The organism is Chryseolinea lacunae (genome assembly GCF_016735595.1).
In the GTDB taxonomy this organism is placed as follows: Bacteria; Bacteroidota; Bacteroidia; order Cytophagales; family Cyclobacteriaceae; genus Chryseolinea; species Chryseolinea lacunae.
The window spans coordinates 346,029-388,430 of record NZ_JAERRB010000006.1 but is presented as its reverse complement, the minus strand read 5'-3'; the positions used below and the strand labels follow the sequence as shown (position 1 = coordinate 388,430).

The window sequence follows — 42,402 nt, the reverse complement described above, 5'->3', positions numbered from 1 at the left end:
CCTTAAGGTGACTATAGCGGCGGGGATCACCTCTTCCCATTCCGAACAGAGCAGTTAAGCCCGCCAGCGCTGATGGTACTTGGATAACACCCGGGAGAGTAAGTCGTTGCCTATCTTTTATCATAAGCCTTGTTGAGTAATCAACAAGGCTTTTTTGTTTTTGAGCTAAGCTCAATCGCTATCAACATTTATCTTATCAGCCTCAACCTCTTCCCATGCCGATCCGCCAGCTGGAGGATAAGTCCCCGACGTGTCGGGGCCTGATGGTACTTTTCCCCCTAGTGGCGGACGGGAAAGTAAGTCGTTTGTGTATTCTTTTTTGTTTTTAGCCGCTTAAGTTGCTCATCACCATGTCCAAGTGCGGAACCTCATTACTTCTCTTGTCATGAGTCCGTTGTTATCGATAAGTCCCTGTAAAAGATTTCTTTAAACCATCACCGCCGTCTGCAAAGGACTGCGCTTTTTCTTGTATTTACCCTTCAATTTTCTACTTTTGTAACCCTTCTAAGGAGAAAAATGAAAACAGGAAAACGCATATGGACCTTGGCACTCGGCATCATCGCCGCCATGGCTGTTGTGTTTTTTCAACTGTTCTATTTCCAGACCGCAGGCCCTGCCAAGGTTTCCAAGAAGTCCGTGAAAACGGAGCAAAAAGAAAATCAGTCCGATAAGGATGAGGCTTATTTCTCCTTGCCCTCCAGCAATCTGCCTTCCTCGGCACATGTGCAGCTGAATCAGGATGTGTTTTTTCTTTTTGAAATTCTTCTCGGAGAAGATGCATCAGAAGAACGCAATATTCTTGTCGCGTCACCTCTAAAGAAAATCTTTTCGACGCTGCTGGGCTGCTTCATATCGCCCAACGCGCCCTAACACTCCGCTAACTAGCATCGACTGGTAAAACACATCAGGCAAGGTTTGCTCCTTCCTGTGTACTCCATTTCTCATTTTGTAATTTTTCTCTTCAACCATATGCAAAACAAAGGTTTAGTAATTTTTCTAACGGTAGTGATCACAGCGTTGTGCTTCTACTACCTCTCCTTCACGTTCGTGGGGCGCAAAGTGCAAAACGACGCCGTTGCGTTCGCCACCGATCCATCGGGCGCATTGAATGTTAACAAAAAACAGGCTTACCTGGATTCGATCTGGAACACGCCGGTCTACAACATCCTGGGTGCTGAATACACCTACAAGGAAGTGAAAGACAACGAGCTTAGCCTCGGCCTCGACCTTCAGGGCGGTATGCACGTTACGCTGGAGGTTTCTCCCATCGACATCATCAAAGGCCTCAGCGCCAATAGCCAGGACTCTGCTTTCCTCAATGCGCTGAAAAAGGCAAACGTCATTCAAAAGCAAACACATAAAAATTTCAGCGACGTGTTTTTTGATGTTTATCGCACAGATAATCCCGGCAAAAAACTGTCGACAATCTTTGCCAACTCTTTCACAAAAGGTAGCATCGCCATCACCGACGACGACAGTAAAGTGATTGGCGTGGTGAATGCTGAAATTGAACGCGCCATCGACCGCTCGTTCACCATCATCCGTAACCGTCTCGATCAGTTCGGTACATCACAACCTAACGTGCAGCGTTTGCCTGGCAGCGGACAGATTCAGGTTGAAATTCCCGGTGCCGACAACCCACAACGCGTACGCAAACTTTTGCAAGGCGTGGCCCGTCTCGAATTCTGGGACGTTGTTGAACCGAACAGCATCAACGCTTCACTTCTGGCCATCAACGATGCGTTGGTGAAAGAACAAAAAGCAGCTCCCGCCACAACAACTGTTGCCGGCACAGAGAAAAAAGGAGAAGACTTGTCGTCATTGCTGGGAGACTCTCTCAATACAAAATCAGACTCTGCAAAAACAGCAGACGTAGCCAAAGGACTTGACTCTCTTCAGAACCTGAACGTGTCGCCGCTCTTCGCGTTGAGCACACCTCCGGGCGCCTTTCGCTACTCTATTAAGGACACATCCAAGATCAACGATATCTTCCGTCGTGCCGACATCAAAAGCATGCTGCCCCGCACTGTTGGTGTTTTCTGGAGCAACAAAGCAGAGAAAGATCTTTCCGGACAAGAAGGCATCGAGCTCTATTTCCTCGACATCGGCCGCAATGGCAAATCGCGTCTGACCGGCGAAGTGATCACGGATGCACGCAACGACCTTGACGAATTGGCTCGTCCCGCAGTTAGCATGAACATGAATGCTGCAGGCACACGCACGTGGGCAAAGTGGACATCGGAAGCTTCCAGCAAAACTCCGAAAGGAAGAATCGCCATCATGCTCGACAACGTGGTGTATTCTGCACCTTCGGTAAATGGTGAAATCCCCAATGGCAATTCGCAAATCTCGGGCAACTTCACCGTTGAAGAAGCCAAGGATTTGGCCAACGTGTTGAAAGCAGGTTCACTGCCCGCACCTACTAAAATCGTTGAAGAAGCATCGGTCGGCCCCACACTGGGACAAGAGTCGATCAAGAACGGTATCATCTCGATCATCGTTGGCTTCCTTATCATCATCTTCTTTATGTTCGTGGTGTATAATGCATCCGGATGGGTGGCCGATCTGGCCGTTATTCTCAACTTGATTTTTCTGTTGGGTATTCTTGCGTCGCTGAACTCTGCGCTGACATTGCCCGGTATCGCCGGTATCTTGTTGTCGCTGGCTATCGCGGTAGATGCAAACGTGCTCATCAACGAACGCGTGAAAGAAGATATCAACGCGGGCAAGACCCTCGATGCTTCTGTGCGCGCAGGCTACAAAGGTGCGTTCACGGCCATCATCGATTCGAACGTGACCACCCTCATTAAAGGTTTTGTGTTGTTGACGTTCGGCTCGGGTCTGATCTACGGCTTCGCGGTGACACTGATCATCGGTATCATCTGTTCGTTCTTCACGTCGGTGTTTTTCACCCGTGTGATTTTTGAATACTTCATTCGCAAAGGCGTGAACATCAGCTTCTCGCAAGGCTGGTCGAAAAATTTATTCCGCTCCATCAACGTCAACTTCATTGGCAATCGCAAGATTTATTATTCTGTATCGGGTGCAATCATCATTGCCGGTATGACAATGTTGGCCTTTAAAGGCTTCAACTATGGTGTAGACTTCAAAGGTGGTCGCACGTATGTGATCGAGTTCCAAAAGCCGCTCACGGCGCAAACCATTCGTGAAAGCCTGACCGCTTCGTTTGAAGCTGCCCCTGAAGTGAAAACGTTTGGTGGTGCTACAAAATACAAGATCACAACCAGCTATCTGATCGACGATGATTCTGACGAAGCTACGGCGCAGGCAGAACACAAGCTCAACGAAGGTCTTGGCAAATTTGCCGACAATAAAGTGTCGGTGCTGAGCTCATACAAAGTAGGTCCTACCATCGCGAATGACATCAAGATCTCGGCCATCTGGTCGCTGGCTGTGGCCGTGGCGTTGATGTTCCTTTATATTCTTATCCGCTTCAGAAAATGGCAGTTTGCCCTGGGCACTGTGGTGAGTTTGTTCCACACGGTGTTGGTGGTGTTGTCGTTGTTTGTGTTGCTGGAAGATGTGATGCCTTTCTCGCTGGATATTGATCAGTCGTTTGTGGCCGCAATTCTTACGGTGATTGGTTACTCCATCAACGATAGCGTGGTGGTGTTCGACCGTGTGCGTGAGTTCTTGAACGCAAAACGCAGCGGACAAACTATTTCAAGTGTGGTGAACGATGCGTTGAACGATACCTTGAGCCGTACCCTCATCACGGGTATGTCTACCATCTTCGTGATCACGATTCTGTTCTTCTTTGGTGGAGAAACCATTAAAGGATTCACGTTCGCGATGTTGATCGGTGTGTTGATCGGAACGTATTCGTCGCTGTGTATCGGCACACCTGTGCTGGTAGACTTCTCTAAAGACGACAAACTTCCTGAAACAAAACCTGCTACCGGCAAACCGGTGACGGCATAAGCTGGCGAATAACAGCATACTAAAAAGGGTCTCGATTTTTTCGGGACCCTTTTCTTTTTTTAAGGAGTGTATGTTAGAGGTGCGTCTTCAAGGCATTCACAATGACGTGAAGCGCGCGTTCGAAATGACGGTTGTTGGGAATGATGAAATCGGCGTGGTGCATCAAGGGTTTGATAAGTGATTCATAGACAGGCATCACGTGGTGTTGATAGCGATAGAGCACGTCGTCGAGATCATAGCCGCGTTCGTCGTTGTCTCTTCGGATGCGGCGACTGAGCTTGAGATAGTCTTTGGCTTCAATGAAAATTTTGAGATCCAGTTCCTTTTCAATTTCGGCATAGTATTGCACGAAGAGACCTTCCACAATGAGTATGGGTGCAGGTCTGAATTCGAATGTCTTGGGAACTGCGTTGGGTTTGTTGAACGTGTATTCTTTTTTATACAGCGTTTCGCCCCGTTTCAGTTTCAGGATGTCGGCGTGAAGCTGATCGCGTTCGATGGCGCCGGGAAGGTCGAAGTTTTGCACACCCTGGTCGTCGATGACCTGGTGTTCGATAGGTCTATAATAATGATCTTGTGAGATCAGACAAATTTCATGCGGTTGAAAGTGGGCCGAGAGCTGCTCGATGAAAAAAGTTTTCCCGGAGCCGCTACCGCCCGAAATGCCAATGGTATAAGGTTGACGCATACAGGTTCAGATGCGTCAAAGTTACAAATAACTTTTAACGGCCGGCGGAATGATTTTGAAGGAACGCCTGCAATTTCTGCAGGGCCCGTGCGCGATGGCTCAGTGTGTTCTTTTCGCTCATGGTCATTTCAGCAAACGTGACCGTGTGGCCTTCCGGAACAAAAACCGGGTCGTAGCCAAAGCCGGAGGTTCCTCTTTTGGCGAGCGTGATGGTTCCTTTCACAATGCCTTCAAAAAGCAGTGGTTCCTGGGTGAGGCCGATCAGTGTGATGACGGTGCGGAATTGGGCTGCACGGTTAGTTTTGCCTTCCAGCTTTTGCAACAACAAGCCGATGTTTTCTTCGGCGCTGCGCTGTGGGCCGGCATAGTGTGCAGAGTCAACGCCTGGTTCGCCATGGAGGGCTTCAACTTCCAATCCGGTGTCGTCAGAGAAACAGGGAAGGTGGTAGTGTGTGTATACGTACTCTGCTTTTTGAAGCGAGTTGCCCTCGAGTGTGTTGGTTGTTTCGGGCAGTTCCTCGAAGCAGTTAATTTCTTGCAGGCTCACGATATCGATATGCGGCCCGGCCACGTGCCTGGCTTCACTTAGTTTATGGGCGTTGTTTGTTGCAAAGCAAAGTTTCATATGATTTAAGATGCGTGAGTAATTCAAAAGTACTAAAATAATAATCGCACATTCCGGTGCGACGTCATCAAAAAAAAGAGGCTTGATGATTTTCATCAAGCCTCTTTTGAGAAAATGAGTATGATCGTTAGTTCACAATGCTCACCAGCTCAATGTCGATGATGAGTGGAGTATTGGGCGAAATAATAACAGAGCCGCTTCCATCCTGTGCGCCCTGTGCGCCAAAGGCAAATCCAGAGGGAACGTAGAGCGTTGCTTTGGATCCGGTTTGCATTTTTTGCAATCCGATTTTGATGCCATGGATGTAGTCGATCACGCGGCTGTAGCTGTCGACTGTTGGCTCACGTTCAACGGTTGCCAACACCTTCGTGTCGTCCGACAGCAGTTTGATAGAATACTTCAGCTTCACTTTGCTATACCAGCTGGGAATTGGTCCCGAGCCGGGCGAGGTGATGACATAGCGGAGACCCGAGGCATCCTTCACTACATTGGCAACAGCTTTTGTTGTGATGTAGTTGTTGATGGCCGTGGTGTCGGTCTTGAATTGCGAAATTTGCGTTCCACCCACCATCACTTTGTTGAACTTAATGTCGAACACGAGAATGGAGTTCGCAGGTATTTTTGCAAGGTCAGTGCGGTTCTGGTATCCCCACAGTGAAGGGATGTACAATGTAGCTTCCGATCCGGCAGGCAGGGTTGTCAACGCGATTTTCCAACCGTCGATGTAGTTCTGCACTTTTCCTTTGGTGTTGCCGCTATCGAACGTGGCACCCGAACCAAAAAGTTTTCCAACATAATCTACATCCACAGAGTCTGTGAACTGACCGGGCAAGCCACTGCCTAACTTAGTGATGACCATACGGACACCATTAATATCCTTCACAGCAGAGATATTATTGGTGGAAAGAAAATTGTCAATCGCGGTCACATCCTGCGTCAACTGTAGTTGTGAATTATAGGTGTCTCCCGAATTCAAACACGAGGATAGCACAAACGATAGTCCCACAAACGTCAACGCCGCCCATCCAACTCCAATTAATTTCTTCTTCATATGGTTTATTTGGTTAATTATTTATTTACAACTTCTCGTTGCCTGATCAAATTCGGTTGCTACGCTCAGCAGTTGCACGTCGAAGATGAGGATGGCATCCGGAGGAATGGCACCGGGATATCCCTGAGGACCATAAGCAAGTGCAGAAGGAATATAGAATGTAGCCGAATCGCCAACGCCCAGTTTGGGGATGCCCAGCTTCCAGCCTTCAATTACGCCACCCAACGGGAACGCTATTTTTTCGGATTGATCAAACACACGGCCTTCTTTCAACAAGGTGCCTTTATACTTCACTTCCACACAGCTTTCGATCGAAGGTTTTGCGCCACTGCCTTGTGAGTGAATGACGTAGCGAAGACCGGTTGTGTCTTGCTCTGCTTTGATGTTGTTTTTGTCGAGGTATTTGGCAATGAGGGCCGCATCTTTAGCAGGCTGTGTTTTCTTTTTGGCTTCCAGGAGCTTGGTTTGAAACTCGCGGAATTGCTCCATGCGCATGATGTCTTTCACTTGCAGGTAGTATGAGATAGTCACGGTGGTGTCTACTTTGGGAGGCACAGGCTGGCCCACGATGTCTTTGAAGAATTTTGTGACGGGCATAGTCATGGCCACGCTGTCGCCTTTAGAGAGCATGCGGAACATTTGCACCATGCCGTTTTCGGTGGCGATGGCACTGCTGTCGGCAATCATCACGGCCGAAGGCATGCCTTCTTCGTGTGTGCTGTTCCAGGTGGAGTCTTTGGAATCTCTCAAAATGTAATCAAACACCAGGATGTCTTCTTTTTTGGGAAGTATGCCATTTCCGGCTGTCACCACGGTGAATTTGAGGCCGTTAGGGGTTACTTTTTCGGTTTTTTTGTCGCACGCAGCACACAGCAACGCAAGTCCGAGAAGCACTATTGAAATTCTATTCATGATTTAGTTTTGGTTAGACAGTTTATGGTTTTAAAAAGTTGTAACGCGGTTTGAATTTTTAATTTTAGTCGGCCAGCAATTGGTCTTTGTACTGGGGCAGCAGTTCCAGGAATTTTTTCACGGTCTGGTCCAGCGGCAGGTTTGACTGGCCACCGGCGGCGTTTCGGTGGCCTCCGCCCTGAAAATGTGCGCGGGCCATTTCATTCACCGAAAATTCGCCCAGCGAGCGCAGCGAAAGCTTGATGTTGTCTTTGCGATCGGAGATGATGACCGACAGTTTTATGCCTTTAATGGAAAGTCCATAGTTCACCAGCCCTTCGGTGTCGCCCGTCTGAGAGCCAAATCGCTTCAGCTCGTCCGAAGTCAGAACGATGTAGGCCGTGCGATATTCCGGCAACACCTGAAGTTTTTCCCAGAGCACATAGCCCATGAGGCGGAGCCGTTCGAGTGAGTTTGTTTCGTAGATCAGTTTCGAAACTTTATAGGGATTGGCGCCCCGCTGCACGAGGTCGGCCACGGTCTGAAAAACCCTGTAGTTGGTGTTGGAATGCCTGAAACCACCGGTGTCGGTCATGATGCCGGCATAGAGGCAATCGGCCATGTTGCTGTCCACAAGGTCCCTGTCGCCCAGCTCTACAATCAGCTGAAAAACCAGCTCGGCAGTTGAGGCGGCGGTGCCGTCCCATTGCTCGAAATCGGCAAATTTTTCGGGTTCGAGGTGGTGGTCGATCAGCACTTTTTTCACGGGCGACTGGCGCACCATTTCGCCCAGTTCGTTGATGCGATTCAGGCTGCTGAAATCGAGGCAAAAGATGAGGTCGGCCGCCGCGATGGCATTGGCGCAGGGTGCGGGCTTTTCTTTCTGAAAAACCATCACTTGCTCGTTTCCGGGCATCCACCCAATAAAATCGGGATAGTCGCTTGGGGTGATAACAGTGACGGCGTGCCCCTTTTTCTTCAGGTAGCCAGCCAAACCCAGCGACGAGCCCAGCGCGTCGGCATCGGGCTTGAAGTGGGTCAGAATGACCACCTTGCGGGGTGTGCTGACGTACTCTTTAAAGGCAGTAAGGTTTTGCATAGCTTCCTGAAAAAGCAAGTGGCAAAAATGAGCAATTTTAATGCATAGTCAATACGCAAGAATCAATAGTTCAGGACTATACGACCAGTTAAACTTTAAAAACTACGGCCCGTGCCATTTGCACTACGGACTTATATACTATTTTTGCGGCCGTTTAGAAGAATTTCCCCCGGCGGGAGTCTGAACCCGTATATCCGTAACCAAATTAAGATAAACACCATATTATGGCAGGAAACAGAACATTTACTATGATTAAGCCTGACGCCGTTAGCGCAGCAAATTCAGGCGCCATTATCAAATTGATTGAAGAAGCAGGTTTTCGCGTTGTGGCCGTGAAAAAGACACAACTCACCGAAGAGCGTGCCGGCGAATTCTATGCCGTTCACAAAGAGCGCTCTTTCTATAAAGAACTTTGCGAATACATGTCGTCGGGCGCCATCATTCCGATGATTCTCGAGAAAGCCAACGCAGTGGAAGATTTCCGCAAGCTCATCGGTGCTACCGATCCCAAGAAAGCTGAACCCGGAACCATCCGCAACTTGTTTGCCAAGTCGATCGAAGCAAACGCTATTCACGGATCCGACAGCGACGAGAATGCAGCCATTGAAAGCAGCTTCTTTTTTTCGGGCCTGGAGCGTTTTTAAGCTCCGGTAGAAGAATAGAGAAGAAATAAAAAAAGCGTCCCCTGAAAAGTGGGACGCTTTTTTTATGCGTGTCCGTTAGTTAAAACTAGTGAAGGTCGGGCAAGATGAAATCGTCGAGGGCGCTGGGTTGTTTCATTAAAGCTTCCACGTCTTCAACTTTGCGTGGAGCAAGTTTTGAAAGCTGGTCGTAGCCATCTTTGGTGATGAGGTAGTCGTCTTCGATGCGCACGGCAATGCCCCACCAGCGTTTGTCGCACTTTGAATTTTCGGGAATGTAGATGCCCGGTTCGATGGTGATCACCATGTTTTCGACCAGCCGGTCCGTTGTGCCTTTGTCGTGCACGTCAAGGCCAATGTGGTGGCAGCAGCCGTGGGGATAGTAGGAATGTGTGTCGGTTTCTTTAGCGATGATGCCCAGGTCTTTCAATCCCTTGTTGATTGTTTTTCGGGTGGCCACACCGAGCTCATAAAAGGAAGCGCCGGGCTTGCAAATTTTCATGGCCTCTTCCTGTGCCGCCAGCACCAGTTCATAGATCTGTTTTTGTTCGGGCGTAAACTTGCCCGACACAGGAATGGTGCGCGTGATGTCGGCGCTGTAGCCGTGATACTCTGCACCCAAATCCATCAAAATCATTTCCTTGCTGTTGATGGCAGGTTTGTAGTTGTCTTCATAGTGAAGAATGCACCCGTTGTTGCCGGCCCCTACAATAGAAGGGTAGCCCACATCTTCGGCCTGATATTTTTTGAATACAAATTCATGAATGCCCTGGATTTCGCGTTCCGACATGCCGGGTTTGATGGCCTTCATCACTTCGCGCTGCGAGGTGCACGATATGGAAACCGCTTTGCGGATCAGCGCAAGTTCCTGTGGGGTTTTGATTCCCCGGAGGTCGTTCAGAATTCCGTCGAGGCCGGTAGTGTTCAGGTTGTTTTTCTTTGGTTCGGGCTGGATGCCTAAGGCAGGAGTTTTCGAGGGATAGTTCGCTTTCGCTTTAAATTGTTCGATGAGGCTGTAGAGGTCGGCCGAATCCAATGCGTTGTCGCGCACGTCGTTAGTGAAATCGGTGAAGAGAACTTGCGAGAATTTTGTGAAGTCGACTTTGTATTTTTTGAATGTGGTGTTGCTGAACGCCTGGTTCAGGCCGAGCTGCGATTTCACGCCCTCGGTGCCGAGCCGTTTGCCGGTCCACAATTCCTGACTTTCGTTGTTGGGGCGCACGAAGATGATTTCGTCGTAGGCGGCTCCGTTTGCCGCGGTTTGTTTGTCTTTGAAAATGAACAACACGGCGTCGGTTTCTTTATACCCGGTGAGGTAGTAGAAATCCGGATCCTGGTGGTAAACAAAGTCCACATCGTTGGCGCGGTTGCGCACGGGATTGGCAAAGAACACGGCCACCGAATTGGGCGGCAATTTCTCGCGCAGTTTTTGGCGACGGTCTTTGTGGAAGTCGGCCGTCAGGAAATCTTCGGGACGGGATTCCTGGGAAAACCCAGGCAGGGAGAGCAGTAAACAAGCGAGCAATGCCAGCACTTTCATACGATCACAGATTTCTTCAAAGGTCGTGAAAAAACCGCTAAAGCCGACATGATATCCGGCCGGGAAACCGGAAGGAGGGCGGGTTTTGGATGATAATAGCTGATCAATTAAATTTCTTCGAGCTGATAGTCTTTTCCTTTTCCATAGGCGAGCAGGTCTTTCAGCTTATAGGTTTCGAGCGTGAGCAAGTCTTTCACTTTAAAATCGCCATCGACGAGGACTTTTTCGATGACAAATTCATTTCGCTCTCCAAAATTTATGAGGCGGTATTTTCGTCCAGCACGCAACACATCAAAAGAAAGCCCGGCCATTATTTCAGTTTTAGAAGGTCAAGTTCAAATTCCGGAAGCAGTGCGCCGCCGGAAAGTTTGTGGTGAAAGCCCGAAAATTCTTCGGGTGGTTTGCCGGGTTGGTAGATAAAAACTTTTTGTTCCAGGGGATCAATGAGCCAGCCCAATTGGCATCCGTTATTGATCCACTCCGTCATTTTGGTTTGAAGCGTTTTCAACACATCTGACGCCGAGCGTAGCTCCACCACAAAGTCGGGACAAACGGGGGCGAATTTGTTGCGTTCCTCGGGCGTCAAAACTTCCCAACGTTCTTTCTTAATCCACGACAAATCCGGAGAGCGAATAGAACCATCGGGTAGTGTGAATCCTGCCGACGAATCGAATGCATAGCCAAGTTCGGGATGTTCGTGAAGCCAGTTTCCAAAAAGCACTGTGAGGGTGAAATTTTTATTACTTGAGTTGGCTCCGACAGGTGACATAACTGTGACTTTACCGGTAACGTCGCGTTCGAACCGCCAGCCCGGATGCGATTCGCAGACTACGAAAAACTCGTCGTCTGTGAGGCCTTCGGGATATGATTTGGGAGGTGTTGAACGCATGCTATAAAATTAACCAATCGATTTTATAAATCCTCTTCACGCTCCAGCATCAAAATGGACGCTTGTGGAACAATGAAATATTTTTCTTCCTCGTAAATCACTTCAATAGCGCCTTTTTGCAGGAAGATGGCCAGGTCGCCCTCCTGTGCCTGCAGGGGCAGATATTTCACGGAGTCTTCTTTGCCTTTCCACACATCGTCTTCGTCGGCAGGCAAGGGCAATGGATAGCCCGGGCCGACTTTGATGACATAGCCGCTTTGAATTTTTTCTTTCTCCTGAACACCCGGCGGGAGGTATAGGCCGCTGGCCGTTTTGTCGGATTGTTTGCCTGTTTTGATCAGCACGCGGTCGCCTACCACGATCAGTTTTTTTAGCTTGTTGTCTGCTGTGATTTTCATACGTCAAATATTTACTGCGAATGCAATTCGTGTGGAAAAAGTTTCCGGGTTGATTGGAAGCCAACGTTCATTTTTGAAATTCTTACTTTGCGTCAAACAAATCGCCTTGGTCGGTGGCCCGGTCCACAAGGCGTTGGTCCACGTTTTTGCTGGGAGAAATTCCAAGCTTCTTGAATTCTTCAACGCGTCGCACAAGGTTGCCCGTGCCCGATGTTAGTTTGTTCATAGCACTTTCGTAGCTCGTCTGCGTTTTGCGAAGGGCCCCGCCGATTTCGATGAGGTCTTCGGTGAAGCCTTTAAATTTTTCGTAGAGCCCGGTGGCCTGCCGCACAATCTCGGCGGTGTTCCGGTTTTGATATTCCTGCTTCCACGTGTTTTTGATGAGCTGCAACGACGGGATGAGCAACGTGGGGCTCACAAAGACAATACGTTTTTCAAGCGCCTCTTCATACAACGTCTTTTCACTTTGAATGGCCAGGATGTAGGCCGGTTCAATGGGAATGAACATGATCACAAAGTCGGGGCTGTTGTCGGAAATGTTGCGTTGATAATTTTTGTCGCCCAGCAAGCGCATGTGTTGCCGGATGGAGACAAGGTGATTTTTGAGATACATCACTTTGTCGGCATCCACATCCGAATTCACAAAGTTGTTGTAGGCCGTGAGGCTCACTTTCGAATCTACGATCACGTGTTTTCCTTCCGGAAGGCGGATGATCACATCGGGGCGAAGGCGACCTTCGGCGGTGGTGAACGATTCCTGAACAAAATATTCGCGATCTTTTTCCAGGCCCGATTTTTCCAGGATGCTTTCGAGAATGAATTCGCCCCAGGCACCTTGCGCTTTGGTGTCGCCGCGGAGGGCGCGTGTCAGGTTTTCGGCTTCGCGTGTCATTTGCACGTTCAGCTTCTGCAGGTTTTCGAGTTGCTCGCGCAGGGCGGAATTTCTGGAGATAGAGTCGCGATGTGTTTCTTCTACTTTCTTCTCGAACTGCACAATCTTCTCGCCGAGGGGTTTCAGCAAGTCAAAGATGTTGGCTTTGTTTTGGTCTGTGAATTTTTTGCTCTTGTCTTCAAAAATCTCGTTTGCCAGGTTTTTGAATTGCACGGCAAAACGTTCGTTCAAATTTTCTACTTCCTTGCGCTGCTCCGAAAGTTTTTCCTGTAGGTTGCGATAATCGGCTTCGGCGCTGGCCAGGCTGTTGTTGGCTTCCATGGCGCTTCTCCGCTCCAGGTCAAGTTCGCGCTTCATTTCCAAAAGTTGCGTTTGCAATGCTTTGCCCTTCTCCTGCTCTACCAGAATGGCTGTGCTATGTCCCTGCCCTTCGGCCGAACCTTTGAATTTAAATATCAGCCACGACGCCACGGCTCCCACACTGATTCCAACAAGTAATAAAATGATGTCCATGAGGCGTAAAGATATTTCAGGATTAGGGTGAGGCCAAGCAAAATCAGTCTTTATCGCGATTTGTTTTGAAACCGATAGGGCGCGGGTGTGCGGCAGGTTCCAACAATTCCTTGATGAGGGCATAGATGTTACGGATGTGTTTGTTCCGATCTGCGCCGGCAGTCTCCAGCGATTCGATTCGCGCCAGCAGATCTTTGTAGGACATGATGAGCTGCCGCATCTTCACAAACACCCGCATGATCTGGATGTTGACGTCGATGGCCTGCGGGCTTTTGAGCACCGACGACAACATGGCCACGCCTTGCTCTGTGAACGCCATGGGCACATAGCGCGAGCCTCCCCAACTTGAGGTCACAATTTGTGACCTCAAGTCTTCCCACTCGTCCGGCGAAAGCTCAAACATGAAGTCGGGCGGAAACCGGGTCCGGTTTCGCTTCACCGCTTGCTTCAGAACTTTTGTGGGAACGCCATACAGTTTGCTGAGGTCCGCGTCGAGCAGCACCTTCTGATCGTGGATGACATAAATTTTTTGGAAGATGTGCTCTTCGGGCAGAACGGATGTTGGCGACATAACGGCTTGTCTTTACGTTTGATGGAAGTGAAAATACCGCCTTTGGGACGATGGTGATGCTGGTGTAGCCAAACAGTTTGTAAGCGTTTATTTTTTTCCGGAAAGAGGCGTGGAAATGCTTGAATTTGATTGTCGCAGATAAAAAAATCGTATCAAAAATGGTGGCTGAAATTCTGGGTTTAAATCGTTTAAACTTTGTTTTTGGTTCCGGGGCGCGGACAATACGCCACTTCGTTGTCCCCACGATCTAGGCTTTCAGGCGCCTATTTGATAGATTTGTAATGGCACAAAGTGCTTCAAACCGAATTTTATGGTGGAAACGATCAACTCAAGCCAAGAGGCTATTTTACTGGAAGAGCAATACGGAGCGCACAACTATCATCCGCTTCCCGTGGTGCTCAGCAAGGGCGACGGTGTTTTTTTATGGGACGTGGAAGGCAAACGTTATTTCGATTTTTTGTCTGCCTACAGCGCCGTGAACCAGGGCCATTGCCACCCGCGCATTATTGATGCGTTGATTGGCCAGGCAAAAGAGTTGACGCTCACCTCGCGTGCCTTTCACAACGACAAGCTGGGCATCGCCGAAAAATATGTGTGCGAATTGTTTGGCTACGACAAGGCCCTGTTCATGAACAGCGGCGCAGAAGCCAACGAAACGGCCATCAAACTTGCCCGCAAGTGGGGCTATACAAAAAAAGGAATCCCGACCGATCAGGCCGTGATTGTGGCGGCGCGCCAGAATTTTCACGGCCGCACCACCACCATCATTTCGGCATCGTCCGATCCGTCGGCGCGTGCGGGCTTTGGTCCGTTCATGCCGGGCTTTGAGGTGGTTGACTACGACAACGTGGCTGCCCTTGAAAAGGCGTTGGCCAACCCTAACGTTTGCGCGTTGTGGATCGAACCCATTCAGGGTGAAGCCGGCGTTTATGTTCCAGCCGAAGGCTACCTGAAGGCGGCCGAAACCCTCTGTCACAAAAACAACGTGCTGCTGATGATGGACGAAATTCAAACCGGCATTGCCCGCACAGGCGAAATGCTGGCGTCCGATCACGAAGGCGTGCGTCCCGATTTGCTCATTCTCGGAAAGGCGTTGTCGGGGGGCGTGTTGCCCGTCTCGCTCGTGTTGGCCGACGATGAAATTATGCTGGTGATCAAACCCGGCGAACATGGCTCAACCTTTGGCGGCAACCCGCTGGCCGCCGTGGTGTGCATGGAAGCGCTGCAAGTGGTGGAAGACGAGAAGCTTGCCGAAAATGCGCATCGCCTCGGCGTGGTGTTCAGAACCCGCATGACCGAGTTGATGAAGAAGACAACGCTCATCACCAAAGTGAGAGGCAAAGGATTGTTGAACGCGATTGTTATTAACGATTCGCCCGAAAGCGACACCGCCTGGAACCTTTGTGAAGAACTGATGCGCAACGGCCTGCTGGCAAAACCCACACACGGCAACATCATTCGCCTGGCTCCCCCGTTGGTGATCACCGAAGAGCAAATTCACGAATGCTGCGATATCATTGAGAAGTGCGTGCTGAACGCCACGAAATAAAAATCAAGGAACTGAATCATCCTGATCTATCAAGAAAATACGGTGCCCGCATATGCAGGCACCGTATTTTTTTTGGAAAAGTTTTTCACGATAAAACGCCCAGGCTTTTCAATTCGGAACGAAGCTGCTCGGGCGAGTGGAAATGGATGGTGGGAAGACCGATCGCATTTGCCCCAACAATGTTTTTGTGATTGTCGTCGATGAAGATGGCGCGTGCGGGGTCCACGTTGTAGCGATCGAAAAGAATCTGGTAGAACTCGGGAAAAGGCTTCCGTGTTTTTTCCACACCCGACACCACAATGCCTTCAAACCAATGGAGGAATTCGAAATTGTCGAGTGCCCATGGGAACGACTCGGCCGACCAGTTGGTGAGCGCATAAAGCCGATGTTTCGAGGCAGTTTTGATTTCTTTCAGAATGTCGACGGTGCCAGGCAGTGAACCTTGAATGGTTTCCTGCCAGCGATCATACCAGGCGTTGATGGGTTCGGCAAATTGGGGATGCAGGGCCAGCAGTTCATCGGTGGCTTCGCGGAACGAACGGCCGCCGTCCTGTTTGTCGTTCCAGTCGGCGGTGCAGACGTTGCCCAGGAACCAGTCGATTTCGTCTTCGGTCTTGAAGATTTTCCGGTAGAGGTAGCGTGGGTTCCAGTCGATGAGCACACCGCCCAGATCAAAGATCACGGTGTCTATTGTGTTGTTCTTCATGGTTGTGGTGTACGAAAATATTTCACACAGGATGCCCCGTGTGCTTCAAATTCTTTTTCAAAGGTCATCCCGATTTTTTCCAGCACCCGGATCGACGCGCGGTTTTCTTTCATGGCGCGCCCAATAATTTTCCGGAGCCTCAGCGTATTGAAGCCATAGTCAAGGCAAGCTTTTGCCGCTTCGGTGGCAAACCCCTGGTTCCAATACCGTTGCGAAAAGCGAAAACCCAGGTCGGTTTCATCCGTCGCTACATTGTAGCTCAATCCACACCAGCCTATGTAGGCCATGGAAGGTTTCAGCAGCGTGGTCCATCGGCCATAGCCAGCTGTTTTGTAGTTGGAATAGTGTTGAATGAATGTGCGGGTTGCCTCTTCAGACGCGAAGGGAGGATCGCCGGTGTATTGAATCACCAACGGGTCGTTGTTTAGTGCAAACATCCCGACAGCATCGGCTTCCGAAAATTCGCGCAGCAGCAACCGAGGTGTTTCGAGAACGGCGGTCACTTGATATGTTCAAGCCTGCCGGCCACCAACTCGGGAGTGATGCGGTTCAGACAGGCAAAGTCGCCCCGGAAACATTTTTCTTTTCCGTATACGGAACACGGCCTGCACGGAAGTTCTTCGCGGCTAATTTGCACGATGCTTTCTTCGCCCTTGCGGAAAGGTCCGAAGCCCACGTCGGGATGTGTGCCACCCCAGATGGAGAGCAGCGGTATTCCCATGAGCGCGGCCAGGTGCATGTTCGACGAATCTACACACAGCATGCCGTCGAGGTGCTGCATGAGCGCAAGCTCCTGTTTCAGTTTTAGCTGGCCCGCGGCAATGACCACGTGTTCGGGAAATTTTTTGAGCAGCGAATCAAAGAAGGCCACTTCTTTCTCGCCTCCGCCAAACAGAAAAAATTTCACGGGTCCTTGTTTGATCAATTGCTCCATCAACGGGCTGTAGTTTTGCAGCGGCCAGATTTTGGAGGTGTGGGCGGCAAACGGCGCGATGCCGATCCAGCGTTCTTTCTTTACCAGGTTGTTTTTGGTGAGCCACTCCGCGACCTGCTCGCGTGTGCTGTCTTTCAACACCATGTAGGGTGCGGCGCCAATGGCAAACGGATAGCCTGCTTTTTCGAAGGCCATGCGATAGCGTTCCACGGTGTGGGGCAACGGCTCGGTGCGTTTGTTTTCTTTTTGGGTGAACGTGTGTTTTTCCGGTCGTCCTTTTTCAAACACCACCACGCGCTGTCCAAAGATTTTGAAAAGGCTGCGCAGCAAAATGGTGCGCATGTGATCGTGCATGTCCACCACCAGGTCGTAGGTGCCTTTGCGCAGCAGCTTCTTGAACAGTTCGCGCATGCCAAAGATGCCGGTGTAGGTATAGTCGACATCGGCCGGGAAGGGAACCACGCGCTCGATGTCGGTGAAGAACGACGCAAATTTGGGACGGGTCACCACCGTCACTTCAACGTCGGGATAGGCGTTCACCAGGGCGCGCACAACGGGCACCAGGAGCACCACATCGCCCATGGCGGAAAAGCGTAGGATCAATATTTTTTTTAGTGCCACGTCTTTGAAGCTGCGTTTTTTTAGGAAACAGGTTTGTTCGCGTACAACATCGGGTTAAGGGACGCGTCGTTATACATTTTCATCTGGCGATACACTTTGAAACGGCGTGCGCCGGAACCAATGTCTTCCATCAGTTCGTCGAAGGCCAGCGCCATGTCGTGTTGCTGTTCGAGCAACACGTTGAGTTTTGCCGTGCATTTTGCAATGTGGTCGGCACTGGCATCTTTCCGTTCGGTTTGCTCTTTCATGTGGAAAATTTTCAACATCAGGATGCTCATGCGGTCCAGCAACCAGGCAGGGGTTTCTGAATTGATGCGTGCGCCTGGTTTTGGCACCACCGCGTTGAACTGTTCGAGAAAATAATCGTCTATTTTCTCAACAAGATCGGTGCGGTCCTGGTTTGATTTATCAATCCTTCTTTTCAGCGCAATGCCGTCTACCGGATTGATGTCGGGAAGACGGATGATGTCTTCGAAATGCCATTGCACTGTGTCGATCCAGTTTTTGGCGTAGAGCAGGGCCTCAAAACTTCCCGTGGGATATGGATTTTTGATGGGCGTGTCTACATGGTCTGTTATGTGGTAGTCGTCGATGCTGCGTTGAAAAATTGTATAGCTGTCGTGGGCCGTTAACATAGTGAGCAATTAGTGCGCAATTTAATTAATTTGGCATTGAGCGCGGTTACTAATAAGGTAATCGCCGCCATGAAGTTAGGAAGAGAAACGCATTTAAAAACAAATCCCAGCCACTAACTGCATGTCATCGCATCATTTTGTGAGAGAAGGCCAGGAGCCGGCCTTGTTCATTCTGGACCCGCTTCCGTTTCCCCTTGCCGGCCCGTTGCTGGAGTGGGCGCCACTGGTGTTGGCTGCCGGAAATATTCTGGAAGATGTGCTGTCGTGGGGAATCAAACTGGACGTGGTGCTAGCCCATGCCGAGCAAACCGAGCGGGCGTCGTTCATGCTGTCGAGCCAGGCTCCGGTAGAGGTCGTGACCCTTGCTGCGGGCGAGTCGTTTTTGCAATGCGGGCTGCAATTTTTGAATAGCGATGCACAAACCGATGTGAACCTGCTGGCCGTGGCCACAGAAGACACATTTGATGGGGTGGAGAAATTCAGAGGCGCGTTGCGGGTCAGCATCATCGAAGAAAATCTCAAGTGGTCGATCATATCCTCGGGCTATTTTGAAAAATGGATCACCGCCGGCACACTTCTGAAGGTCCGCAAGAGCACATCGTCGCAGGTGTTGCACCTGCAGGGGCTTCAGGCCACGGCGCACGAAGCGTTTGAATGTGCCCGCACCGGCATGGTCACCATCCGCGCCCAGGGATCGTTTTGGGTGGCAGAACCCCTGTAGGCCATCGATTTGCAGTTTGAAATGCCCTCTGGAAAGCTTTCTGAATAAATCTTTTTTCAGCCATAGGGGTAAAACTTTTCCCGATTGTCATAACCCCAAAGCCGCAAAGCCGTAAATTTCGCTGTTAACACTTAACCAAAAGCAGTGGAAGTATCGGTAGACCAGCTTGTTGAAACGCTGAAATCAGGAGATATAACTGCCTTTGAGATGTTATTTAGAACTTTTTATCAACCCCTCTGCAATTACGCCCACACCTTCGTCCAGGACCGCGACGAGGCTGAGGAGATTGTTCAGTCCACCTTTCTGAATGTTTGGGAAAAGCGCGAGGATCTTTCCATCCACACCGGCGTGAGGCCCTATCTCTATGCCATGGTGCGCAATGCCAGCCTCAATGTGCTGAAGCACGAAAAAATAAAACAACAACACGTGGCCCTCGAACTGGCCGTGGCCGACCGCAGTGTGGAATCGGTGGCCCGCACCGTGATGGCTTCTGAACTGGAAACAAGAATATATACCGCCATGGACAAGCTGCCGGAACAATGCCGGCTAGTGTTCAAGCTAAGCCGCTTCGAAGAACTGAAGTATGCCGAAATCGCCGAGCAGCTGAACATATCGATCAAGACGGTGGAAAACCAAATGGGAAAAGCATTAAAAATTATGCGCGAACAGCTGAAGGATTACCTTCCGTTGCTGATCGTGCTGATGAACGGATTTTTAAACTAAGGCCTTGAGCACGAACCTGAACCATATCGACGACCTGATTGGAAAATATCTGGCGGGAGAAGCCAGTGTAGAGGAGACTGCCTTTGTGGAGTCGTGGGTGAAGGCTGACGAGCAAAACAAAAAATACCTCGACCAGCTTCGCACCATTTTCACGAAGGCGGCTGCCGTAAAAGAAATTCAAACCTACGACACAGACGCCGCCTGGAAAAAACTGAAGTCGTCCATGAAAGACGGCGCGAAGGTGCGCACCCTCTCCGCCCAACCCAATCCATTCTTCATGTCGCGGGCGTGGCGCGTCGCCGCCAGCGTGCTGGTGATTCTGGGCGTGGGGCTGTTTGCCTACCGCATGCTCAATCCATCCACGGTGCCGCCGCTGGAGGTGGCCACCAACAAAACCACCGAAGCCGACACCCTGCCCGACGGCAGCGATGTGTTTCTGAACCGCGAAACCAAGCTCACCTATTCCTACGACAAGAAGAAGAAAGTGCACCTGGTGAAACTGAAGGGAGAAGCTTACTTCAACATTCAGCACGAAGACAACAAAACGTTCCTCGTGCAGATTTCCGACATCTTCATTCGCGACATCGGCACGGCGTTTAACGTGAAGGCCTATCCTGATTCCGACATCATTGAGGTGGTGGTGGAACAAGGCGAAGTGATGTTCTATTCCGAAAAAGATTCGGGTGTTTACCTGCGCGCCAACGGCAAGGGTATCTACAATAAGAAGACAAAAACCTTCACCATCGATCAGCCCGAAGCTAACGTGTTGTCCTACAAAACAAAATTCTTCAGCTTCAGCAACACCGATCTGAAAAGCGTGGTGGAAGCGTTGAACGACGTGTACGACAAAAAGATAGTGTTGCGTGGCAACGTGGCCAAGTGCAGGCTCACGGTTTCGTTTAACAACGAGAGCCTGGAACAGATTGTGGAGGTAATGAAAGAAACATTGAACCTCACCGTAACGGATTCGGGTGGACAAATTGTGCTGGAGGGTACGGGTTGTGTGGCGCCTTAGAATTTCCGGAGCGGTTTGTGGCGTGTGGCTGCTTTTGCTTTGTGTGGCCGCCGGCATGGTGGAGGCCAAAGACGAATCGCCGCCGCTGCTCGAAAAAGTGATCAGCATCACCTTCGAGAACGAACCGCTGGACGTGGCCCTGCGGAAAATCTCCAAACAAGGCGACTTCATTTTTTCCTACAACGCCGCCCTGGTGAATGCCAGCAAAATGGTGACGGCCTCGTTCACGAAAAAAACGGTTCGCGAAATTCTGGATCAGCTTTTTGCGGGCACGGTGCAGTATAAAACCAAGGGCAAATACATCATTCTAACAAGAGCCACTACGTCGCAGCGCAAAGAGCCCAAACTCTATTCGGGCTATATTGTAGACGAAGCCACCGGAGAAAGGTTGAAGAACGTGAGTGTCTATGACCCGGTGTCGCTGTCGTCTACCGTCACGGATTCGTATGGCTACTTCGAAATCAAGATCGACAAACCGCCCGCCGATGTTATTCTGGCGGTGAACAAATTAAACTATACCGACACACTCGTGACGGTGGGCGCCGACGAAAACGGTTTGCTGAAAATCCCGATCCGCTTCAACGAAGAAAAAATTCTGACACTGGCCGACAGCGTGCGCGAAAAGATCAGGCGTTTCTGGAAAACAAAAATACTCGCCCCCAAGTCGGTGAACACCGACAACATCCGCGACACACTCTATCGCAAACGACAACTCTCGCTGGTGCCCTTCATCGGCACAAACCACAAGCTGAGCGCCAACGTGGTGAACGACTATTCCTTCAACATCTTTGGCGGCTATGCGCTGGGCGTTCGCAAGTTTGAAATGGCGGGCATGTTCAACCTCGACCGCGGCGACGTGCAAGGGGTGCAGATGGCCGGGATGTTCAATCTTGTGGGCGGGCATTCAAAGGGGTGGCAAATGAGCGGGCTGTTCAACGTGGTGCGCGACAGTGTGAAAGGTGTGCAGCTGGCGGGTCTTGTGAACGCCGACTGGAATTCGTCGGGAAAAATTTCGGCCGCGGGGCTATTCAACATCACACACCACCAGTCGCGCGGGGTGCACCTGGCGGGGTTGGGGAACCTTACATTGGGAGAACAGAAAGGTCCGCACGCTGCCGGACTTTTTAATTTGGCAACACAGGATGTTCAGGGCGTGCAGGCTGCCGGTCTTTTGAATTTCACGGCGGGCAAAATGAACGGTGCGCAATTGAGCGGCATCCTGAATTTTGCAACACACGAAACAAAGGGAGCGCAGGTATCGGGGATGATAAACGTGGCGGCTACCCGCATGAAGGGCGCACAAGTGTCGGGCCTGCTCAACTATGCCACGCGCATTCAGGGAACACAAGTGGGCTTGATAAACATTTCCGACAGCATCAAGGGTGTGCCCATTGGGTTTTTCAGCTTTGTGCTGAAGGGCTATCACAAAATAGAAGTCTCGGCCGATGAGATCTTTTATACCAACGTGGCCTTTCGCACGGGCGTGCACCGGTTCTATAACATCTTCACGGCGGGCGCAAAGCCCGACACCTTCGAAGGCGACAAAACCCTGTGGATGTTTGGCTATGGTGTGGGCACGGCCCCGCGCCTCAATCGCTGGATCAGTTTGAATGTTGACTTAACGGCCAACCAGGTTGTGCAGGGCAACAGCTTCGAGAAGGTGAATATGATCAACAAAGTTTTTGTTGGCGTGGAGCTGGAGCCGATAAAAAAAGTGGCGTTGGTGGCTGGCATAACGCTGAACGGCTACTTGACCGACACTACCTACAAGGAATACCCCACGCTGTTCACAAACTACACGCCCAGCTTTATCTACGACCACACCTACAGCAACGACATGAACCTGAAGATGTGGTGGGGCGCAAAAATTGGATTGAGATTCCTATAGACTGTTCAGATCACGCCTGGGCTACCTGCATGGCCGGGCGCTTACCCAGTTCTTTCAGCAGTTTGGCGTGACCCATCAGGGCGCCGCTAAAAGTAGGCTCTGCCTTATAGGGCAAATCAAATTCTTCGGCGGTCTGCTTCACAATGCTCGAAATCTTGCGATAGTGCACGTGGCAAACGTTGGGGAAAAGGTGATGTTCTACCTGAAAATTCAAACCACCCACATACCACGAGAACCAGCGGCTCTTGTTGGCAAAGTTGGTGGTGGTGTGGAGCTGATGGATGGCCCACGAATTTTCCATTTTGCCTTCCGCGTCAGGAAGCGGATACTCGGATCCGTCGATGACGTGTGCGGGTTGAAAAATCACGGCGAGTATAAATCCGGCTACATAGTGCATGGAGAAGAAACCGATGAACCACTGGCCAAACGTGATGTCGAGCACCAGCATGGGCAGCACCAGGATGTAGCCCACATAGATAAGTTTTGTGGCAATGAGAATGGCCCACTCGGCCGCGAGGTTGGCTTTTTGTTTTTTCACCATGCCGTCTTTTTGATAGCGGATCAGGCGTGCGAAATCTTTGTGAATCACCCACACGAACGTCATCAGGCCGTAGAAGAACCACGCATAGAGATGTTGAAATTTGTGGATGGCTTTCCAGTTGCCGTGGGGCGACATGCGCAGGATGCCGCGGGGGCTGATGTCTTCATCCACGTCGTGAATGTTGGTGTAGGTATGGTGAAGTACGTTGTGTTGCACTTTCCAGTTGAATGCGCCAGCGCCCATCACGTTGAGCGAGTAGCCTATCAGGTTGTTCACCCAGCTCTTGTTGGAGTAGGCCCCGTGGTTGGCGTCGTGCATCACCGAAAGACCGATGCCGGCAACGCCTGTGCCCATGACCAACGTCAGCAGCCACATGGCCCACCCTTGTGTCACGGTTTGTGTCATCAGCAGGATGTAGGGCGCGAAGAAGAGAACATACATGAACACCGTCTTGAATTTCATTTCGGCGTTTGCATAGCGACTGATGTTGTTGCTTTTGAAATAGTCGTTGACACGATGATTCAACGTCGAGAAAAAGTCGGCTCGGTTAGCTGAAAATCGGATGCTGGTTGCAGGTCTCATGCGCAGTATTGATCTTTTTGTTGTTGAAGTTTTTTATTGGTGGAGGTTAGGAAATAATTGACCCTAAAAGTAGCGAGAATATGATGATAAACGACTGTTAGGATGTTACATTAAGTTCTTGTGAAATGTTTTGCCATAGACACCGTCTGTGATGCCTCGATACAACGGTAAAACTACAATGGAAATTGTGCCACTTTGCTACAGTAACGGTCCACTTCTTACATCCGTGAGAAAGGCTGGTGTGGTGTTTATTTGAGTTCGGCCAGCACGGTGCGTCCACCCTTGGTCACCTCGCCGATCTTCACGTTCACCTTGGCGTCGAGCGGCAGGAAGATGTCGACTCGTGAGCCGAATTTTATGAAACCAAATTCTTCGCCTTGCTGCAACTGTTGATTTTCTTTTACATACCACTTGATGCGGCGGGCCAGTGCACCGGCAATCTGACGGAACAAAACCTCCACACCGTCTTTGGTCTTCACCACTACCGTGGTGCGTTCGTTTTCTGTGCTGGATTTAGGATGCCAGGCCACCAGGTATTTGCCGGGATGATATTTGAAAAAGCTGATCACACCACCCAGCGGCATGCGATTAACGTGCACGTTGATGGGCGACATGAAAATAGAAATCTGTTTGCGTCGGCCTTTCAGGTATTCGGTTTCTTCAGTTTCTTCGATCACCACCACCTTGCCGTCGGCCGGGGCCAGAACCTGGTTGTCATTTTTTTGAACTGTGAAAATGGGAACGCGAAAAAACTGAAGGATGATGAGATAGAACACCACGCTCACAACGATCACCGAATTTTGAACCAGGGTGTTTCCGGGGAGGAAACGCGCCACGGCCCAGTTGAGGGCAAAGAGAACCAATAATAAAACAAAAAGAAGCGTACGGCCTTCGCGGTGTATCGTCATGGGTCTGATGTGTTTAATTTTTCAGATAAAAAAAGAGCAAGCTTTTTCAAAAAAGCCTGCTCGCAAAGTTACGGGTAAATTGGATAAATGCCCAGCACGCGGTTTAGTATCCGCCGCGGAACTTATAGGTTTTCGACACTTTGTCGATGGCCACCATGTAGGCCGCGATGCGCAGGGGCACTTTGTATTCCTGTGCCGTCTTATACACGTTGGTGAAGGCATCTTTCATGATCCGGTCCGAGCGGCGGTTCACGCGGTCGGCCGTCCACTTGTAGCCCAGGCGGTTCTGAACCCACTCAAAATACGAAACCGTCACACCCCCGGCGTTGGCCAGGATGTCGGGCACCACCACAATGCCTTTTTCATTGATGATGTTGTCGGCACGCGACGACGTGGGGCCGTTGGCACCTTCCACGATGAGCTTGGCTTTGATGTTGGGCGCGTTGGAGCTGGTGATTACATCTTCGGTTGCCGCCGGCACCAGCAGGTCCACGGGCAGGGTGAGGAGGTCGGTGTTGCTTATTTTTTCGGCACCTTCAAAACCGTCGAGCGATCCCTTCTTGGAGTCGCGGTATTCGATGGCCTTGGCGATGTCGATTCCTTTTTCGTTGTAGTAGGCACCCGACAAATCGCTGACCGACTGCACCAGCAGGCCGCGTTCGTGCAGGAGGCGTGCTGCCCACGAGCCCACGTTTCCAAAACCCTGCACAGCGCAGGTGGCTTTGTAGGGATTGATTTTCATTTTCTCCATCGCCGCCATGGCCGAAACCATCACACCACGTCCGGTTGCTTCGGTGCGGCCCAGCGATCCGCCCATCACCAGCGGCTTGCCCGTCACCACAGCGTGTGTGGTCATGCCCTGGATGCGCGAATACTGGTCCATGAGCCAGGCCATTTCGCGGGGACCGGTGCCCATGTCGGGGGCGGGAATATCTTTGTCGGGGCCAAACACGCTGGCCATGGCCTGGGTGTAGGCGCGCATGAGGCGCTCAATTTCTCCCGACGACATCTCGCGCGGGTTGCAGGTCACACCTCCTTTGGCACCGCCATAGGGGATGTCTACGACGGCGCACTTCCACGTCATCCATGCCGCCAGGGCCTTCACTTCATCGAGGTTCACGGCGGGGTCGAACCGGATGCCGCCTTTGGATGGACCAAGAATGGTGGAGTGGATCACGCGATAGCCTTCAAACACCTTAATGGTACCGTCGTCCATTGTCACCGGCAGGGAAACGATGACCTGGCGGGCGGGATTTTTCAATACGTTATAGATTTCTTCTTCGAGGCCCAGGAGTTGTGAAGCCACCTGGAAGCGTGACATCATCGCTTCAAAAGGATTCTCTTTGTCTTTCAGCGGTGCCGGTTCAATGTATGCCATAATGAATGGGGTGAACGTTTAGAATGCAGAAGTTAGGATAATTTTTAGTGAGGCCTTTCCTCATTTCGTTGATTTATGAACGGGGGAATCAAAAATCCTTCTCGAAAACGGTTGCAAAGTTAATTAAATTCATTTCACACCGATCTTTTAGCCTGGAAAAAGGCTCGCGGTTGGAAGCATCGACTTATAAGATTTTGCGTAATGATGACAGGCTGAATTTTCTTTTGCAATACATCGAAAATGTCAAACGAAATTCGGTTGAGGAGCATGCCGGATCATGGATAATTTTGACAGGTCCGAGCTGATTTTTTTTGGGGAGGATAGATGTAGTACCCGATTCGCCATCCCCGCCAAGGGAAGAACCAAGGTCTTTGTTTTTAGTATTCGCTTCAGGCGTGCGAGATCTCCAGGAAGGCAACAATGAAGGGAGCCGAAATGAGCAGACCATCGAAGCGGTCGAGGAAGCCGCCGTGGCCGGGAATGGCCGTGCCGGAGTCTTTGATTTCGATGCTGCGTTTCAGAAGCGACTCCACCAGGTCTCCAAAGGTTCCGCCCACAATGATGATGACACCCACAATCATCCACTGGGTTAACGTGAGTGTTTCGAAATAGCGCGACACGCCATAGGCAAAGATGAGGGCGAGCAGGGCGCCGCCAAAAAATCCTTCCCACGATTTTTTGGGCGAGATGCGTTCGAAAAGTTTTCGCTTGCCAAAAAATGTTCCTGCGAAGTAGGCACCGGTGTCGCTGGCCCACAAAATGAAAAGACAGCCAAAGATGATCTGGTAGTTGTAGGTTCCGTTTTCGAATGCCGCCACGTTGAGCAACGCAAACGGTACGGCTACATAAAATATTCCCAGAAACGTGAAGGCAATGTTGGTGAACGGCTTGCGCTCGAATTTTTTATAGAGCTTGATCATGTAGACACACGACACGATCGGGAAAATGAGAAAATAGAAACGATACGACACATCGCCTTTTTCAATAAAGAACGAAAGCAGAAAAATGGCTACGCCGCAAAACGTGCCAAATGTCTTTTGAGGCACGAGGCCATCCAGTCCGGCCAGCTTGTAGAACTCCAGCAGTGAGAACAGGCAGATGATGAAGAACACAGCGCAATAGGTCCATTCGTTCAGACACACTGCCGTGATGATGCCGGCCGAACCGAGCACGCCTGCGATGATGCGTTGAGTGAGGTTGTTGTATTTCGAAAGCGAGTTGGTCACGGTTGAGGTAAAGCTAAAGTTGGCAAATGTGCAAATTACAAACGTTAAACTAAAGGGTCCTGATGGGGTAAGACGGAAGACCCTGAAAAATCTTTTACGTTTGGCGGGTTTTGCCGGTAATGGTTCCAGATGAAATACGACAGGCCCGCAGTGGCCACTACGCCCACCAGCACAAGCGGCCAGGGCGCGGCGGTGTTGTCTTCCATGTTCAGTTCCGTTAACTTTTGCTGGCTCATATAAATGCCCACCACGCCCATGGCATTGTTCACGAAGTGGGCGAAGATGGGCACCCACAGGTTGTCGGACCAATAGTATACATATCCAAACAACGCGCCCAGCAAGAGACGTGGAAAAAATCCAAAGAACTGAATGTGAATGGCGCTGAAGATGAACGCAGACGTCCAGATGGCCAGGTGAATATTTTGTGAGCTGCGCCACAGTTCGCGTTGAATCATGCCGCGAAACACCAGCTCCTCGCCCACGCCGGGCAGCACCGCGATGACCAACAATGCCAGCATCACGTCCGACAGCGAACTGAAATGCGTTAGCGATTCCGTGATTTTTGCCGCCATGTCTTCTTTCTCGCGGGCCCACGTTTCGAAGGCTTTCATCGACTCGGGAAAATGCATGACGCTGTTCCATTCCGAAATGGGAGATATGGCCACAAGAAAGGCGACGCCAAGAAAAACAACGGCCAGCAGAATTTGTCCGAGTTTAGGTTGGTCAGGAAAAAATGGTGAAAGCGATTTGTGTTCCAGAAAACGGATGTGCATCACCGGAAAAACAACGAGACCCACAAACGCCGCAATGCCCTGCACCACCATGCCCGCCAGGAAGAAACCGGGGTTGTCGGAACCGGTTTGCAGGTCGTTCAGCAAGTTGCCGTCGTAAATCTGCGAACCCACGGCAAAGCCGAGCAGCGGACCCACCACCACAAACCCGATAAAAACCGTGATCAGGATGAGCACAAACGATAGAAAAGGTGAGCGGTCTGAAACTAGATTACGGTGGTCTGACATTGACAAATTCCTCATTATCTTTGCGCCAAAGATGGTAAAAATAGGTCAAATAGAGTTGGGCGAATTTCCTCTGTTGCTGGCGCCCATGGAGGATGTGAGCGACCCGCCGTTTCGTGCCGTGTGCAAGGAAGGTGGGGCCGACCTGATGTATACCGAGTTCATTTCCAGCGAAGGCCTCATCCGCGATGCGGCCAAAAGCCGGCAAAAACTCGACATCTTTGAATACGAGCGCCCCATCGGCATCCAGCTGTTTGGCGGCGACATCGGCAACATGGTGGGCTCGGCCGAGATTGCCACGGCCGCCAACCCCGACCTCATCGACATCAACTACGGTTGCCCCGTGAAAGCCGTGGCCTGCCGCGGCGCCGGCGCCGCGTTGCTGCAAGACATCCCCAAGATGGTGTCTATGACGGCCGAAATAGTGAAATGCACGCACCTGCCCGTGACTGTGAAAACACGCCTGGGCTGGGACGATAAAACCAAAAACATTGTGGAGGTGGCCGAGCGTTTGCAAGACATCGGCATCAAGGCCCTCACCGTGCACGGCCGCACCCGCGTGCAGATGTATAAAGGCGAAGCCGACTGGACACTCATTGCCGCCATCAAAAACAATCCCCGCATGAACATCCCCATCTTCGGCAACGGCGATGTGGACACCCCGGAGAAAGCGCTGGAATACCGGAACCGCTATGGGGTGGACGGCATCATGATTGGTCGCGCCGCCATTGGCTATCCGTGGATATTCAACGAGATAAAACACTATTTCCGCCACGGCGAAAAGCTGCAGGCACCCGACATGGCCGAACGCGTGCGCGCCACAAAAAAACACCTCGAGTTTTCGGTGCGGTGGAAGGGCGACCGGCTGGGCATCTTCGAAATGCGCCGTCACTATTCCAGTTACTTTAAAGGTGTTCCCGATTTCAAACCTTTTCGCACGCGACTCGTGGAAGTAGAAACAGAAACGGAAATCATGGCCATCCTCGACGAAGTGACCGAATACTATTCGTCACTGACCCTGGCATAAAAAAGACCAACCACGGTTTTGCGTTTGTGAACCCGAATTTTTTTGCGTCGGGATGTTGTTTTTGTATTCATTTGTTTCCCAACACCTTCTTATGAATAGTAATCCACGCACAAAAGCTTTTATTCTATTAGGATTGCTTGCGCTCATCTGGGGCACGTCTTTCATTCTCATCAAACAAGGCCTCAAAGCGTTCGATGCCGACGAGGTGGGTGCTTTGCGTGTAGCCTTTGCGTCATTGTTTCTCCTTCCGGTGGGTCTAACGCACCTGAAAGAATTGAAGCGCGACGACTATGAGAAGTTGTTTGCGTCGGGCATGATGGGAATTTTTATTCCGTCGTTTCTTTTCGCGCTCGCGCAAACGCGCATGCCCAGTTCCATGGCCAGCGTGCTCAACACCCTCACGCCCATTTTCACAATGTTGATCGGAGCCATTCTTTTCCGGCAGCAATTCAAGCTGCTCACCATTGTGGGCATCATCCTCGGGTTTGCGGGGACGGTGCTGCTGAGCTTGTCGCGTTCGGGAGCAACCATCACCGGCTTCAATGCCTTTGCGTTGCTGATTGTGCTGGCCTGTTTTTTCTATGGATCAAACCTCAACCTCATCAAATTCAAAATTCTCGACGTGCGTTCCATCACCATCACAAGCGTGTCGCTCATGATGATCGGGCCCCTGGCGTTTATCTATCTACTGGGGTTCACCGACGTGGTGCACAAGCTGACCACGGTTGACGGTGCGTGGAGGTCGTTTGGATTTATTGCTGTGTTGGGTTTGATGAGCACCGCGGTGGCCACGATCTTGTTCAATCAGTTGGTAAAGATCAGCACGCCCATGTTTGCCAGTTCCGTTACCTACCTCATTCCCATTGTGGGGGTGATGTGGGGCATGTTTGACGGCGAACAACTTCAGGGCGGACATTTTATTGGCATGGCCGCCATTGTGGGTGGTGTGTATCTGGCCAACCGGAAAAAATAAAGTAGATTCCTGCGAGAAGTATTATTGATTTTACGTTAGCGACAACGCTTCCGTGGAAGGCTTGCTCAAGGGTTGGTCTTCTTCAATGGAAGGAGTGTCGAGATTTGATTCCTGTCGGGGCGGATCTGGAGCGTGTGATGGGCGATGGGTTTCGAGGCAGTACACCACTGCGCTTCACAAATCTGAAACAACGCTTAAACCACCAATTCAAAATATGAAAACCGTATTCGACAAACCCACGCGCGACGAACTGATTCGCCGCATCGATTCGCTTTCGGAAAACGACACGGCGCAATGGGGCAAGATGAGTGTTTATCAGATGGCGAAACATTGCGCGTTGTGGGAAGAAATGGTGATGGGCACACTGCCGATCAAACGCGCATTTATTGGCTACCTGTTTGGAAGGCTTGCATTGAAGCAATCTCTGAAAGACGACAAACCTATGGGCCACAATGCGCCCACCAGCCCAAAGCTCCTGGTGAAGGAACGACATGGCGACCTGGCAGCCGAGAAAAAGAAATGGAAAACGTTGTTGGAAGAAAACGCACAATCGCCGGCGCGCAACTTCGTGCACCCATTTTTCGGAACGATAACCACGGAACAACTCGGCTATCATGCCTTCAAGCACATCGATCATCATCTTCGGCAATTCAATCGATAGGAGGGAAAATCAATCCACTCACCTGTGAGACCGGAAGGTTAACGCCGCTCGGATGGAATACATCGCGAATTAATGTTTACTTCATCCGACCGGTTTTTTTTCGATCGGAATTTTTTCGTATTTGAATGTAGGAGCCCTTCACACTGATGTTATGCATCGGTGTGAACGGGCTTTTTTGTTTCTATTCATAAACCAAAATCCTACACGTTATGAAAATTCAACAAAAAATTCTTCCCTTCCTTTTTCTGATCGCTTGTGTATTTTCCTGTAGAGACGCAGGAGACAATGTTGTGCCACCGTCGGAACTTCCCGATGAGAACATGGTGTCGATTGACGAAGCCATAGCCTTTGCATCCGTGCAAACACCCAACGTGATAAGCGGAAACGGGCGCACGGCGCGGCAAAAAATCAAACGTGCGGAAACGTTGAAACGCGGAGGCACATTGCCTGCGGCGTATGTGGTGAACTATGAAGGCGGCGGCTTTGTAATTCTCTCGGCCGACAACCGACTGTCGCCGGTGCTGGCACACTCGGATGCGTCGACGTTCCGAACGGACACGCTCATGCCGGAAGGATTGAAAGAATGGCTCGATGGCATCGGCAACACCGTGCGTCAACTTCGCAGCGCGCATGTAAAACAGGACCCGGCAGTGAAGCGACTGTGGAAGTCGTATACTGAAACGCCCAAGCGAACGCGTTCAAAAAACGGTCGCATTGTCTACGGCCAGGTGGGCGATTGCAACAATGGTGACACGCAATTTTATCAAACCGTGAGTGTAGATCCGCTTGTACTTTCCACATGGGACCAAACAGCAGGCTACAACAACCTGCTGGCCAACTGGGGATGTGGCGGAACCGGCAACGGGCGTGTGCTCACCGGGTGTGTGGCCACGGCCATGGCACAGGTGATGCGCTATTGGCAATTTCCCACAACCTATACCTGGGGCGCGATGCCACTCGGGAGCGGAAGCGCGGAAACCTCGCGGTTGATGCGCGATCTGGGACTGCCTGCCAATTTGAACATGAGCTATTCGTGCACAGCATCGGGTGCCTTTGGCACAGCTATTCCGGGCACGTTCGCCAACTTTGGTTATCCGACACCAAACTATGCGAGCTATAACTACAATACGGTGAGATTCGATCTGGCCAATGATCGCCCTGTGGTGATGGGAGGCTCCGGTCCAAGCGGCGGACATTGCTGGGTGGTAGACGGTTTCTCCGAACAACATTACTACACCTGCGGACCCGACCCCAACACACCCGGCGAGTGGATTTCAACGTATGTGGGTGTATCAAAAGCCATTCATGTGAACTGGGGATGGTCGGGCGTATTCAATGGATATTTTGGTACGTCCAATTTCAATCCGGGAAGCATGTCTTTTAATACCAACGACATCATGGTCACCAACATTCATCCATAGCAGCCACAACACAGATTGTTTGCACATCAGATATGAAAGGTCGCTCCACGAACGGGGCGACTTTTTTAATGCTGGGGATTTTGCGTTATTGATGTTCACTAAAACCCACTCTTCTTGAATTCATTTCAGGAGTTTTTATCTACTGCAGCAAGCTACATCTGGTGGCCGGTGCTGTTTCTCATTCTCGGTGGAGGATTGTTCTTCCTGTTTTATTCGGGGTTTATTCAATACAGATATTTTTTTCACGCGGTGCGCATTCTGGCCGGCAAAGACGAAGATAAAAACGCGCCGGGGCAGATCAGTGCCTACAAGGCGTTGTCAACCGCGCTCGCGTCAACGGTAGGGATGGGTAATTTGTCAGGAGTGGCTGCGGCCATTGCGTTGGGCGGACCGGGTGCTTTGTTCTGGATGTGGATGACGTCGCTGGTGGGGATGTCGACAAATTTTTTCACGAGCACACTGGCCAGCCTCTATCGTGGCAAAGATTCGACCGGCGAAGTGCAGGGTGGGCCCATGTATGTGATTCGCGAAGGCCTCGGAAAAAAGTGGAAGCCTATGGCGACCCTGTTCTGTGTGTGCTGCATGATTGGCGCGTTGCCCATCTTTTCGGCCAACCAGCTCACGCAGGCTCTGGTCGACATCGGGTTGCCACTTGCCGGTGTGCACGAAACGTTTGTGGCGATTGGCGGCGTGACACTTAGTGTGCAGAAGCTTGTCATTGGCATCGTGGTTGCCGTGCTGGTGTCGGTGGTCATTATAGGCGGCATCCAGCGCATTGGCACATGGGCGGGAAGCATGGTACCGTTGATGATTGTGTTGCATTTTATTTCTGTCGTGGTCATTCTGGTGGTGCATGCCGATGTGGTGCCCTACTATTTCAAACTTATTTTCACCGATGCCTTTGCAGCCGAACATTTTCACGGGAATCCTTTTCTCGGGGGCGTGTTGGGTGGGCTCATCATGCTGGGTGTTCGCCGCGCCACGTTTTCGAATGAAGCGGGCATTGGCACGGCGCCCATGGCCATGGGCGCATCGAAGAGCACCGCGCCCGTGCGCGAAGGTTTGCTGTCGATGCTGAGTCCCGTCATCGACACCATCATCTCGTGCTCGCTGACGGCCATGGCCATACTCACCACGGGCGTGTGGAAGACCACAGGGGCATCGGGCATCACGCTCACGTCGATGGCCTATCGCGAAGCCATGCCCTATGGTGGCGAGGTGGTGTTGCTTGTTTGTGCTTCGGTGTTTGCTATCAGCGCGCTCTTCTCCTATAGCTATTACGGCCGAAAGGCATTGGCCTTTATGATAGGTGAAAACAAAAGCCAGTGGTACGACTACTTCTATATCTTCACCATTGTGGTTGGCGCCGTGGTGTCGCTCGACATTGTGTTGAACATGATCGACATTGCATTTGCGCTCATGGCCGTGCCCACCATGCTTTCGGCATTTGCGTTGGCACCGGCGGTGAAGAAGGAAGCTGCAAAATATTTTGGTGCACTGCACGGGAAAAAATAAAAGCGGCTCGCGATGTTTAACAACGCGAGCCGCTTCTTCTGGTAAGAACGCTTACTTCAATGTCAGCGTCACCACAACCGGCAGGTGGTCGGAGGGATAATATTTCCCGTCGTTGTCGTCAATGGCTTTGTAGCCCGATGGCGTCCACGGTTTGGTGTAGAAAATGTAGTCGATGGGGTTGCACTTCATGGCGCCTACTTTGAATCCGCAGAATGTTCCGGGAGCTTCTTTTGGTGCCGTGTCGAGCAGGCTGATGTCTGTTGGGTCGGCCATCACGGCAAAGGGAGGTTCTTCGCGTGTGCAGTTGAAATCGCCGGTGAGAATCACGGGCAGATTTTTCCGCAAGGCCGCAGCTTTCTTTTTCAGCAGCGCGGCGCTGTTTTTTCTGGCCTCTTTGCCGATGTGATCGAAGTGTGTGTTGATCACCAGGAATTCTTTCTTTGTCTTCTTGTCTTTCAGAATGGCCCAGCTGGCCACACGCGTGATGGCGGCATCCCAGCTTTTGCTGCCGGCCACGTCGGGTGTTTCCGAAAGCCAGAAGGTGTTGTGATCAATCACCTCGAACTTGTCTTTCTTATAGAGCAAAGCCGAATATTCGCCTTTTGTTTTTCCATCGTCGCGACCCACGCCCACATAGCCATAGGCCGGAACATTTTCAACGATACCCATCAGCTGATGATGAATGGCCTCTTGCACACCCAGCACGTCGGGGTCGTATTTTTTTATGAGGTCATACACCTTGTGCGCGCGCTTGGGCCATTGATTCACGCTGTCGACCGGTGTGTCGAGCCGGATGTTGTAGGTCATCACCTTAACCGACTGTGCAAAGGTTGTTGCCATAATAAGCCATGCGAAAAGGGTGAAGTGAATTTTCATGGTGGTTGAGTTAGCCAATCGTTTCGTTTCTATTGAACTGTTAACGTGAAGAGGTGTTGCTGATGAGTGGTCCATAATAAATGGCATTCATCAACATCTTGTTCGAACCCAGCCAGAACGCTCGGAAACACAGGTTGTCGGTGAAGCCCACCACACGTCCTTGTCCATAGGCCGTGACACCCGCCACGGCGCTTTCTTTCACCTTGCCATAGTTCTGTTTCGAAATGTAGCCGCTGATCAGCGGGGAGGCCGTGAACACTACGGGATTGCCATATGCATTTTTCGCTTTCTCCATAAAAAGATTGTTCGACTTGAAAATCGGGATGCGGGCATTGGTGTAGCCATAGAGCAACGGATGCGTGAGGTCTACCGTGGCTTCGAAGATGGCGCCGCTGGTTTCCTGCGCGCCGGTATATTCATCGATGTCGCCATACGGACGCGGTTTGATGACGGCATCTTTTTTCTCGTCTTCTTTTTTCATATCAAACCGGCCAAGACCGATGTTGGTGAGCCAGGTCACAGAATTTTCCAGGCCAATGATCACGCCACCGGCTTGTGTCCACGCTTTCAGTTTTTCTTTTGTCGCTTCGCTGAGCGCAGGTGTTGAAACGGTTGGAGGCAGGATGAGAGTGTTGTATTTATTCAGGTTTGTCCGGTCAAACACATTCACAGGAATGAGCGACACGGGAATTTGAAAACGCGTGTCTAGCATGTGCCACACTTCGCCGACATCGGTGGGCGATATGCCATCGCCTACCAGCATGCCGATGACGGGCTTCTTCAAGGGGAGAAACGAACCGCTGCCCAGGCTCACACCTTTATAGTCGAGGCCGGTGTTGAAGGCATACACATCGATGCCGTCTTTCGAGACAATTTCGTTCACGATAAACTCAATCTGGTCGGCATTCTTTTCCTGGCTGCCCACTTCCAGCAACAACGCGCCACGGTCGAACTTGCGGCCGTCGGTGCTATAGAACGGATCGCTGGCAACTTTCAAACGCAGGCCATGGCTGAGGATGCGATAGATGGCGCGCGGTGCATAATAGCCATACGACTCAAACACATATGCATATTCACTCTTGCCGCCCACGCGTTTTCCCTCGGGCATTTTTGGTGTGGTAAGTTTTTCGCCAAAGGCCGGTGTGGCTTTCAGCTCTTCATAGTCAAGACCAAATGCCAGGGGCAAGGTCCAGCTGGAGATGTCGTAGAACAAACTGTCTTTGAACGTGGAGCGTTTTTCGAACATGCCTTTGATGAGCTTATACTGTGCCTGGTTCATGGGCACCACATAGCTTGACGCGGCCACATATGTTTTTCCATTCACCGTTTGATTGGAACCGACTTTGTAGATATCTACATTTTGTCGTGCAATGATTTCGGCGAGATAGAATGCGCGCACCGGATCTTTCGAAGATCCGAAGAGGTAGGCTTTCACCGGATCTTTTGCAGCTTCGGCAACGGCATCTTTAAAAAATTGGCGCTGATAGTTCAGCAAGTCTTCGCGCAAGGTGTTCACGGCCTTCAACGAACTGAGGGCCGTTGTAAATTGATTGCGCACCGTGAAGGGAAACGTGAGCACACCGTTGATGCTTTCCTGTGAGTGGCCGCGCGAGCTGGCCTGTTCAAACAAAATGCCGATCGATCCCTGCACATCGGGAAACGTGGAGCCTTTGCCATAATAGAAATCGTCGTAGCCTTCTTGTGTATAATAGAACGAGCCGATCTCATCGAGCGCTTTTGCGTGAAACTCGCCGATGCGTTTGGTCAGCTCCAGATTTTTTTCGGGTGTGAGCGGGTGCATGCGTGAGGGCACGCCGGGTTGAAAAAAGAATGTGGCGTTGGTGCCCATCTCATGGTGGTCCGTGAGCACGTTGGGTTTCCATTTCTGAAAACTTTTCACGCGCGCCTGCGACTCGGGATGTTGGGCCACAAGCCAGTCGCGATTCAGATCGAACCAATAGTGGTTGAAGCGGCCGCCGGGCCAGGCTTCGTTGTGTTCGGTGTCGTTGGGGTCGGTGCTGATGACCTGGCTCTTGCGCGAGTTCACCCAGCTGCTGAAGCGCTGCATGCCGTCGGGGTTGTAGCTGGGGTCAAACAAAATGATGGTGTTGTCCAGATACGATTCGATGTCTTTGCCTTTGGCCGCAGCAAAATGATAGGCGGCGAGCAATCCGGCATTCACGCCGCTGGCCTCGTTGCCATGGATGCTGAAGCCGATGTAGAACACGGCCGGCATGTTCTTGGTGTCGAGCGACGACGATTTTGCGGGGTCGGCCAGCTGAACGTGCTGGCTTCGGATGGCCTCCAGGTTCTGATGATTTTTGGGCGAGGTGATGGTGAGCAGCAACAGCGGGCGGCCTTCGTAGGTATGGCCCGTCACTTCCAGTGTCACGCGGTCTGACGCTTTGTCGAGCGCATACATATAATTGACAAGCCGGTCGTGGGTCACGTGCCATTCGCCCACCTCGTGGCCGATGATGGATTTGGGTGTGGGGATGGCCGGGTCGTAGGTTACGCCCTCCGGAAGGTAGTAGGAGAGGTCGGGTTGACCACTCGTATAAATTGCAATCGATGTAAGAAAAAAGGTAAGAAGAAAAGATCTCAGCATGTTTCCGTTCGGTTTAGGAGTCGATAATGGGCAAATAAAATATTCTTTATCAAACAATTAGGACAATTTTTATGAGTGGCACCTGAATCATTGTTACCTTATTGTAAACAATTTGTGGAAAGAATTAAAAGTGCTTTAAAGGTTAAGTGTTACCATTCGGGTATTTTTGTTCCGCTCTAACTAAATCTAATCTAAATCAAACGTATGAGAAAAACTTTACTGTTAATGGCCTTGCTGCTGGTCTCGCTTGGAGCCTGGTCGCAGGTAACGACGTCTTCCATGTCGGGGATTGTCACGGATGCCAATGGCGAGGCGCTACCCGGTGCCACGGTCATTGCCGTTCACACGCCTTCGGGAACTTCGTATGGAACAACGACCCTGGCCGATGGCCGCTACACACTGCCCGGCATGCGCGTGGGTGGACCTTATTCTGTTAAATACACTTTTGTAGGATACAAAGAACAGAGCGTCGATAACATTTACCTTAGCCTGGGTGTGGCTGCCGACGTGAGCGTGAAGCTGGTAGACGAAAGCACACAACTTGAAGAAGTGGTGGTGTCTGCCGGACGCAACGACATCTTCAGCTCCGATCGCACGGGTGCTGCAGCATCGTTCACACGAGAAAATCTGAACAGCCTCCCCACCATTGGTCGTAGCGTGAACGACATCGTGAAATACAATGCGTATGGCAACGGCCGCTCTTTTGCCGGTCAGGACAGTCGCTTCAACAACTTCACCATCGACGGTTCGGTATTCAACAACGGTTTTGGTTTGGGTAGCTCCGCGCAAGCCGGTGGCCGCACAGGAACTTCAGCTGTTTCGTTGGATGCCCTTGACGAAGTGCAATTGAACGTTGCACCGTTCGACGTGCGTCAATCAGGTTTTGCCGGTGCCGGCATCAACGCCGTGACCCGCTCGGGCACAAACGACGTGTCGGGTTCGGTGTATTATCTCTTCCGCAACAGCAAGAACAACATGACCGGCAAGAAAGCCGACGGCAACGATCTTCCTCCCGTGAGCTTGAAAGAAAGCACCGTGGGTTTCCGTGTGGGCGGTCCCATCATCAAAAACAAATTGTTCTTCTTTGCCAACATGGAGCAATTCAAAAGCTCACAACCTGCGTTGGATTGGGTAACGGACGGACCGGGCGCCACGGGTAACAAATCGCGTGTGACCACCGCCGACATGAACGACCTCAAAGCCTTTATGCTGGAAAAATTCGGTCGCGACCTCGGAGCCATCGACAACTTCAACAACGAGATCAAGAGCACCAAAGGACTGTTGCGTCTGGACTACAACATCGACAATCACAACAAAGTGTCGGTTCGCTATTCGCATCACGACTCCGAGTCGGACGCGATCATCAGCAACAGCAATAGCAGCAACACGGCCGGAAACGGAAACCGCACAAACATTGCCAACGCCATCTCGGCACAGAACACGGGCTATGTTATTAAAGACAACACCCGTTCCATCGCCGCGGAGTGGAACTCGACGTTTGCCAGCAAATTTGCCAACAACCTGATCGCTACGTTCAACAAACAAATTGAAGACAGACGCTACAAGGCCGACATGTTCCCCACCATCGACATTTTGGGTGCGGGCGGAAGCACGTATACTTCAGTTGGTTTCGATCCGTTCACACCCAGCAACAAGCTGAACTATTCAACGCTCAACATCACCGACAACCTCACTTACTTTGCCGGCAAGCACACGCTCACGGCCGGTATTGCATATGAGTACTACAAGTCGAACAACGTGTTCTTCCCTTCGTCGAACGGTGTGTATGTGTATAACTCCATCGCCGATTTCAAAACGGCTGTGAACGATGCCTTGTCGCCCAACCCAAGCGCCGTTTCGCCGGTGACCGTGGCACGCTATAATCTCCGCTATTCGTTGTTGCCTGGTGGCGCCGAGCCTCTGCAGGTGTTGAAGGTTTCTACCTACAGCTTCTATGTGCAAGACGAATGGCAAGCCACACCCAAACTGAAAATCACAGCGGGTGTACGCGGCGATCTGTTCAAGTATGACAACGCCACCGCGACTGACTTTAACAACCCCGTAGTGGAAGCGTTGACGTTTAAAGACGAAAATGGTGCTGACTATAAAGTAAGCACCGGTGCATTCCCGAAAGCCCGCGTGTTGCTGTCGCCTCGCATCGGCTTCAACTATGACGTGACTGGCGAGAAGACGACACAGATTCGTGGAGGTACCGGCATTTTCGTGTCGCGTATTCCCCAGGTATTGGTGTCGAACCAGTTGGGTAACAACGGTGTGAACACTGCCGTGTTGAACGTTACAGCAACAACAGCATATCCGTTCAGAGTTGACCCTAAAGAGTTTATTCCCACCACTACCACCGACATCACGAAACTTCCTCCTTACGTTGTTAATGCAACGGACCCTAATCTGAAGTATCCCATGGTGTGGAAGAGCAACATCGCCGTAGATCAAAAACTCCCCTGGGGTTTGATTGGAACGGCCGAAGTGATCTACAACAAAACCATCCAAGGTCTTCGCTACATCGACGCCAACCTGAAAGGTCCGGACCGCACCTTCCCGGGTGCCGACGGTCGTCCACGTTTCCCCGCATCGGGCGTGACGGGCGCAGGTGTTAACGCAGCGCGCTACTACAACACTGCCGTGACCAACGTGTTTGTGTTGAAAAATACAAAAGAAGGCTACTCCTATACCATCACCGGTAAACTTGAAAAACCTGCAGCCAAAGGATTTGGCGGAATGTTGGCCTACACCTATGGTCAGGCAAAAGACATGCAGTCGGTGAGCAGCACCGTGGAAGCAAACACCGCCACCGTGTTGGGTCAGAACTATCTGGGTGCTGCCTATGCCAACAACGATCTGCGTCATCGCATCGTGGGCTTTGCAAACTACCGCATCAACTACGGCGAAAAGTTTGGTGGATCAACCATGGTGTCGTTGGGTATGGTGTCGTATAGCGGCGGAAACTCGTCGACTGGTAACCCTGGAAAGATTTCGTATACCTACGGCAGCGAGTTGAACGGCGACGGTCAAACAACCAACGACTTGATCTATGTGCCCAACAGAGGTACAGACTTCGCGTTCGCACCGTTCTCTACAACCTTCACCGACATCGCCGGCAACAAGATCACCAAAAATTTCACGGAAGCCGAGCAGCAAGCTGCCTATGATTCTTACATCGAAGGCAACAGCTATCTGAAAACCCGTCGTGGACAGTATGCCGAAAGAAACGGCGGCGTGTATCCCTGGTTGACCCGCTTCGACTTCACATTGGTTCAGGACTTCTACATCAAGGTCGGAGAGAAAGAAAAGAAGAACACGCTTCAACTTCGTTTGGACATCCTGAACGTAGCCAACCTGTTGAACAACAAATGGGGATTGGGCTATGCCACAACCAACGCCAACCCGATCTCGATCGATCACCTGAACGCCGACGGAACTCCAGTATACAAACTGGCAACCCAGGCCATCAAAGTGAACGGCGACAACGACGTTGTTCTCATCAAAGATTCGTTCATCAAGAGCGCAACGCTTGACAACGTATGGCAGGCACAGGTGGGCATCCGCTACATCTTTAACTAATACACTATTCACAATAACAAACAGAAGCACCTCGACAACGGGGTGCTTCTTTTTTTTTAACGGTATGAAACGCAACCTGCTCTTGTTCATGCTCACGCTGTTTAGCCTTCACGCCATGGCCCAATGGAAAACCGACACCCGGAAACTCTGGATCTGCGGCCATCGCGGCGGATTCTATGACGCGTTTGCAGAAAACTCGTTGCCCCTTTTCAAACACACCGAAAGCCAAAGCAAGCTCAAACCCGTGGTGCTGGAACTTGACATCCGCAAGAGCGAAAGCGGCAAACTCTATATACTTCACGACGAAACGGTGGACCGCACCACCACGGGCACCGGCAAGATCGCAGCGCTCACGGATACATACCTGGCTTCGCTGTTTTTGAAAGACGCAAAAGGCAACATCACCAACCAACGTCTGCTCACCTTCGACGATTTTTTGACATATGCCGCGCAGGCAAACATCGTCATGATGCTCGACATAAAGACCGATGTGTGGGTCGAAGCCATCGCCGCTGTGAGCAAAGCATCGTTGCTCGACAAAACCATTGTGCTCACGTTCAAGATTGAAAACACAAAGAAAGTTTACGACGCGTCACAACAGGTTCTTATCTCGTGTTTGGTGCGCGACGAAAAAGATTGGCTGGCCATTGAAGCACTTTCCATTCCAACAAAAAATCTGGTGGCCTACACAACTGACACAACACCGGCGGCTTTGGTAACAAAACTTCGTGCATTGCACGTGCCCAACATGAAAGACGTTAGCGAATTCACAAAACACAAAGGCGCCCTTTTGACACCGGATTTTTACCGGAACTATGTAGAAAAAAGTTACATCGATATTTTAATAACGGACTATCCGATTGAGGTTTCCAGCGTGTTTTAGGGCTTTTCGGGATTCTACCTTACGTTCGTGTCGCCAGAGTTCAGTGAGCCCGCTTTTAATATCCGGCAGAATGTAGTAAGTTCAAGGTCCTATGGTTGGGGCCCGTCGGTTTTTTCTGTCTGCTTTGCTTCTCTTTGCAGTCTGTTCTTCATGTCATGAACAACAGAAGCGCGACTTTTTTTCCGGCCCTGAAGTAAACATCGATCTCGATGCCATTCGCAAACGCGGCTACATCAACGCGCTTGTCGACAACAACTCCATCAGCTATTTTATTTACAAAGGTCATCCCATGGGCTATGAGTATGAATTGCTGCAGTTGCTGGCAAAACATCTCAACGTAACGCTAAAAATAAAAGTAACATCCGGTGTGGAGCCCGCCATTCAACAGTTGAACAAAGGCGAAGGCGACATCATTGCGTTTCCACTCACCATCAACAAGGCGCGGCGCAAGCAGGTAACCTTCACACGACCACATTTCAATACCTATCAGGTGCTGGTGCAACGCAAGCCCAGCAATTGGAAACGACTCATGCTGAATCAGCTTGAAGAAAACATGATACGCAACCCGGCCGACCTCATCGGAAAAGAAGTACATGTGATCAAAGGCACCAGCTATGAGATTCGCCTCAAAAATTTGTCGGAAGAACTGGGTGGCGACATCATCATTAAAGAA

The 42,402-nt window shown here is 50.9% G+C and carries 38 protein-coding genes and 1 rRNA gene (1 of these 39 cut by a window edge); 17 read left to right on the top strand and 22 right to left on the bottom strand.

Annotated features, from left to right (window positions below; translation table 11 throughout):
* Positions 1 to 3 precede the first annotated feature (3 nt).
* The 3 genes from rrf (at position 4) to secDF (ending at position 3,942) form a co-directional block, all read left to right on the top strand.
* Positions 4 to 115, top strand: a 5S ribosomal RNA gene (gene rrf, locus JI741_RS19480).
* 401 nt (positions 116 to 516) lie between these two features.
* Positions 517 to 870, top strand: a complete 354-nt coding sequence (locus tag JI741_RS19475) for a hypothetical protein (protein ID WP_202012759.1) — start codon at positions 517 to 519, stop codon at positions 868 to 870.
* Between the two features lie 99 nt (positions 871 to 969).
* On the top strand, positions 970 to 3,942 hold the full coding sequence (secDF, locus tag JI741_RS19470; RefSeq protein WP_202012758.1) for a protein translocase subunit SecDF: 2,973 nt from the start codon (positions 970 to 972) through the stop codon (positions 3,940 to 3,942).
* A 73-nt stretch (positions 3,943 to 4,015) separates the two neighbouring features.
* On the opposite strand, the gene JI741_RS19465 is transcribed toward secDF, so the two are convergent.
* The 5 genes from JI741_RS19465 to JI741_RS19445 form a co-directional block, all read right to left on the bottom strand.
* Entirely contained in the window at positions 4,016 to 4,630 is a 615-nt protein-coding gene (locus JI741_RS19465) for a uridine kinase family protein (protein WP_202012757.1), read from the bottom strand.
* A gap of 34 nt (positions 4,631 to 4,664) precedes the next feature.
* Complete coding sequence (rdgB, locus tag JI741_RS19460; protein ID WP_202012756.1) at positions 4,665 to 5,255, bottom strand: RdgB/HAM1 family non-canonical purine NTP pyrophosphatase; 591 nt, start codon at positions 5,253 to 5,255, stop codon at positions 4,665 to 4,667.
* A gap of 127 nt (positions 5,256 to 5,382) precedes the next feature.
* Complete coding sequence (locus JI741_RS19455; RefSeq protein WP_202012755.1) at positions 5,383 to 6,306, bottom strand: FKBP-type peptidyl-prolyl cis-trans isomerase; 924 nt, start codon at positions 6,304 to 6,306, stop codon at positions 5,383 to 5,385.
* 21 nt (positions 6,307 to 6,327) lie between these two features.
* The gene (locus JI741_RS19450) at positions 6,328 to 7,218 is read right to left on the bottom strand and encodes an FKBP-type peptidyl-prolyl cis-trans isomerase (RefSeq protein WP_202012754.1); all 891 of its coding nucleotides are present in this window, start codon (positions 7,216 to 7,218) and stop codon (positions 6,328 to 6,330) included.
* A 64-nt stretch (positions 7,219 to 7,282) separates the two neighbouring features.
* Positions 7,283 to 8,296 (bottom strand): DHH family phosphoesterase, encoded by a 1,014-nt coding sequence (locus JI741_RS19445; protein WP_202012753.1) that lies wholly within the window; start codon positions 8,294 to 8,296, stop codon positions 7,283 to 7,285.
* Between the two features lie 224 nt (positions 8,297 to 8,520).
* Here JI741_RS19445 and JI741_RS19440 point away from each other — a divergent pair, with 224 nt between their 5' ends.
* Positions 8,521 to 8,940, top strand: coding sequence for a nucleoside-diphosphate kinase (locus tag JI741_RS19440; RefSeq protein WP_202012752.1), 420 nt, complete (start codon positions 8,521 to 8,523; stop codon positions 8,938 to 8,940).
* Positions 8,941 to 9,025: 85 nt separating this feature from the next.
* Here the strand turns inward: JI741_RS19440 and JI741_RS19435 are convergent, their stop codons facing one another.
* From JI741_RS19435 to JI741_RS19410, 6 genes are all read right to left on the bottom strand, one after another.
* Positions 9,026 to 10,477 carry an aminopeptidase P family protein gene (locus tag JI741_RS19435; RefSeq protein ID WP_202012751.1) on the bottom strand — a complete coding sequence of 484 codons (1,452 nt, stop codon included), beginning with the start codon at positions 10,475 to 10,477 and terminating at the stop codon, positions 9,026 to 9,028.
* A 107-nt stretch (positions 10,478 to 10,584) separates the two neighbouring features.
* Positions 10,585 to 10,788, bottom strand: coding sequence for a hypothetical protein (locus JI741_RS19430; RefSeq protein WP_202012750.1), 204 nt, complete (start codon positions 10,786 to 10,788; stop codon positions 10,585 to 10,587).
* Positions 10,788 to 11,366, bottom strand: coding sequence for a Uma2 family endonuclease (locus JI741_RS19425; protein WP_202012748.1), 579 nt, complete (start codon positions 11,364 to 11,366; stop codon positions 10,788 to 10,790). Before JI741_RS19425 ends, JI741_RS19430 begins: the two co-directional genes overlap by 1 nt.
* Before the next feature lie 23 nt (positions 11,367 to 11,389).
* Positions 11,390 to 11,764 carry a co-chaperone GroES gene (locus JI741_RS19420; protein WP_202012746.1) on the bottom strand — a complete coding sequence of 125 codons (375 nt, stop codon included), beginning with the start codon at positions 11,762 to 11,764 and terminating at the stop codon, positions 11,390 to 11,392.
* Positions 11,765 to 11,846: 82 nt separating this feature from the next.
* Entirely contained in the window at positions 11,847 to 13,169 is a 1,323-nt protein-coding gene (locus JI741_RS19415; protein WP_202012744.1) for a DNA recombination protein RmuC, read from the bottom strand.
* Positions 13,170 to 13,212: 43 nt separating this feature from the next.
* A complete protein-coding gene (locus JI741_RS19410) occupies positions 13,213 to 13,740 on the bottom strand; it encodes an ORF6N domain-containing protein (protein ID WP_202012742.1) in 528 nt (175 codons plus the stop codon).
* A 310-nt stretch (positions 13,741 to 14,050) separates the two neighbouring features.
* Here JI741_RS19410 and rocD point away from each other — a divergent pair, with 310 nt between their 5' ends.
* Positions 14,051 to 15,289 (top strand): ornithine--oxo-acid transaminase, encoded by a 1,239-nt coding sequence (rocD, locus tag JI741_RS19405; protein WP_202012740.1) that lies wholly within the window; start codon positions 14,051 to 14,053, stop codon positions 15,287 to 15,289.
* An 85-nt stretch (positions 15,290 to 15,374) separates the two neighbouring features.
* On the opposite strand, the gene JI741_RS19400 is transcribed toward rocD, so the two are convergent.
* Genes JI741_RS19400 through JI741_RS19385 form a run of 4 tightly spaced genes read right to left on the bottom strand, consistent with a single transcriptional unit; the run spans position 15,375 to position 18,185 of the window.
* Positions 15,375 to 15,995, bottom strand: a complete 621-nt coding sequence (locus JI741_RS19400; protein ID WP_202012738.1) for an HAD family hydrolase — start codon at positions 15,993 to 15,995, stop codon at positions 15,375 to 15,377.
* Positions 15,992 to 16,498, bottom strand: a complete 507-nt coding sequence (locus JI741_RS19395; RefSeq protein ID WP_202012736.1) for a GNAT family N-acetyltransferase — start codon at positions 16,496 to 16,498, stop codon at positions 15,992 to 15,994. Before JI741_RS19395 ends, JI741_RS19400 begins: the two co-directional genes overlap by 4 nt.
* A complete protein-coding gene (locus JI741_RS19390) occupies positions 16,495 to 17,550 on the bottom strand; it encodes a glycosyltransferase family 9 protein (RefSeq protein ID WP_202012734.1) in 1,056 nt (351 codons plus the stop codon). Before JI741_RS19390 ends, JI741_RS19395 begins: the two co-directional genes overlap by 4 nt.
* A gap of 20 nt (positions 17,551 to 17,570) precedes the next feature.
* The gene (locus JI741_RS19385; protein ID WP_202012774.1) at positions 17,571 to 18,185 is read right to left on the bottom strand and encodes a DUF4254 domain-containing protein; all 615 of its coding nucleotides are present in this window, start codon (positions 18,183 to 18,185) and stop codon (positions 17,571 to 17,573) included.
* 121 nt (positions 18,186 to 18,306) lie between these two features.
* Here JI741_RS19385 and JI741_RS19380 point away from each other — a divergent pair, with 121 nt between their 5' ends.
* The 4 genes from JI741_RS19380 (at position 18,307) to JI741_RS19365 (ending at position 22,532) form a co-directional block, all read left to right on the top strand.
* The gene (locus JI741_RS19380; protein WP_202012732.1) at positions 18,307 to 18,906 is read left to right on the top strand and encodes a hypothetical protein; all 600 of its coding nucleotides are present in this window, start codon (positions 18,307 to 18,309) and stop codon (positions 18,904 to 18,906) included.
* A gap of 144 nt (positions 18,907 to 19,050) precedes the next feature.
* Positions 19,051 to 19,629: an RNA polymerase sigma-70 factor gene (locus JI741_RS19375; RefSeq protein WP_202012730.1), complete on the top strand. Its 579-nt coding sequence runs from the start codon at positions 19,051 to 19,053 to the stop codon at positions 19,627 to 19,629.
* Between the two features lie 4 nt (positions 19,630 to 19,633).
* Positions 19,634 to 20,644, top strand: coding sequence for a FecR family protein (locus tag JI741_RS19370; RefSeq protein WP_202012728.1), 1,011 nt, complete (start codon positions 19,634 to 19,636; stop codon positions 20,642 to 20,644).
* Positions 20,645 to 20,666: 22 nt separating this feature from the next.
* Positions 20,667 to 22,532: an STN and carboxypeptidase regulatory-like domain-containing protein gene (locus tag JI741_RS19365; protein WP_202012726.1), complete on the top strand. Its 1,866-nt coding sequence runs from the start codon at positions 20,667 to 20,669 to the stop codon at positions 22,530 to 22,532.
* Between the two features lie 10 nt (positions 22,533 to 22,542).
* Here the strand turns inward: JI741_RS19365 and JI741_RS19360 are convergent, their stop codons facing one another.
* The 5 genes from JI741_RS19360 to JI741_RS19340 form a co-directional block, all read right to left on the bottom strand.
* Positions 22,543 to 23,655, bottom strand: coding sequence for a fatty acid desaturase family protein (locus JI741_RS19360; RefSeq protein WP_202012724.1), 1,113 nt, complete (start codon positions 23,653 to 23,655; stop codon positions 22,543 to 22,545).
* A gap of 248 nt (positions 23,656 to 23,903) precedes the next feature.
* The gene (locus JI741_RS19355) at positions 23,904 to 24,563 is read right to left on the bottom strand and encodes a phosphatidylserine decarboxylase family protein (RefSeq protein ID WP_202012722.1); all 660 of its coding nucleotides are present in this window, start codon (positions 24,561 to 24,563) and stop codon (positions 23,904 to 23,906) included.
* 103 nt (positions 24,564 to 24,666) lie between these two features.
* Complete coding sequence (locus tag JI741_RS19350) at positions 24,667 to 25,941, bottom strand: Glu/Leu/Phe/Val family dehydrogenase (RefSeq protein ID WP_202012720.1); 1,275 nt, start codon at positions 25,939 to 25,941, stop codon at positions 24,667 to 24,669.
* 389 nt (positions 25,942 to 26,330) lie between these two features.
* Complete coding sequence (locus tag JI741_RS19345; RefSeq protein WP_202012718.1) at positions 26,331 to 27,167, bottom strand: phosphatidate cytidylyltransferase; 837 nt, start codon at positions 27,165 to 27,167, stop codon at positions 26,331 to 26,333.
* A 44-nt stretch (positions 27,168 to 27,211) separates the two neighbouring features.
* A complete protein-coding gene (locus JI741_RS19340) occupies positions 27,212 to 28,186 on the bottom strand; it encodes a CPBP family intramembrane glutamic endopeptidase (RefSeq protein WP_202012716.1) in 975 nt (324 codons plus the stop codon).
* Positions 28,187 to 28,217: 31 nt separating this feature from the next.
* Between JI741_RS19340 and dusB the strand changes: the two genes are divergently transcribed.
* From dusB to JI741_RS19315, 5 genes are all read left to right on the top strand, one after another.
* A complete protein-coding gene (dusB, locus tag JI741_RS19335; RefSeq protein WP_202012714.1) occupies positions 28,218 to 29,210 on the top strand; it encodes a tRNA dihydrouridine synthase DusB in 993 nt (330 codons plus the stop codon).
* A 91-nt stretch (positions 29,211 to 29,301) separates the two neighbouring features.
* A complete protein-coding gene (locus tag JI741_RS19330; RefSeq protein ID WP_202012712.1) occupies positions 29,302 to 30,183 on the top strand; it encodes a DMT family transporter in 882 nt (293 codons plus the stop codon).
* A 214-nt stretch (positions 30,184 to 30,397) separates the two neighbouring features.
* Positions 30,398 to 30,844, top strand: coding sequence for a DinB family protein (locus JI741_RS19325; RefSeq protein WP_202012710.1), 447 nt, complete (start codon positions 30,398 to 30,400; stop codon positions 30,842 to 30,844).
* Positions 30,845 to 31,053: 209 nt separating this feature from the next.
* The gene (locus tag JI741_RS19320) at positions 31,054 to 32,265 is read left to right on the top strand and encodes a C10 family peptidase (protein WP_202012708.1); all 1,212 of its coding nucleotides are present in this window, start codon (positions 31,054 to 31,056) and stop codon (positions 32,263 to 32,265) included.
* Between the two features lie 114 nt (positions 32,266 to 32,379).
* Complete coding sequence (locus JI741_RS19315) at positions 32,380 to 33,780, top strand: alanine/glycine:cation symporter family protein (protein ID WP_202012705.1); 1,401 nt, start codon at positions 32,380 to 32,382, stop codon at positions 33,778 to 33,780.
* A 51-nt stretch (positions 33,781 to 33,831) separates the two neighbouring features.
* Here JI741_RS19315 and JI741_RS19310 read toward each other — a convergent pair whose 3' ends face one another.
* Together JI741_RS19310 and JI741_RS19305 are read right to left on the bottom strand one after the other, a co-directional pair.
* A complete protein-coding gene (locus tag JI741_RS19310; protein WP_202012703.1) occupies positions 33,832 to 34,656 on the bottom strand; it encodes an endonuclease/exonuclease/phosphatase family protein in 825 nt (274 codons plus the stop codon).
* A 40-nt stretch (positions 34,657 to 34,696) separates the two neighbouring features.
* Positions 34,697 to 37,264 (bottom strand): M14 family metallopeptidase, encoded by a 2,568-nt coding sequence (locus JI741_RS19305; RefSeq protein WP_202012701.1) that lies wholly within the window; start codon positions 37,262 to 37,264, stop codon positions 34,697 to 34,699.
* Between the two features lie 204 nt (positions 37,265 to 37,468).
* Between JI741_RS19305 and JI741_RS19300 the strand changes: the two genes are divergently transcribed.
* From JI741_RS19300 to JI741_RS19290, 3 genes are all read left to right on the top strand, one after another.
* Entirely contained in the window at positions 37,469 to 40,846 is a 3,378-nt protein-coding gene (locus JI741_RS19300) for a TonB-dependent receptor (protein WP_202012699.1), read from the top strand.
* Positions 40,847 to 40,910: 64 nt separating this feature from the next.
* The gene (locus tag JI741_RS19295; protein WP_202012697.1) at positions 40,911 to 41,729 is read left to right on the top strand and encodes a glycerophosphodiester phosphodiesterase family protein; all 819 of its coding nucleotides are present in this window, start codon (positions 40,911 to 40,913) and stop codon (positions 41,727 to 41,729) included.
* Positions 41,730 to 41,853: 124 nt separating this feature from the next.
* Positions 41,854 to 42,402, top strand: the beginning of a protein-coding gene (locus JI741_RS19290) for an MltF family protein (protein WP_236676167.1). The gene runs 900 nt beyond the window's last position; the window shows 549 of its 1,449 coding nt (coding positions 1–549); it begins with the start codon at positions 41,854 to 41,856; its stop codon lies off the right edge, out of view.

What these genes read in the sequence shown, in the direction of transcription:
- JI741_RS19475 (WP_202012759.1), top strand. Translation starts at nt 517, where the DNA reads ATGAAAACAGGAAAACGCATATGGACCTTGGCACTCGGCATCATCGCC.
- secDF (WP_202012758.1), top strand. Translation starts at nt 970, where the DNA reads ATGCAAAACAAAGGTTTAGTAATTTTTCTAACGGTAGTGATCACAGCG.
- JI741_RS19465 (WP_202012757.1), bottom strand. Translation starts at nt 4,630, where the DNA reads ATGCGTCAACCTTATACCATTGGCATTTCGGGCGGTAGCGGCTCCGGG.
- rdgB (WP_202012756.1), bottom strand. Translation starts at nt 5,255, where the DNA reads ATGAAACTTTGCTTTGCAACAAACAACGCCCATAAACTAAGTGAAGCC.
- JI741_RS19455 (WP_202012755.1), bottom strand. Translation starts at nt 6,306, where the DNA reads ATGAAGAAGAAATTAATTGGAGTTGGATGGGCGGCGTTGACGTTTGTG.
- JI741_RS19450 (WP_202012754.1), bottom strand. Translation starts at nt 7,218, where the DNA reads ATGAATAGAATTTCAATAGTGCTTCTCGGACTTGCGTTGCTGTGTGCT.
- JI741_RS19445 (WP_202012753.1), bottom strand. Translation starts at nt 8,296, where the DNA reads ATGCAAAACCTTACTGCCTTTAAAGAGTACGTCAGCACACCCCGCAAG.
- JI741_RS19440 (WP_202012752.1), top strand. Translation starts at nt 8,521, where the DNA reads ATGGCAGGAAACAGAACATTTACTATGATTAAGCCTGACGCCGTTAGC.
- JI741_RS19435 (WP_202012751.1), bottom strand. Translation starts at nt 10,477, where the DNA reads ATGAAAGTGCTGGCATTGCTCGCTTGTTTACTGCTCTCCCTGCCTGGG.
- JI741_RS19430 (WP_202012750.1), bottom strand. Translation starts at nt 10,788, where the DNA reads ATGGCCGGGCTTTCTTTTGATGTGTTGCGTGCTGGACGAAAATACCGC.
- JI741_RS19425 (WP_202012748.1), bottom strand. Translation starts at nt 11,366, where the DNA reads ATGCGTTCAACACCTCCCAAATCATATCCCGAAGGCCTCACAGACGAC.
- JI741_RS19420 (WP_202012746.1), bottom strand. Translation starts at nt 11,764, where the DNA reads ATGAAAATCACAGCAGACAACAAGCTAAAAAAACTGATCGTGGTAGGC.
- JI741_RS19415 (WP_202012744.1), bottom strand. Translation starts at nt 13,169, where the DNA reads ATGGACATCATTTTATTACTTGTTGGAATCAGTGTGGGAGCCGTGGCG.
- JI741_RS19410 (WP_202012742.1), bottom strand. Translation starts at nt 13,740, where the DNA reads ATGTCGCCAACATCCGTTCTGCCCGAAGAGCACATCTTCCAAAAAATT.
- rocD (WP_202012740.1), top strand. Translation starts at nt 14,051, where the DNA reads ATGGTGGAAACGATCAACTCAAGCCAAGAGGCTATTTTACTGGAAGAG.
- JI741_RS19400 (WP_202012738.1), bottom strand. Translation starts at nt 15,995, where the DNA reads ATGAAGAACAACACAATAGACACCGTGATCTTTGATCTGGGCGGTGTG.
- JI741_RS19385 (WP_202012774.1), bottom strand. Translation starts at nt 18,185, where the DNA reads ATGTTAACGGCCCACGACAGCTATACAATTTTTCAACGCAGCATCGAC.
- JI741_RS19380 (WP_202012732.1), top strand. Translation starts at nt 18,307, where the DNA reads ATGTCATCGCATCATTTTGTGAGAGAAGGCCAGGAGCCGGCCTTGTTC.
- JI741_RS19360 (WP_202012724.1), bottom strand. Translation starts at nt 23,655, where the DNA reads ATGAGACCTGCAACCAGCATCCGATTTTCAGCTAACCGAGCCGACTTT.
- JI741_RS19355 (WP_202012722.1), bottom strand. Translation starts at nt 24,563, where the DNA reads ATGACGATACACCGCGAAGGCCGTACGCTTCTTTTTGTTTTATTATTG.
- JI741_RS19350 (WP_202012720.1), bottom strand. Translation starts at nt 25,941, where the DNA reads ATGGCATACATTGAACCGGCACCGCTGAAAGACAAAGAGAATCCTTTT.
- JI741_RS19340 (WP_202012716.1), bottom strand. Translation starts at nt 28,186, where the DNA reads ATGTCAGACCACCGTAATCTAGTTTCAGACCGCTCACCTTTTCTATCG.
- dusB (WP_202012714.1), top strand. Translation starts at nt 28,218, where the DNA reads ATGGTAAAAATAGGTCAAATAGAGTTGGGCGAATTTCCTCTGTTGCTG.
- JI741_RS19330 (WP_202012712.1), top strand. Translation starts at nt 29,302, where the DNA reads ATGAATAGTAATCCACGCACAAAAGCTTTTATTCTATTAGGATTGCTT.
- JI741_RS19325 (WP_202012710.1), top strand. Translation starts at nt 30,398, where the DNA reads ATGAAAACCGTATTCGACAAACCCACGCGCGACGAACTGATTCGCCGC.
- JI741_RS19320 (WP_202012708.1), top strand. Translation starts at nt 31,054, where the DNA reads ATGAAAATTCAACAAAAAATTCTTCCCTTCCTTTTTCTGATCGCTTGT.
- JI741_RS19310 (WP_202012703.1), bottom strand. Translation starts at nt 34,656, where the DNA reads ATGAAAATTCACTTCACCCTTTTCGCATGGCTTATTATGGCAACAACC.
- JI741_RS19305 (WP_202012701.1), bottom strand. Translation starts at nt 37,264, where the DNA reads ATGCTGAGATCTTTTCTTCTTACCTTTTTTCTTACATCGATTGCAATT.
- JI741_RS19300 (WP_202012699.1), top strand. Translation starts at nt 37,469, where the DNA reads ATGAGAAAAACTTTACTGTTAATGGCCTTGCTGCTGGTCTCGCTTGGA.
- JI741_RS19295 (WP_202012697.1), top strand. Translation starts at nt 40,911, where the DNA reads ATGAAACGCAACCTGCTCTTGTTCATGCTCACGCTGTTTAGCCTTCAC.